The organism is Stutzerimonas kirkiae (assembly GCF_004327335.1).
In the GTDB taxonomy this organism is placed as follows: Bacteria; Pseudomonadota; Gammaproteobacteria; order Pseudomonadales; family Pseudomonadaceae; genus Stutzerimonas; species Stutzerimonas kirkiae.
The window spans coordinates 1-57,671 of the sequence record NZ_QJUO01000024.1; the positions used below are offsets into that span (position 1 = coordinate 1).

52 protein-coding genes, 2 tRNA genes and 6 pseudogenes (1 of these 60 running past the window's edge) are annotated in these 57,671 nt (G+C 62.8%); 18 read left to right on the top strand and 42 right to left on the bottom strand.

The features are described 5' to 3' along the window. From DNJ95_RS13305 to DNJ95_RS13345, 9 genes are all read left to right on the top strand, one after another. Positions 1–972: ABC transporter permease (locus DNJ95_RS13305; RefSeq protein WP_131185219.1), on the top strand; the 972-nt coding region annotated here is incomplete at its 5' end. Further along, complete coding sequence (locus DNJ95_RS13310) at positions 965–2,437, top strand: TolC family protein (protein ID WP_131185220.1); 1,473 nt, start codon at positions 965–967, stop codon at positions 2,435–2,437. The genes DNJ95_RS13305 and DNJ95_RS13310, both read left to right, overlap by 8 nt. Further along, positions 2,421–3,707 carry an efflux RND transporter periplasmic adaptor subunit gene (locus DNJ95_RS13315; RefSeq protein ID WP_131185221.1) on the top strand — a complete coding sequence of 429 codons (1,287 nt, stop codon included), beginning with the start codon at positions 2,421–2,423 and terminating at the stop codon, positions 3,705–3,707. Before DNJ95_RS13310 ends, DNJ95_RS13315 begins: the two co-directional genes overlap by 17 nt. A 423-nt stretch (positions 3,708–4,130) precedes the next feature. After that, on the top strand, positions 4,131–4,580 hold the full coding sequence (locus DNJ95_RS13320) for a hypothetical protein (RefSeq protein WP_131185222.1): 450 nt from the start codon (positions 4,131–4,133) through the stop codon (positions 4,578–4,580). 94 nt (positions 4,581–4,674) lie between these two features. Further along, on the top strand, positions 4,675–5,133 hold the full coding sequence (locus DNJ95_RS13325) for a hypothetical protein (protein ID WP_131185223.1): 459 nt from the start codon (positions 4,675–4,677) through the stop codon (positions 5,131–5,133). A 172-nt stretch (positions 5,134–5,305) separates the two neighbouring features. Continuing rightward, the gene (locus DNJ95_RS19520) at positions 5,306–6,961 is read left to right on the top strand and encodes a hypothetical protein (protein ID WP_242671896.1); all 1,656 of its coding nucleotides are present in this window, start codon (positions 5,306–5,308) and stop codon (positions 6,959–6,961) included. Between the two features lie 30 nt (positions 6,962–6,991). Further along, positions 6,992–7,291 carry a HigA family addiction module antitoxin gene (locus DNJ95_RS13335; protein WP_420824380.1) on the top strand — a complete coding sequence of 100 codons (300 nt, stop codon included), beginning with the start codon at positions 6,992–6,994 and terminating at the stop codon, positions 7,289–7,291. Between the two features lie 192 nt (positions 7,292–7,483). Then, positions 7,484–8,611, top strand: a complete 1,128-nt coding sequence (locus tag DNJ95_RS13340) for an STY4528 family pathogenicity island replication protein (protein WP_131185225.1) — start codon at positions 7,484–7,486, stop codon at positions 8,609–8,611. Positions 8,612–9,422: 811 nt separating this feature from the next. Beyond that, positions 9,423–10,283, top strand: a complete 861-nt coding sequence (locus DNJ95_RS13345; RefSeq protein ID WP_131185226.1) for a phage integrase N-terminal domain-containing protein — start codon at positions 9,423–9,425, stop codon at positions 10,281–10,283. An 18-nt stretch (positions 10,284–10,301) separates the two neighbouring features. Here DNJ95_RS13345 and DNJ95_RS13350 read toward each other — a convergent pair whose 3' ends face one another. Beyond that, complete coding sequence (locus DNJ95_RS13350; protein WP_131185227.1) at positions 10,302–11,099, bottom strand: hypothetical protein; 798 nt, start codon at positions 11,097–11,099, stop codon at positions 10,302–10,304. A 323-nt stretch (positions 11,100–11,422) separates the two neighbouring features. Here DNJ95_RS13350 and DNJ95_RS13355 point away from each other — a divergent pair, with 323 nt between their 5' ends. After that, on the top strand, positions 11,423–11,773 hold the full coding sequence (locus tag DNJ95_RS13355) for a hypothetical protein (protein WP_131185228.1): 351 nt from the start codon (positions 11,423–11,425) through the stop codon (positions 11,771–11,773). A 14-nt stretch (positions 11,774–11,787) separates the two neighbouring features. After that, positions 11,788–13,307, top strand: a pseudogene (locus DNJ95_RS13360) (conjugal transfer protein TraG N-terminal domain-containing protein). A 6-nt stretch (positions 13,308–13,313) separates the two neighbouring features. Here the strand turns inward: DNJ95_RS13360 and DNJ95_RS13365 are convergent. The 6 genes and pseudogenes from DNJ95_RS13365 to DNJ95_RS13390 form a co-directional block, all read right to left on the bottom strand. Then, positions 13,314–13,640, bottom strand: a pseudogene (locus DNJ95_RS13365) (DUF3742 family protein); the annotation flags it as partial. Positions 13,641–13,917: 277 nt separating this feature from the next. Beyond that, on the bottom strand, positions 13,918–14,172 hold the full coding sequence (locus tag DNJ95_RS13370; RefSeq protein WP_004152371.1) for a Txe/YoeB family addiction module toxin: 255 nt from the start codon (positions 14,170–14,172) through the stop codon (positions 13,918–13,920). Then, positions 14,169–14,420, bottom strand: a complete 252-nt coding sequence (gene yefM / locus DNJ95_RS13375; protein ID WP_131185229.1) for a YoeB-YefM toxin-antitoxin system antitoxin YefM — start codon at positions 14,418–14,420, stop codon at positions 14,169–14,171. Before yefM ends, DNJ95_RS13370 begins: the two co-directional genes overlap by 4 nt. Before the next feature lie 235 nt (positions 14,421–14,655). Then, positions 14,656–15,888 (bottom strand): annotated as a pseudogene (locus tag DNJ95_RS13380) (tyrosine-type recombinase/integrase); the annotation flags it as partial. Between the two features lie 223 nt (positions 15,889–16,111). Further along, positions 16,112–16,187: transfer RNA gene (locus DNJ95_RS13385), tRNA-Gly, on the bottom strand. Between the two features lie 30 nt (positions 16,188–16,217). Further along, positions 16,218–16,293 (bottom strand) — tRNA-Glu (locus DNJ95_RS13390). A 212-nt stretch (positions 16,294–16,505) separates the two neighbouring features. Here DNJ95_RS13390 and DNJ95_RS13395 point away from each other — a divergent pair. Next, positions 16,506–17,267, top strand: coding sequence for a hypothetical protein (locus DNJ95_RS13395; protein WP_131185231.1), 762 nt, complete (start codon positions 16,506–16,508; stop codon positions 17,265–17,267). Here the strand turns inward: DNJ95_RS13395 and DNJ95_RS13400 are convergent. Continuing rightward, the gene (locus DNJ95_RS13400) at positions 17,261–18,145 is read right to left on the bottom strand and encodes an ATP-binding protein (RefSeq protein WP_131185232.1); all 885 of its coding nucleotides are present in this window, start codon (positions 18,143–18,145) and stop codon (positions 17,261–17,263) included. The genes DNJ95_RS13395 and DNJ95_RS13400 overlap by 7 nt on opposite strands. A gap of 114 nt (positions 18,146–18,259) precedes the next feature. Next, positions 18,260–18,652 carry a peptide-methionine (R)-S-oxide reductase MsrB gene (msrB, locus tag DNJ95_RS13405; protein WP_131185233.1) on the bottom strand — a complete coding sequence of 131 codons (393 nt, stop codon included), beginning with the start codon at positions 18,650–18,652 and terminating at the stop codon, positions 18,260–18,262. 176 nt (positions 18,653–18,828) lie between these two features. Between msrB and DNJ95_RS13410 the strand changes: the two genes are divergently transcribed. After that, entirely contained in the window at positions 18,829–20,040 is a 1,212-nt protein-coding gene (locus DNJ95_RS13410) for a pyridoxal phosphate-dependent aminotransferase (RefSeq protein ID WP_131185234.1), read from the top strand. Between the two features lie 247 nt (positions 20,041–20,287). After that, positions 20,288–21,160, top strand: coding sequence for a protease HtpX (gene htpX, locus DNJ95_RS13415; protein WP_131185235.1), 873 nt, complete (start codon positions 20,288–20,290; stop codon positions 21,158–21,160). 73 nt (positions 21,161–21,233) lie between these two features. Here the strand turns inward: htpX and DNJ95_RS19805 are convergent. The 3 genes and pseudogenes from DNJ95_RS19805 to DNJ95_RS13425 all read right to left on the bottom strand — a co-directional run. Next, a pseudogene (locus DNJ95_RS19805) lies at positions 21,234–21,449 on the bottom strand (helix-turn-helix domain-containing protein); the annotation flags it as partial. A 27-nt stretch (positions 21,450–21,476) separates the two neighbouring features. Then, positions 21,477–22,589, bottom strand: a pseudogene (locus DNJ95_RS13420) (sigma-54-dependent transcriptional regulator); the annotation flags it as partial. After that, entirely contained in the window at positions 22,558–23,772 is a 1,215-nt protein-coding gene (locus tag DNJ95_RS13425; protein ID WP_131185277.1) for a sensor histidine kinase, read from the bottom strand. The pseudogene DNJ95_RS13420 and the gene DNJ95_RS13425, both read right to left, overlap by 32 nt. A 195-nt stretch (positions 23,773–23,967) precedes the next feature. Between DNJ95_RS13425 and DNJ95_RS19810 the strand changes: the two are divergent. After that, a pseudogene (locus tag DNJ95_RS19810) lies at positions 23,968–24,935 on the top strand (transposase). 153 nt (positions 24,936–25,088) lie between these two features. Here the strand turns inward: DNJ95_RS19810 and DNJ95_RS13435 are convergent. The 12 genes from DNJ95_RS13435 to ccmA form a co-directional block, all read right to left on the bottom strand. Beyond that, on the bottom strand, positions 25,089–26,561 hold the full coding sequence (locus DNJ95_RS13435) for a sigma-54 dependent transcriptional regulator (protein WP_131185237.1): 1,473 nt from the start codon (positions 26,559–26,561) through the stop codon (positions 25,089–25,091). Between the two features lie 247 nt (positions 26,562–26,808). Next, positions 26,809–27,105 carry a flagellar protein FliT gene (gene fliT, locus DNJ95_RS13440; protein ID WP_131185238.1) on the bottom strand — a complete coding sequence of 99 codons (297 nt, stop codon included), beginning with the start codon at positions 27,103–27,105 and terminating at the stop codon, positions 26,809–26,811. A gap of 118 nt (positions 27,106–27,223) precedes the next feature. Next, positions 27,224–27,619, bottom strand: coding sequence for a hypothetical protein (locus tag DNJ95_RS13445; RefSeq protein WP_131185239.1), 396 nt, complete (start codon positions 27,617–27,619; stop codon positions 27,224–27,226). 54 nt (positions 27,620–27,673) lie between these two features. Then, complete coding sequence (gene ccmI, locus DNJ95_RS13450) at positions 27,674–28,873, bottom strand: c-type cytochrome biogenesis protein CcmI (protein ID WP_131185240.1); 1,200 nt, start codon at positions 28,871–28,873, stop codon at positions 27,674–27,676. Further along, complete coding sequence (locus tag DNJ95_RS13455) at positions 28,870–29,343, bottom strand: cytochrome c-type biogenesis protein (protein WP_131185241.1); 474 nt, start codon at positions 29,341–29,343, stop codon at positions 28,870–28,872. The genes ccmI and DNJ95_RS13455 overlap by 4 nt, the downstream gene beginning before the upstream one ends. Further along, positions 29,340–29,867 (bottom strand): DsbE family thiol:disulfide interchange protein, encoded by a 528-nt coding sequence (locus DNJ95_RS13460; protein ID WP_131185242.1) that lies wholly within the window; start codon positions 29,865–29,867, stop codon positions 29,340–29,342. The genes DNJ95_RS13455 and DNJ95_RS13460 overlap by 4 nt, the downstream gene beginning before the upstream one ends. Position 29,868: 1 nt before the next feature. Further along, on the bottom strand, positions 29,869–31,842 hold the full coding sequence (locus DNJ95_RS13465) for a heme lyase CcmF/NrfE family subunit (RefSeq protein ID WP_131185243.1): 1,974 nt from the start codon (positions 31,840–31,842) through the stop codon (positions 29,869–29,871). Next, the gene (gene ccmE, locus DNJ95_RS13470; RefSeq protein WP_131185244.1) at positions 31,839–32,315 is read right to left on the bottom strand and encodes a cytochrome c maturation protein CcmE; all 477 of its coding nucleotides are present in this window, start codon (positions 32,313–32,315) and stop codon (positions 31,839–31,841) included. Before ccmE ends, DNJ95_RS13465 begins: the two co-directional genes overlap by 4 nt. Further along, complete coding sequence (gene ccmD, locus DNJ95_RS13475; protein WP_131185245.1) at positions 32,312–32,488, bottom strand: heme exporter protein CcmD; 177 nt, start codon at positions 32,486–32,488, stop codon at positions 32,312–32,314. The genes ccmE and ccmD overlap by 4 nt, the downstream gene beginning before the upstream one ends. Beyond that, positions 32,485–33,240: a heme ABC transporter permease gene (locus DNJ95_RS13480; RefSeq protein ID WP_131185246.1), complete on the bottom strand. Its 756-nt coding sequence runs from the start codon at positions 33,238–33,240 to the stop codon at positions 32,485–32,487. The genes ccmD and DNJ95_RS13480 overlap by 4 nt, the downstream gene beginning before the upstream one ends. Before the next feature lie 87 nt (positions 33,241–33,327). Next, a complete protein-coding gene (gene ccmB / locus DNJ95_RS13485; RefSeq protein WP_131185247.1) occupies positions 33,328–34,005 on the bottom strand; it encodes a heme exporter protein CcmB in 678 nt (225 codons plus the stop codon). Then, entirely contained in the window at positions 34,005–34,649 is a 645-nt protein-coding gene (ccmA, locus tag DNJ95_RS13490) for a cytochrome c biogenesis heme-transporting ATPase CcmA (protein WP_131185248.1), read from the bottom strand. Before ccmA ends, ccmB begins: the two co-directional genes overlap by 1 nt. A 136-nt stretch (positions 34,650–34,785) precedes the next feature. Here ccmA and fliK point away from each other — a divergent pair, with 136 nt between their 5' ends. Further along, positions 34,786–36,327 (top strand): flagellar hook-length control protein FliK, encoded by a 1,542-nt coding sequence (gene fliK / locus DNJ95_RS13495; protein ID WP_131185249.1) that lies wholly within the window; start codon positions 34,786–34,788, stop codon positions 36,325–36,327. Next, the gene (locus tag DNJ95_RS13500) at positions 36,324–36,650 is read left to right on the top strand and encodes an EscU/YscU/HrcU family type III secretion system export apparatus switch protein (RefSeq protein WP_131185250.1); all 327 of its coding nucleotides are present in this window, start codon (positions 36,324–36,326) and stop codon (positions 36,648–36,650) included. The genes fliK and DNJ95_RS13500 overlap by 4 nt, the downstream gene beginning before the upstream one ends. A 143-nt stretch (positions 36,651–36,793) precedes the next feature. Here the strand turns inward: DNJ95_RS13500 and DNJ95_RS13505 are convergent, their stop codons facing one another. The 14 genes from DNJ95_RS13505 to flhA form a co-directional block, all read right to left on the bottom strand. Beyond that, a complete protein-coding gene (locus DNJ95_RS13505) occupies positions 36,794–37,225 on the bottom strand; it encodes a DUF2802 domain-containing protein (RefSeq protein ID WP_131185251.1) in 432 nt (143 codons plus the stop codon). Positions 37,226–37,228: 3 nt separating this feature from the next. Beyond that, a complete protein-coding gene (locus DNJ95_RS13510; protein WP_131185252.1) occupies positions 37,229–37,708 on the bottom strand; it encodes a chemotaxis protein CheW in 480 nt (159 codons plus the stop codon). 174 nt (positions 37,709–37,882) lie between these two features. Next, complete coding sequence (locus tag DNJ95_RS13515) at positions 37,883–38,644, bottom strand: CheW domain-containing protein (protein ID WP_131185253.1); 762 nt, start codon at positions 38,642–38,644, stop codon at positions 37,883–37,885. A gap of 69 nt (positions 38,645–38,713) precedes the next feature. Further along, positions 38,714–39,502 (bottom strand): ParA family protein, encoded by a 789-nt coding sequence (locus DNJ95_RS13520; protein WP_131185254.1) that lies wholly within the window; start codon positions 39,500–39,502, stop codon positions 38,714–38,716. Positions 39,503–39,596: 94 nt separating this feature from the next. Then, a complete protein-coding gene (gene motD / locus DNJ95_RS13525) occupies positions 39,597–40,421 on the bottom strand; it encodes a flagellar motor protein MotD (RefSeq protein ID WP_131185255.1) in 825 nt (274 codons plus the stop codon). Between the two features lie 6 nt (positions 40,422–40,427). After that, complete coding sequence (locus tag DNJ95_RS13530; RefSeq protein ID WP_131185256.1) at positions 40,428–41,168, bottom strand: flagellar motor protein; 741 nt, start codon at positions 41,166–41,168, stop codon at positions 40,428–40,430. Positions 41,169–41,205: 37 nt separating this feature from the next. Further along, entirely contained in the window at positions 41,206–42,318 is a 1,113-nt protein-coding gene (locus tag DNJ95_RS13535; protein ID WP_131185257.1) for a protein-glutamate methylesterase/protein-glutamine glutaminase, read from the bottom strand. A 38-nt stretch (positions 42,319–42,356) separates the two neighbouring features. Continuing rightward, positions 42,357–44,549 carry a chemotaxis protein CheA gene (locus DNJ95_RS13540; protein WP_131185258.1) on the bottom strand — a complete coding sequence of 731 codons (2,193 nt, stop codon included), beginning with the start codon at positions 44,547–44,549 and terminating at the stop codon, positions 42,357–42,359. Between the two features lie 11 nt (positions 44,550–44,560). Continuing rightward, positions 44,561–45,352, bottom strand: coding sequence for a protein phosphatase CheZ (locus tag DNJ95_RS13545; RefSeq protein WP_131185259.1), 792 nt, complete (start codon positions 45,350–45,352; stop codon positions 44,561–44,563). Positions 45,353–45,371: 19 nt separating this feature from the next. Next, the gene (locus DNJ95_RS13550) at positions 45,372–45,746 is read right to left on the bottom strand and encodes a chemotaxis response regulator CheY (protein WP_181953395.1); all 375 of its coding nucleotides are present in this window, start codon (positions 45,744–45,746) and stop codon (positions 45,372–45,374) included. A 79-nt stretch (positions 45,747–45,825) separates the two neighbouring features. Further along, positions 45,826–46,569 carry an RNA polymerase sigma factor FliA gene (locus DNJ95_RS13555; protein WP_242671897.1) on the bottom strand — a complete coding sequence of 248 codons (744 nt, stop codon included), beginning with the start codon at positions 46,567–46,569 and terminating at the stop codon, positions 45,826–45,828. Further along, positions 46,566–47,393, bottom strand: coding sequence for a flagellar synthesis regulator FleN (fleN, locus tag DNJ95_RS13560; RefSeq protein ID WP_131185262.1), 828 nt, complete (start codon positions 47,391–47,393; stop codon positions 46,566–46,568). Before fleN ends, DNJ95_RS13555 begins: the two co-directional genes overlap by 4 nt. Before the next feature lie 109 nt (positions 47,394–47,502). Next, complete coding sequence (gene flhF / locus DNJ95_RS13565) at positions 47,503–48,795, bottom strand: flagellar biosynthesis GTPase FlhF (RefSeq protein WP_131185263.1); 1,293 nt, start codon at positions 48,793–48,795, stop codon at positions 47,503–47,505. Between the two features lie 15 nt (positions 48,796–48,810). Beyond that, positions 48,811–50,931, bottom strand: a complete 2,121-nt coding sequence (gene flhA / locus DNJ95_RS13570) for a flagellar biosynthesis protein FlhA (RefSeq protein WP_131185264.1) — start codon at positions 50,929–50,931, stop codon at positions 48,811–48,813. An 837-nt stretch (positions 50,932–51,768) separates the two neighbouring features. Here flhA and sodC point away from each other — a divergent pair. Continuing rightward, complete coding sequence (gene sodC / locus DNJ95_RS13575) at positions 51,769–52,293, top strand: superoxide dismutase family protein (RefSeq protein WP_131185265.1); 525 nt, start codon at positions 51,769–51,771, stop codon at positions 52,291–52,293. 133 nt (positions 52,294–52,426) lie between these two features. Here sodC and nahK read toward each other — a convergent pair whose 3' ends face one another. The 4 genes from nahK to DNJ95_RS13595 all read right to left on the bottom strand — a co-directional run. Continuing rightward, positions 52,427–55,051: a hybrid sensor histidine kinase/response regulator NahK/ErcS' gene (nahK, locus tag DNJ95_RS13580; RefSeq protein WP_131185266.1), complete on the bottom strand. Its 2,625-nt coding sequence runs from the start codon at positions 55,049–55,051 to the stop codon at positions 52,427–52,429. Beyond that, positions 54,984–56,144 carry a nitric oxide-sensing protein NosP gene (gene nosP / locus DNJ95_RS13585; RefSeq protein ID WP_181953396.1) on the bottom strand — a complete coding sequence of 387 codons (1,161 nt, stop codon included), beginning with the start codon at positions 56,142–56,144 and terminating at the stop codon, positions 54,984–54,986. Before nosP ends, nahK begins: the two co-directional genes overlap by 68 nt. Before the next feature lie 126 nt (positions 56,145–56,270). After that, on the bottom strand, positions 56,271–57,512 hold the full coding sequence (locus DNJ95_RS13590; protein WP_131185267.1) for a saccharopine dehydrogenase family protein: 1,242 nt from the start codon (positions 57,510–57,512) through the stop codon (positions 56,271–56,273). Positions 57,513–57,560: 48 nt separating this feature from the next. After that, positions 57,561–57,671, bottom strand: the end of a protein-coding gene (locus tag DNJ95_RS13595; protein WP_131185268.1) for a carboxynorspermidine decarboxylase. The gene runs 987 nt beyond the window's last position; only the last 111 of its 1,098 coding nucleotides appear in the window; its start codon lies off the right edge, out of view; its stop codon occupies positions 57,561–57,563.

The window sequence follows — 57,671 nt, forward strand, 5'->3', positions numbered from 1 at the left end:
GGCAGCGACAGGCCCGCCCCCAGCCGCCTCGACATGCAGGCGCTCGGCGCCGCCTTGCCGATGATCGAACACGCCGCGCCACTCACCCTGCATTCGGCCCGCATCCCACACCGGGGGCGCGCGGCGGAAGCCACCATCGTAGGCACCAGCAACGGTCTGGCCGCCGTGCTAGGGCTGCGGCTGGAGCAGGGCCGCTTCCTGTCCAGCTTCGACCGCCACGCCACCTATGTCGTCGTCGGCGCGCGCGTGGCCCGCGACCTGGGCCGCCCAGGAGCCCCCTTGCAGTTGGGCGACCGCCTGCCGATCGAAGGATACCTGTTCGAGGTGATCGGTATCGCGGCCAGCCTGGCGCCCAATCCGTTGATTCCCGTTGCGGCGGACGAATCGGTCTTCGTCCCCATCGAGGGCATGCGCCGGCTGCGGCCCGCGCCGGAAATCGGCAGCGTCATCGCCCGCACGCGGGACACGCCCGAACTGAACGCCGCCGCTGCCCTGAAGACCTACCTTGACGGCATGGCCCGCGGCCGTGAAGCCGAAGTGCAGGTTCCCCAGCAACTGCTCGACGGGCTCACCCGCCAGGCCAACACCTTCGCCTACCTGCTCGCCGGGCTGGGCGGCATTTCCCTGCTGGTCGGCGGCGTGGGCGTCATGAACGTCATGCTCATGAACGTCGCCGAGCGCCGCCGGGAAATCGGCATCCGCATGGCACTCGGCGCTCGAGCCAGCGATATCCGCAACCTGTTCCTGATGGAGGCCGCCACACTCTCCATCGTCGGCGCCGTGCTCGGTGCCGGCGTCGGCCTGGCGGCCGCCTATGCCTTCATCCGCATCTCCGGCTGGCCCTTCACCCTGGCCCCGCTCTCGCTCCCCCTGGGCATGAGCAGTTCCCTGGCGGTCGGCCTGTTCTTCGGCTTGCATCCCGCCCTGGCGGCCGCGCGTCTGCAACCCGTACAGGCCCTGCGCGATGACTAGACATGCCCTCCGCTTCGTCGCCCTGTGTTTGGCCGTGCTTGCACACCCGGTTCTGGCCGGGCCGCTCGCGCCCACCCAACCCGCGATGCCCGGCAAGGCCGTCTCGCTGAACGCGCAGACCATCGACCTGACCCTGGGCGACGCCGTGTTCCTGGGCCTACGCGACAACCGCGCCATCCGCAGCGCCTACCTCGAACGCATCGCGCAGAAGTTCGACCTGCGGGTGGAAGAGGATCGCTTCACACCCAAGCTGGTACTCAGCGGCCGCCACCTTGCCAACCGCAACCAGGACGACCGCTACCGGCAAAGCGAAGTCATCCCGCAGACCACCCTGTTGGGCGAGTACGGCACGCAGTTCAGCCTGTCGTGGAGCAACCAGCTCACCCAGGCCGACCGCGCCGGCCGTACCCGCAACGACGGCGCCACCTTCACCGTCATCCAGCCATTGCTGCGCGGCGCCGGCCGCGACGTGGCCACCGCCCCGGTACGCCTGGCCCGGCTCGCCGAGCAGGCCAACCGCCTGGCCCTCAAGGCCACCGTCTCGGACACCATCACCCAGGTCATCACCGCCTACCGCGAATTGCTGCGCGCCCAGGAGCAGTTGCAGATCGCCCGCGATGCCATGGAGCGCTCACGCCAGCTGCTGGCGGCGAACCAGGCGATGATCGCCGCAGGCCGCATGGCCGAATTCGAGATCGTGCAAACCGAAGCCGACGTCGCCACCCAGGAGCTCGCGGTCGAAGAAGCCGCCAACCAGCTCGACGCCAGCCGACTCGAACTGCTGCGCCTGCTCGCCCTGGATCTGCACACGCAGATCCGCGCGGCCGACACCCTCGACGCCACCCGCATCGAGTTCGGCCTGGCCCAGGCGCTCACCGCCGCGCAAGAGCAGCAACCCACCTACCTGACCCAGTTGATCGCCACCGAACAGGCCGCCATCAACCACACCGTCGCCCGCAATGAAAAGCTGTGGGACGTCTCGCTGGTCGGCGGCGCCACCCAGGTTCGCGACCGCTACCCAGGCACCACCGGCCACGACACCACCCGCAGTTGGGAAGGCTACGCCGGCATCCAGGTCGATATCCCCATCGGCGATCTCAGCAGGCGCCAGGCCGAAGTGCGCGCCCGCGTGGCCGTGGAGAACCAGGACATCCGCCTGGCCGATGCGCGCCAGTCATTGGAGCGCGACGTCGGCGATGCCGTGCGCGACCTCGGCACCCGCTGGCGCCAGTACGAAATCGCCCAGCGCGCACGCGACCTCTCGCTCCGCAAGCTGGACATCGAACGCGAAAAATTGCAGGCCGGCCGCTCCAGCAACTTCCAGGTGCTGAGTTTCGAGTCCGACCTGCGCAATGCCGAAAGCGCGCGTCTCAACGCACTGATCGCCTACCTCAACACCCAGGCCCACCTGGATCAGACGCTGGGCACCACCTTGGAGAGCTGGGACATTGACCTCAACGATTAGACGCCCCGCTATCCTGCGCACTCGTCATGGCCGCCGCTGGCTCGCCGGCGGCCTCATCCTGCTCGGCCTCGCAGTGGCCTTCGCCTACCAGGCCCGGCCCACGGCCACCGCGCCCGACGACCGCTGGCTGCACGTGCAACCGCAAACACTGGAGAACCACCTCGGCCTGGTCGGGCGCATCGAGGCCGCCACCCAAACGACCCTCGCCGCGCCGTTCGAGGGGCTGGTACAGGACATGGCCGTGACCGAGGGCCAGCGGGTCGAGCGTGGCCAACACCTGCTGACGCTCGACACCACGCAGTTGGATATCCAGTTGCGTGAGGCGCTGGCCGCGCAGTTGAAAGCCCAGCGCACCGTGCAGGATATGCAGAATTGGCCGCAAGGCGAGGAAGTCGCCCGCGCGCGGCGGGCCATGACCAATGCCCAGTTGGGCCTGACCGACACCCAAGGCAAGCTCGCCGACACCCGCCGCCTGTTCGAGCGCGGCATCGTGGCGCGCATGGAAGTCGATGCCCTGGAGCAGCAAGCCCGCACGCAGCAACTCGACCTGGCCGCCTCGCAGGCCGAACTGCATGCCGCGCTGGACAAGGGCAAGGGCGAGAATCGTCAGATCGCCGACATGGAACTGGCCAACGCGCAAGCGCGCTACCAGGCCCTGCAAACCCTGCACGCACAGCGCGAACTGCATGCCCCGTTCGCCGGCATCGTCTTGCGCCCACGCAAGCAGGAAGGCAGCGGCAGCGTGCCCATGCTCCAGCCAGGCATGCGTGCCACCCAGGGCACCCCCCTGTTCGAGCTGACCAGCCTTGAACGGATCAAGGCGGTCTCCCGCGTCGAAGAAGCCGATCTGCACCAGTTGAGCGAGGGCATGCCGGTACAGATCACCGGCGACGGCTTCGACGGCACCGCCTTGCAGGGCCGTATCGAGGCCATCGGCGTGCAGGGCACGCCCTCCGAGATGTACGGCGGCGGCACCACCTACGAGGTCACCGTTGCCATCGACCCGCTGCTTCCGGCACAGCTGCAACGCATACGCCTGGGCATGAGCGCGCGACTGGCCATCGTCACCTACCGCGCCGAAAACGGCCTGGCGCTGCCGGCAGAGGCTTTGCACCAGAGCGGCGAGGGAAGCACCTTCGTCATTCATCGCAAGACCATGCACGAAGCATCGCGGCAAGTCGCCGTCACCCCCGGTCGCGCGGTTCCGCAGGGCATCGAGGTCTTCGGCATGGAGCCCGGCTACGTCCAACTCCCGGCATCCGGGCCATGAGCTTCGTCGCGGGCACACGCCAATCCCGCCACACGCCATGATCTGAGTCAGCATTTCGACATTTGTAGAAGCGTATTGATAACGCTCGTTAGGACGACTAAATATCCATTCCGGCTACTCGTCATTGAGTATGAGGATGACGCAGGGAGCGTCCACGATGGCCCCCATCGAACGATCCCCCCCCCCAGGCAAGCCCGGTACGCATGGTGTTTCAAGCACCGTTGCGGCTTCGCTTTCCCCTTCTGAATGTTCAAGGCACGTCACGCGGCTGCGGTGTATCGCGCGTCGTCCGTGCCTTGCTTCTCCGCATTCGCAGCATCGGCCCGGTATGCCCAGGCCGAACCTCGCGCCCAGAGCAACACCCATCGCGACACGTCCGTGTCGAAACGCAATACCTATATCCGTCATATGGAGATGTACAGCATGAACGCACGCAAATCACTGCTCGCTCTGCTTACTGCCGCAGCACTGTCCGCCGCTGGCGCGGCTCATGCGGGGCCGCCTGTCGCAGTCACCATCAAGAACCTGGGCACAGCCGATGCGGTGTACAGCATCGTCGGCAGCAACGAAACCAGCACCTACGCCAACGCAACGCCCAAACCCGCAGCTTCCGTGCCGCCGGGTGGCACCAATACCTACTCGGTACAAAGCACCATCTCACCCGATGCCAACTACGCGATCGTCCGCTACAAGATCGGCAGCAAGACCTGTGTCTTCAACACGACCTACGTGAATGGATACACCTCCAGCGGCATCAAGGTGCCCACGTGGAACAAGTCCTACACCGCCAGCGGCGGCGCCACCTGCACCGCCAACATCACCTCGACCAACATCTCCACGCATGCGTGGGCGGTCGAATTCACGATCAAGTAACCCACCACGCCAAACGGCGTGCCCCGGCCATGCTTCGCATGGCATGGGGCATCTGTAACCGAATCGACTCTTTCAGAACAGGCAAGGGAACATCATGAAAAAACTACTCGCAACGAAACTACTCGCGCTGTCGCTGATCCTGGCATCGTCGTATGGCTATGCCGTCGATGCGACCATCACCAAAACCGACAGTCCCGATATCATCATCGTGGTCAACAACGGCACCGGGCTGGCCCAGTTCGGCCTGATCAGTTCCGACTTTCCCAGTGGCACGGGTAACAAAACCAAGACATTGCAGGGCATCGACTGGAGCACGACCTCCTACCCGAACAACACGGGTGAGACCGTCGAGCTGTGCTACTACCGCCCCTACAACAGCAACCCGGTGAGCTGCACGGCCATCCTGCCGAACTCTTCTGGCACGCTGACCACCTATAACGGCCAGAGCTTCGGCAATGGCGCCCGAGTCATCATTCGCCACCGCGTGCAGGGCGGTCAGCAGCCGGGCTATCCCGCCGGCAGCGACACTGTGACCTACCGCTACAGCTACTAGCCACCTTGGCGGGGCGCCATGCGGTCTGCTTGCCCCATGGTGCCCCTCTACACCAATCAGCAGTCCTTTGGCAAGCGGAGCCTAAAGTTTTTCGCCAACGTGCCGTTATGTACGTAAAGTATGAGTCTATTCGGATAGATACGTCGCAGCGATATGCGCATAGAGAGCAACCATGGTCGGCATCACTACCTACACATCCCTGTCCAGCAGCCGCATGACTGGCAGCAGTACCAGTGCCACGGCCCAAGCCGTCGCTGCTGACGACAAGACCGGTGCCACCACAAGCACGGGCAGCACGGGCAGCACCGGCACCTCCAGCACCGTCTCGAACCTGGCCCGCCAGTTGAGCGAAGCGGCTGTGCGCGCCGAGACCCGCGATACCAGCCTCAGCCACAAGGAGTTGGGCCAGAAGGCCACTGCACTGCTCAACCAGATTACGGGCGACAGTTATTTCGCCAACAAGGCACAGCACAACGCCGAAGTGCCTAACACCGACGACCCTGAGTTGTTGGCCCGTGCCAAGCAGGCCACCAGCTTCGTCAATGGTTCCGGCAGCAATCCCTTCAAAGGTATGTCCCGCGATCAACTGGCCCTGATCACCTACGACGACAGCGGAACCTTCACCACCAACGAACGCCGTGCAGCCTGGGAAGAAGCCTATAGCCAGGAGGAAGCCTGGAGGCAGAAGGCCGTCGCGAAAGCCATGGACGAATACAACCGCACCGGCAAGCTCACCAACTTCTTCAGCGAAGTGCTCGAACACTACAAGAGCCTGCCGGCCATCGAGCAGGCGCAATACCCCGAGGATTACGCTGCCGACCTGCAGCAGAAGATCGACCTCGATTTCAACTACATGACCCATCGGGCCGAAGGCAAGGGCAGCAGCGCCACCAGCCTGATTGAGCAGTTGGTCTCCGCAGGCCCCTACGCCCGCAAGGAGACGGATGGCGCGTCTTCACCTGTGGCAACGCAATCGGCATCCGCCACGCAGTCCGCCAGCACATCCGGCGCCGTCGGGTACGACCTCATGGTCTCGCGCCTGTTCGGCGGCACCGAGCCTGCGGTCGCCAACGGCGCCCAGGGCATGAGCACCAGCAACATCGGTCGCAGCGCCTTCGAGTTCCTCACCCGCGAGGATCGCGCGCTGGTCGCGGAGATGTACGCCTATGCCCAGGAACAGGGCGCCGATCTGACCCATGTGGATCGCCTGGCCGAAGAACTCGGCGACTATCGCCAGCACGACAATGGCCGGCTGAGCTCGAACTTCAACAACGGCACCCACTACGACGTCCAGGGGCGTCAGCTCACGGTCAGCTTCAACGAGCAGGACACCGCCACCGCCGAGCGTATCCTGAACGGCACTGCGATCAGCAGCACCCGCCTCGACCAGGGCTTCCTGCGCCACATTCTCGATCCGGGCTACGGCGCCTTGAGCAATACCAGCGACCTCGGCTTCCTCGAACAGATGGTGACGAAGTTCTCCAGCGAAGGCAGCGCGCAATCCTCGCTCGACAGCCGATTCGCCACCTATACCCCGGTCATCAGCATCAAGGACAACATCGTGCTGAGCGCTTCCGAGGACGTGAAGCTCAAGCCCTTCGAGCCGGACATCACCAACGTCAACGGCGTCTGGACTGTGACCGAGAAAGGCGCAGCGGCGGGAATTACGCTGGATCAGGTGATCGGTAAATCACAGCGTTCCGACGCGGCCAGCACCGGGCTGGAACAGAACCGCTACATCCTGGATGCCTTCTTCGGCCGGAACGAGCAGAGCACTTCTCGCCCCGACTGGCTGACCAGTCTGCTCGAACAACTACAACAGTCCTAACGCAAAACCGGCGACGGTCAAGCCATGACTATGTATAACCCTCCCCACCCAGGTGAAGCGCTACGCCTTGATGTACTTCCGGCGCTTGGTATAAGCCTCGACGCCCTGGCAGCGCACCTGGGATACAGTGCCCGCCGCCTGCGCCAAGTAGTCAACTGCCATGCGCCGATCCGTGCCGCACTTGCGCACCGGCTGGAACTTGCCGGGCTAGGCACGGCGCGTCAGTATCTGGCCGAACAACAGGCTTGGTCGTTGTGGCAAGCCAGGCAACGGCCTCATCTCCCAATCGCACCGCTGTACCAGTCGTCATTCACACGTCCTGCGCGGTAGCGCCAGTCGGCGGCGCTGATCACGCAGAAACTTCTAGCATGTAACCGCAGCTCTACACCAGCACGCACCGCCATCGCCTCCCGTAGGTAATACGGTTATGCCACAGAACGTATTGTTTCCAGACAAGGAAACAGAACTCCAGTGAGATGCACGGCATCGGGCGATATGCCTGCAACTTCTGGAGACACCGACATGACCGTATCCCGCCACAATGCCGATCAAGACAACACCCTTCTCACCACGCCCACCGCACTGATGCTCGACACGCGCCTGACGCCACTTGAACGCAACGGCTGGCAGGTACTGCGCATGCTGCGCGCCTCAGACGGAACCAGCTCACTCGCCAGCCTTGGACAATTGCGGCGCTACCTGACCTCAATCCCGCTCGGCCAGAAGGCTGGCTACGAAACCGCATGGCGTGTGCTGGTGGTGTTGCGCCTGACCGGCTGGATCAGTCTGGTCGGCCAGCAGCGCGATCCGCTGACCAGCAATGTGTTGAACGAGAGGTATCAGGTGCATGAGCACCCCCATGCCTTTTCCCAAGCTTGCGAAATTGACCCTGACCTGCCTCAACTGCTGCATGAGTCCGCAGGGCATGAGAACAACCAGGTATCGCGGGTGGCGACATATATCCAGGCCACGCTGGCTCAGGCACCAGCCGACAGCGACATGGAAGACGATAACGATGATGCGCCGCCGCCAGCCTCGACTATCGAGCCGAAAACGCTTGCGGAAGAAACTAGCCCGGATATGAAGTCTGTCAGCCCGCCGAGGGTTATGCAGCAGAACAGCACCCCCCGCCAGGAAACATCGGATTCTGCGCCTACGTATAGTTTGTATAAGTATAAAAAACATACGTACCGTGCAGGCGAAAACGAAACAGCCCCCAGCCTGCCATTGCCGCCCTGCCTTGAGGGCGTCAAGCCCAGGCAGCAGCAGGACATCCAAACCGCCTTGCATCGGCTGCCCGAGCAGCAGCGCCAGGACGTCCTCGATGAATTGCAGGACCGCAGCCAGAGCGGCGGCGTGCGCAACGTCCTCGCCTACTTCTTCGGGTTGATCAAGCGGGTGCTGGCCGGAGAGTTCCGCTTTTGGGCTGGTCGCAAACTGCGCCAGCCCGAGAGTTTTCCCGCATCGGTAGAACCAGCAGCCACCCCGCAGCCACGGCCTGAACCCACCCCCGCTTTCAAGCCCGCCGCGCCGGAAGTCGTCAAGGCGCATATCGCCCAAATGCGCAGCATGCTGAACAGGCCTACAAGTGTCGGCGAGTTGGCCGCCAAGCTTGTGCAGGACAAGGGATGGCGGCCTAACCCGGCATGAAACGCATGCCATCAGGCACGCACCACAGCGCTGCCTGAGCAGGCAGGAGAGCTTCATATCCTGACTGTCCGGGCAGCAGACAAGGCCGCAAGCCGCGCAGCGACCGGTTGAAGGCCCAGGCACCGCAGCCAACCGGGCAGAACTGCGATCAAGGGACGCTCACTATCTGCGCCAGATCGACCAACTCACCGCTGCCATGTCGTCACTGCACGCCGCAGTGACGACACGGCGATCTGCAGCAACAATGCGGTCTGGCGCGGCATCGTATTATCGCTGCCGCACATGATGATGCCCTGACACACTGGCCCTGCAATGACCTGCCGGTGGGTATGAACACCGGAACCCTGGCGCAGCTCCCATGCGCAGTCATTGCGCAGGCCGTACCCATCCGGCCCCCCCAAAGGCACCGGCTTCTGCAAGTGCCTGTCCGCAAGGATGAAGCCCACCCCAGGCGCGCCAGGCCCATTTGCGCGTCGCCCTGCAACAGGGGGAGCCGCGTTTCTCACTGAGCCATCCGGCGTCGTCCCATCCGTCGCAGCGTCCTGCTGCCTGCCTGTCCCATGCCCGCTGTCGTCATCAGTCGGGAGCGTTCCCTTATCCCATCCACAGGATGGTTTATCCATGCACTACGCACGATGACATGCCGCCCGGTCTTCCCACAGGAAGCAAGGTGGACGCCTCATGCCGAGGCAAGGGGTGCGCTGAGCACCCAGCCCTTCGCCCTTCGGGGATCTCGCGTGAGCGAGTTGGCAACAACACTAACCGATGCCCCTCTCAGCAAGACGCCACACCCGCTACACAGGAGACCGCCGTGGATGATTTGACCTGGACGCTGAAACAGTTGTGCCGGCGCAACCGTGACGGCAGCTTTGCCACGCAGGCCGACCGCCAACGCTCACTGACGCTGATGGCCCGCCAGTTGCGTGACGCCGGGTTCAACCAGATGCAGGCCCGTTCGCTCAAGGGCAAACACGTCGATGCGCTGCTCAACCAGTGGCAGGCACAGGGGCTCTCGACCGGCACCCTGAAAAACCGCCTGAGTCACCTGCGCTGGTGGGCGGAGAAGATCGGCAAAGGGGGACTGCTGCCTGCCGACAACCGCCAGCTCGGCATTCCTGAGCGGCAGTACAGCAGCAACCAGAGCAAGGCACAGACACTGGACGAGCGCCCGGACGCCATCCGCGATCCGCACGTGCAGATGAGCCTGCGCCTGCAGGCCGCCTTCGGGTGCCGCCAAGAGTGCATCAAGTTCCAGCCTGCCTGGGCCGACCGGGGCGATCACATCGCGCTCAAAGGCTCATGGACAAAAGGCGGCAAGCCGCGCAGCGTCCCCATTACGACGCCGCAGCAACGGGCGGTGCTCGATGCGGCGCGGACACTGGCCAGGGCCGGTTCGCTGATCCCGGCGCACAAGTCCTATATCCAGCAGCAGCATGTGTATGACGGCCAGTGCAAGGCGGCTGGACTGAGCAACATGCATGGCCTGCGCCATCAGTACGCCCAGGCAAGATATGAGGCGCTGACCGGCTGGCAGGCGCCGGCTGCGGGCGGGCCGACCGCGGGTACGCTGACCCCGGCCCAGCGCCAGATCGATGCACAGGCACGCCAGATCATCAGCCATGAACTGGGCCATGAACGGCCCCAGATCGTCTCGCTGTACGTGGGGCACTAGTCGCCGGGCAGTCGCTGGCTAGCCTCGTCGCATCCACAGTTCATACGCCAGGCCTGAGAGCATGAAGTAGGCTCCGCCAAGCAGCATGATCAGCAGCACAACGCCGCCGGCCCGTGCGGAAAGCCGGGTATACCGCGCCAAGGCAAACCAGACCGAAGACAGTGCACCGCTGGCCCGCTGATTCATCAAGGCGAGGTAATGCAGTGACCGAAGCGCCGCAGCAAGCGTTGCGCCAATCCCCATCACGACCCCGAAGAGCTGGGACAGTATCCAGATCCGATGCTCATTCTTCAGCACTTCAAAATAGTAATCGATGATCCCGTACCGAAAAGCCGCCTCACGGGCGCCGGCAATAACTCCCGCTTGCGCAAGCTCGGTCAGGTAGATGGATGCGCCCACCGCGACCAAGGGTGTGAAGATGTACCAGCCCCATTCAGCGCTGTTGTACTGCCCCCGGATGGCAGAGGCCAAACCGGCCGCCAGGATAAACGCCGTGCAGGAAAACACCCCGCTCAGCCAATAGTGCAGGATATCACTGGCGTAACGGCTATACCCCCAGATGACAACGGCCACGACAATGAACAGAGCACCAAGGTAAGCCCATACGTCGTCCGAAGAAGAGGATGTTCCCCGGCTTTGATTTACCACGACCGTTTGCCTGAAGGTGATAACGGTCTGCTGCACTGTGACAGGTGCCGCAGGCGAAGGGGTGTTGTTGAACCCACCAAATAGCAGCCCCAATATGGCGCCAATAAGTGGGGATATAACAGCGCTTTGTACAAGCGGGTTATTTATCCAGGCAATAAACGCGTCCAATCAATGCTCCTTTACATGCTCACATGGCTATACCGACCCGAAAGAAAAGCCGCCTGAAGAGCAACGCTGCCATTAAATGACAACTCACTCCGAAGACGGCTTGCTTATCGGGCCTGCTGCAATTCTCTGTATTTTTATACAGATTAAATCGCAAAGCGAGCATTACACCTTGAACTGCGCCACCATGCCATTGAGTTTCACCGCAAGGCATGACAGATCCTGGGCGGCAATGCGGTGAGGGTGAATGCCGCATTGTTTGTCGAAGAACAATGCGGTTTGTCATGAACTGCCGGGTGTGTCCCTTTGCCCCCGGAGAAACTGTCATGCCCTCACCGCTTTCACACATCAAACCTCAGCGGCCCGTGCGCCGTTTAGTCGTGCTCATGGCGTTGCTGCTGGCTGACGTATTCGTCCTGGCATTCGTCGTCACCTTCGCCGGCATTCTCCTGCTGGGCGGCATCGAGCACTGGCAGCAGTGGCTCGACGATCACGCCGGGCATTTCTTTGTCTGGCGCCTGTGCCTGTATGTCGCCGTCGCAGCCGCTTGGCCCTGGGTGCGTCGCCATCGTCTCGCACGCGATCCGCAGTCACGCCAGCAATTACGCGTCATTGAGGTGCTCGGCGTACTCGGCATCGTTCTGTACGAAGCCAGCAACTGGCTGCGGATGTATTGAGCCGGGAGTCCCCCATGACGCTGATGACGACCGACTATCTGGAGTATTACCTGACGCTGGTCGCCTGGATCGTGCATAACGGCATCTGGGCCATCGTGGTGACCAGCGGGGTGATTGCACTGCCGTTCCTGGCCATCATCCTCGGCGAGTGGCTGAACGTGCGCACCGAGGGCGCAGACGAGGGCAACAAGGGCATCCTGTCGTCTCAGCGCATCGAGAACCGCATCTGGGTCGCCATCGTCGTGGTGATGTTCGCCTGTGTCCCGACCATCGATGTGGATCTGGCAACCATCAAGTTTGATACCAGTCGCTCGGCCCAGTGCCAGGTGAATGTGCCGCTGCCTGCCGATACCGGCTGGAGCCAGTCCTTCACCACCCTCAACAACCAGAGCGCCAAGGTGCCGGTGTGGTGGGCGTTCATGCATGGGCTGTCGCGGGCGGTGACGGGGGCTGCGGTCGCGGCCATTCCGTGCGGCACCGACCTGCGCCAGATGCGCATGGAGATCAATGCCACGCGCATCGCCGATCCGGTGCTGGCTCAGGAAGTAGCGGACTTCACGCACGACTGCTACGGCCCGGCACGGGCCAAACTGTTCATGAGCCGCCCGGAACTGGATGCATCGCAAATGCACGATGTCACCTGGATCGGGTCACAGTTTTTCCTGGGTCAGTCCGGCTACTACGATACCTACCGCGCCAAGACGCCACGCGAGGGCTGGGCCTACAACAGTGACCGGGATGCCGGCTTGGCCCAGGTGCAGAGTGGTGCGGGCTAACCCACCTGTAATCAGTGGTGGAACGATGCCGGCAACGGCCTGCGCGCCCGCCTGCTGCAGCAGGTCGAGCCGGCCTGCTCAACCGCATCACCAGTTGGGCAGGCTTTCTGAGCCGCACCGAGGTGGATGATTCCGTGGTGCGGGCCATCGCAGCCCCGCGCCAGCAGAAAATGAACCTGGGCAGTATCTATGCCGATTACGGCGGACAGATCGACAAGACCCTGCCCAACATCGTTACCCGCGCCGCTGGTGATGTGGGGATGGCCGTGGGCAGCCTGGCCTTTTTCCCGGCGATGGATGTGGTGCGCCAGGCATTGCCGATGGTGATGTCGCTGCTGAAGATGGCGCTGATCATCAGCACGCCGCTGCTGTTCACCCTGGCGACCTACGATATCCGCGCATTCGTCACGATCAGTTGCGTGTACTTCGCGCTGTACTTCGTCGATTTCTGGTTCGAGCTGGCCCGCTGGATCGACTCGACCATCCTCGACGCCCTGTATGGCTGGGGCATGGGGTTCAACCGGCCGCACATGAACTTCAACATCATGATGGGGCTGGACAACACCTTCGGCGACATGCTGCTGAATTTCGTCATGGGCACCATGTTCATTGTGCTGCCGACGTTTTGGGTCACAGCCTTGGGCTGGGTTGGCGTTCGTGCAGGCGGGGCGATGCAAGGGCTGAGCGACGGTACTGCCGGCGCAGGCAAGGCAGGAAGCAAGGGAGCCGAGACAATGAGCGGCGGAAAGCTTCGCTAATACCGCTCAGTCATCGTCGTAACGAGGATCGTAAAAGCGATGATCCGGGGCATCGTTATACATATTTGGGTCATATCCCGGATTCTTCTTGTGATCGGCCTGCTCCCCAATAGGCCAATCATCATCCTGATCGGCGCCTGTGTTGTCGGCCGCATGCGCCAACACTGCGACGGCCAGAAACACCAGAGCCAACCAGAAAGCGAGATAGAGCAGCACCAGAACGGCGACGATCCTGAATGCCCAGGGCAGCATGCGGGCGACTTTTACCGGCACGCCATGCCCAGCCAGCCAGGCCACAAAACGGGCTTCCTGGCGCAAGAATGCCCGGTATCCGTTACCAAGCCACTAGCCCAGCTTCCAGGCGGTGCGCTGCTTCTGTGTGTCGTGCTGCTGCATGATGGATACCTCGCTGGCTCAGCAACCATGCCTTGGGCCTTTACTGCCTCCGCTCTCAAAGGGAAATGGCAAAGGGTCTCAAGGGTTGAGACAAGGGAAGAGGCTCAAGGGTCAAATGCCCTATCCGAAAAGGCCAAAAGGCTCAAAAACTGCTCTCCCGAGTGGAGCTTGTACAGCGGGTGCGCTCCCACACCGGGCCGGCTGTTTGCGGCCCTCAATAGTGATAACGGCAGGCAGCAATCAGCAGCGCCTCATCCGTCACCGAATACACAAACCGATGTTCGGCAGTGATCCGCCTCGACCAGAAGCCCGCCAGGTTGTGGCGAAGCGGCTCCGGCTTGCCCTTGCCCTCGAAAGGGGTGCGGCGGGTCTCCTTGATCAGCTCGTTGATCTTTTTGACCATACGCTTATCTGCGTCCTGCCAGTACAGATAATCGTCCCAGGCTTGCTCAGACCAGATCAGCTTCACTCGGCGATATCCCGCTCGACACCCTGACCACGCGTGAGGCTGTCAATCGAGTCCATCAGGCGGCGAGCATTGGCCGGAGAGCGCAGCAGGTAAGCCGTTTCCTCCAGCGCGTTGTACTCCTCCAGCGACATCAGCACGCACGCCTCGCCGTTCTGGCGGGTAATCAGGGTCGGGGCGCGATCCTCGACGGTCTGCACCATGGTGGCCGACAGGTTCTGCCGGGCTTCGGTATAGCTGATAGTGCGCATGGCAACCTCTCTTTAATATGTACAGTTCATTGTACATCACGCCAAAATCAATTACCAGATTTCCATGCCGCTGGCAAGCGATCCCGAAGCCCCTGCATCAGCCCACGATATGACGCGGCAGCGCCACCCCGTCCACCGACTGCGGTAAACGCCCCTGTGCCAGCAGGCGCAGATAGCTTTCGATCCCCGCCATGCTGTGCGGCGCCGCCTGCGGCAACACCGGCTGGGCGATTGGCTCGCCCCGCTCGCAGCTATCGAGGCGGTCGGCCCAGTCCTGCATCATCATCCGGCGCTGCTCCACATAGTCCGCGTGGTTGTAGGCGGCTCGGATCTTGTTGGGGTCAGCGTGGGACAACTGCACCTCGATCCATTCCTTCGGGTAACCCAGCTCGTTGAGCGCTGTGGAAATCGTCGCCCGGATGCCGTGACCGGTCAGCCGGTCGGCATAGCCCATGCGATGCAGCGCGCCGTTAAGCGTGTTTTCGCTGATGCGTTCCTTGAGGCGGCTGCGATGCGACAGCAGGTAGTGCTGCGCAGGGCGACGGGCGTGCTCGTCGATCAGTACATGCACGATGTCGATGGCCTGCCGGGGCAGAGGCACGATGTAGGGCGGAATGGTCTTGCCCTCGCGACGCAGCTTGACCTGCAACTGCTTGACGATGACCGGCGGGATGATCCACAGCCCACGCTCCAGGTCGAACTGCTCAGGCACCGCCTGGCGCAGCTCGCCAGTACGGACGCCGGTCAGCAGCAACAGGCGCAAGCCCATCTTGGTCACTTCCTGGCCACCATAGCTACACAAGGTCTGCAGGAAGGTGGGCAACTCGTCCATGCGCAGGAACGGGTTGTGCGATACGGGAGGCTTGGGTGCGGCCACGATATCGAGGTCGCTGGCCGGGTTGTAGCGCAGGCCCTTTTCGACCATCGCATAGCGAAACAGCTGATTGAACCAGGTGCGCACCTTCTCGGCGGTGGTAAACGCCTTGCGCCGCTCGATGCGACGCAGCACGTCCAGCAGGTGCGGGTTGTCGATATCGAAGATGGACAGCTTGCCCAGCCAGGGCAACACGTCCTTGTCGAAAATGCGGTCGATCTGCGACAGGGTGCTCTGACGGCCGGTTTTCAGGCTCAGCGCCTTGAAGTCGCGCCAGGCCTTGAAGACGGAAGCAAAGGTGTTCAGGGGTGCGGCCAGCTCTGCCGCCTTGACCTGCAGACGGTGAACACGCGGATCGACACCACGGGCAACCTGCGCCCGCAGGTCATCGCGCCGCTCGCGCGCATCCTTGAGGGACATTTCCGGGTAACTGCCAACGGCAACGCGCTGCTGCTTGCCCATCCAGGTGAAGCGGAAGTGCCACTTCTTGGCCCCTCGACCGGTGACGAACAGCACCAGGCCGTCTGCATCGTTGAGGGTGTAGTCTTTGCCGGTGGTCTTCGCCTGCCGGACTACTGCATCTGTTAACGCCATGGGTACATCTCCTTCAAGTTGAGGAGAGGTGTACCGTGCTCAGGGGCAGTGGCTCAGCAAACAATCCGCACCAGCAACCGCCCGGATTTCATGTACTGTTTCATGTACTGATTGGGCGTGGTTGACAGTGGAACTGAGCAGCTTTCGCTAGACATTCCCCAGGGCCGAAACCCTGTTGAATCAAGAACCTACAGACTTTGGTGGACGTCTATAGATGAAGAATTGGAGCGGGAAACGAGACTCGAACTCGCGACCCCGACCTTGGCAAGGTCGTGCTCTACCAACTGAGCTATTCCCGCATAACGACACATCTTTCCATTTCTGGAAAATGGCGTCCCCTAGGGGACTCGAACCCCTGTTACCGCCGTGAAAGGGCGGTGTCCTAGGCCACTAGACGAAGGGGACGCTGCCCGGAGAAACTGGCTTCTCCGCCCGTCAGCACAACCACCTGAAGGCTTCATGCTGCGAGTGGCGCGCATTCTAGGGGGGCATCAGGATGCCGTCAAGCGTCATCATGATTTTTTTATCAACCACTCCCGGCTGCGCTCAGCGAGCTATCAGCTTGCCACTCAAGCCACTACACTTCCTGCAACACAGGCTATCGACGGTACACTGCAGTGTCCACACTTCTCATTGCCGGCCTGGTGCTGGCCGCACTGTTCCTGCTGCTCCTGATTGGCTATGCCAGCCAACTCGTGGAAAAGCGCGGCCTCGAGAAAGCTCGGCTGCGGGCCGACCTCAAGGAGCGGGTGAAGCGCTGCTCCGAACTGAACGCGAACCTTCCCGGGCAATTGATGAGCCCTGCCCTCAAGCGCCTCCTGTACAAGATCGAATTGGGCGCCTGCCAGCGCCTGCAGGCACTGGAGAAAAGCCCGCCACAACTCACGGAGCGCATCCAGGCACTCGATGAACTGCTCAGGCAGGGAGAAGAAGTGCCCGTGGAGAACCCGCCTGCCCACCTGTCCACGGAGCAGCATGCCAAGGCCGCCCGGGAAATGCTCGAGAACGTGCATGCGCAGATCGTCCATGCGGCCAAGGATGGCGTCATCCCCCGCGATGCCGCCCGGCACTGGACCAAGGAAATAAAGAAGATGCTGGTTCTGCTCTACATCGACTACTTCAACGCCATGGGCACCATGGCCCTGCAGCAAGGGCAGTACCAGAAAGCGCGCCTGGCCTTCGAACGGGGCGTGCAGTACGTGCGCAAGCAACCTGACGCGGCCCAGTACAGCGCCCAGCTTCGCCAGTTACAGGAAAGGATCGGCCTCGCCGACAGCCAGGTGCAGAAGCGGCAGCCCACCCAGACTGAAGACAGTGAGCTGAGCGAGGGTATGAAAAGCTTCAGCGACGACGACTGGAAGAAGAAGAATATCTACTGAGGCAGCAACTGCCGGCCGACCCACTGCCGGGCATATTGGTAGGCGCAACGCCCATTGCGATTGCCGCGTGCCGTAGCCCAGCGGATCGCATCCTTCTCCAGCGCTTCGCTCCAGTTCCAGTTCAGCCCTGACTGCCCCGCGAGAGTGCCTACCCAGTGCCGGACGACATCCAGGTAATGCTCCTGGCTGAAAGGATAGAAGGACAACCACAGGCCGAAGCGATCGGACAGCGCGATCTTGTCCTCCACCGCCTCGTTCGGGTGCAACTCACCATCCACCACCTGCCAGTTGTCGTTGTCGCTCTGTTTCTCCGGTACCAGATGGCGGCGGTTGGAGGTCGCATACAGCAGTACATTGTCCGGCGCGCGCTCCAGCGAACCATCCAGGACACTCTTCAGCACCCGGTAATCGCCTTCCCCCGCTTCGAAGGACAGGTCGTCGCAGAACAGCACGAAACGATACGGCAAGCTCACCAGGTGCTCGACCACTCTCGGCAGATCGGCCAGATGATCCCGCTCGATTTCTATCAGGCGCAATCCCAACGGGGCATACTCACCGAGCAACGCGCGGACCAGTGAGGATTTGCCCGTTCCCCTGGCGCCCCACAACAAGGCATGGTTGGCAGGAACACCATCGACGAACTGGCGCGTATTGTGCCCCAGCAGTTGGCGCTGCCGGTCGACACCCAACAGGTCATCCAGCTTCAGATCCAGACGCACATCCAGACCGAGCAGATAGCCACCCGAAGAGTCGCGCAGCCAGCGTGCCGCCATACTCCGCGTCCAGTCCACAGGCTCGCGCCGGGCAGGCAGCAGGGGCTCCAGGCGCTCCAGCAAGCCATCCACGCGGTTCATGAAAGCTTTCAGTTCAGCATCCATCAGGCTACTCCACGGCACACAGGTTCGTGACGAAACATTTCGAACAGTCCGCCCTTTTACAGAGCGCAAGATGGCAATGCAACCCGGCAGGCATGGCATGCGCTCCCCGCCCGCTCAGGAGGCCTTCAACTCCAGCGCCACGGAGTTGATGCAGTAGCGCAGGCCGGTCGGCTCGGGGCCGTCCGGAAACACATGCCCCAGGTGCGCATCGCAACCCGAGCACTTGACCTCGATACGGAACATGCCGTGGCTGAAGTCGTCCTTGCGCACCAGCGCATGTTCATCGACCGGCTGGAAATAGCTCGGCCAACCACAGCCGGAGTCGAACTTGGCCTGGGAAGCGAACAGTGCCTGCCCGCAACATGCGCAATGGTAAACACCCTCGGTCCTGCAGTTGGTGTAACGGCCACTGAACGGACGCTCGGTCGCGCCCAGCCGACAGACCTGGAACTGCGCCTCATCGAGCTCGTCGCGCCACTCATCGAGGCTTTTCTCTGACTTGTCCACGGATACACCTCCTCGGAGGAAAAAAGCCTTATCTGTACCTTTCCCGGTTACAAGGCCGGACGTATGATGCGTTCCTTCTTCGACGCCTAGTCTGGCAGCGGTTGCACGTCACTGCCAAGGCGCCTGGTTTGCCAGCGTTGCCGCCGCAACGCCTCCACGTCGGGACACTCAGGATCATGCAGGTCACCAAATCGAACAAGCTCGCCAACGTCTGCTACGACATCCGCGGGCCAGTCCTCAAACATGCCAAGCGCCTGGAAGAGGAAGGGCATCGCATCCTCAAGCTGAATATCGGCAATCCAGCGCCATTCGGTTTCGAGGCCCCCGAGGAAATACTGCAGGACGTGATCCGCAATCTGCCGACCGCGCAAGGCTACAGCGATTCGAAAGGCCTGTTCAGCGCCCGCAAGGCAATCATGCAGTACTGCCAGCAGAAGCAGATCGAAGGTGTCGGCATCGAGGACATCTACCTCGGCAACGGCGTGTCCGAACTGATCGTCATGTCCATGCAGGCCCTGCTCAACAATGGCGACGAAGTCCTGATTCCCGCCCCGGACTACCCGCTCTGGACCGCCTCGGTCAGCCTGGCCGGCGGCAAGCCGGTGCATTACCTGTGCGACGAACAGGCCAACTGGTGGCCCGACCTGCAGGATATCAAGGCCAAGATCACCCCCAATACCAAGGCCCTGGTGCTGATCAACCCGAACAACCCGACCGGCGCGGTCTATCCCAGGGAAGTGCTGGAAGGTATCGTCGAACTGGCTCGCCAGCACAACCTGGTGCTGTTCTCGGACGAAATCTACGACAAGATCCTCTATGACGGTGCCACGCATATCTCCACCGCGTCACTGGCCCCGGATGTGCTCTGCCTGACCTTCAACGGCCTGTCGAAATCCTACCGGGTAGCCGGCTTCCGCTCGGGCTGGGTCATCATTTCCGGTCCTAAACACAAGGCCCGCAGCTATATCGAAGGCCTCGACATCCTGGCCAACATGCGCCTGTGCGCCAACGTACCGGCCCAGCACGCGATCCAGACCGCCCTCGGCGGCTACCAGAGCATCAATGACCTGGTGTTGCCACCGGGCCGCCTGCTGGAACAACGCAACCGCTCCTGGGAGCTCTTGAACGACATTCCCGGCATCAGTTGCGTCAAGCCCATGGGGGCACTCTATGCCTTCCCGCGCATCGACCCGAAAATCTGCCCGATCCACAATGACGAGAAGTTCGTGCTCGACCTGCTGCTCTCGGAAAAACTGCTGATCGTACAGGGTACGGCCTTCAACTGGCCGTGGCCGGACCACTTCCGCGTGGTCACCCTGCCCCGGGTCGATGACCTCGAGCAGGCCATCAGGCGTATCGGCAACTTCCTCAAGGGCTATAGGCAGTAGCTGCAAGACCAAGAGCCGAAAACAGCGCTGGAAGTTGGAAGTTGGACGGAAACGACAGGTAGCCGGTGTTTTCGCCCAGCCTCCAGCGCCTTTATCGGGGCAGCTTGCCAACGGTTAACGGCACAGCCCGATCACCAGCGGCCTGCCCATAGGACATAGCTTGAAATAGTCGCCTGGTTGAAAGGCCCTGGGGCGCGCCTTATATAGCCTATCGTTGTTCACTATTCCCCCTGGAGCCTGTCGCACCATGATGCGCATATTCTTGTTTCTGGCCACCAACCTTGCCGTCCTGGTCATCGCCAGCATCACCCTGAGACTGCTCGGAGTGGATCGCTACACGGGCACCAACTACGGCAGCCTGCTGGCCTTCTGCGCAGTGTTCGGCTTCGCCGGCTCGCTGGTTTCGCTGTTCATTTCCAAATGGATGGCCAAGATGAGCACCCGTACGGAGATCATCAGCCAGCCACGTACCCGTCACGAGCAGTGGCTGCTGCAGACCGTCGAGGAGCTCTCCCGCGAAGCCGGTATCAGGATGCCGGAAGTCGGTATCTTCCCCGCCTACGAAGCCAACGCCTTCGCCACCGGCTGGAACCGCAACGATGCGCTGGTCGCCGTCAGCCAGGGCCTGCTGGAGCGGTTCTCGCCGGATGAGGTAAAAGCGGTGCTGGCGCACGAGATCGGCCATGTGGCCAATGGCGACATGGTGACGCTGGCCCTGATCCAGGGCGTGGTGAACACCTTCGTCATGTTCTTCGCGCGCATCTTCGGCAACTTCGTCGACAAGGCGATCCTCAAGAACGAAGACGGCCACGGCATCGGCTATTTCGTCGCGACCATCTTCGCCGAGCTGGTACTGGGCATCCTCGCCAGCATCATCGTCATGTGGTTCTCGCGCAAACGCGAATTCAAGGCCGACGAGGCCGGTGCGCAACTGGCGGGCACCAGTGCCATGATCGGCGCCCTGCAGCGCCTGCGCAGCGAACAGGACGTGCCGGTGCAGATGCCCGACTCGCTGACCGCGTTCGGTATCAACGGTGGCCTGAAGAATGGGCTGGCCGGCCTGCTGATGAGCCACCCACCGCTGGAAGAGCGTATCGAGGCCCTGCGCCGCCGCGGCTGAGCGCTCCCGACATGAAAAAAGGGCGACCCATGGTCGCCCTTTTTTCATCGGTACGCGTCAGGCCCGGGCGCCCTCATGAAGCGGAATAGACGCTCGCCTCGATATCCACACCGGCATCACGCATCTGCGCCAGCTTGTAGCGCAAGGTCCTGGCACTGATCCCCAAGCGCTCGGCGGCTTCCTTGCGGCGACCACGCTCGGCACGCAACGTGTCGATGATCAACTGGAACTCTCGCTGCCGCAGATCGTTCTCCAGCCCTCGTTGCAGTGTTTGCGCGGCAGGCTCCTCCACCACGACCTGGGAGATGTTCATATCCAGGCACAGGTCCGCGGGCTGGATGACGCCATTCTGCTGGAGGATCAGCGCACGCTGGATGGAGTTATCCAGCTCACGCACGTTACCCGGCCAGGTATGGGCACGCAGGCAGGCCTGCGCCTCGGCAGAAAGGCGCGGCACGCTCTGGTGCATTCGCGTCGCGTGGACGCCCAGCAGGCGCTCGGCCAATGGCATGATGTCGCTCGGCCGCTCGCGCAGGGCCGGCCATGCCAACGGAAAGACCGAGAGCCGGTAGAAAAGATCTTCACGGAAACGCCCATCGCGCACCTCATCGGCCAGGTTGCGGTTGGTCGTGGCCAGGATGCGGATATCCAGCGGGATCGGACGGCGCGCGCCCACACGCTCCACCTCGCGCTCCTGCAGGACCCGCAGCAGTTTGGCCTGCAGCCCCAGAGGCATTTCCGATATTTCATCGAGCAGCAGGGTCCCGCCATCGGCCAGTTCGAACTTGCCGGGTTGTGAGGCGATGGCTCCGGTGAAGGCGCCCTTCTCATGTCCGAACAGCGTCGCTTCGAGCATGTTGTCCGGTATCGCGGCACAGTTGATGGCGATGAAGGGCTTGCGCGCACGCGCGGATTGCTCATGGATATAACGCGCCAGCACCTCCTTGCCGGTGCCGGACTCCCCCGAGATCAGCACAGTGGAATCGCTTTTCGCCACGCGTGCCGCCAGGGCCAGCAATTGTCGGCTGGAAGCCTCGCAGGCGACCGGCCCTTCGGAGTCATGCACGGCGCCACAGGCATGGCGCGCGATCAATTCCAGCAGTGTCTTCGCCTCGAAGGGTTTGACCAGATAATCGACCGCCCCCTGGCGTATGGCATCCACGGCCCTCTCCACCGCCGCATAGGCGGTCATCAACAGCACCGGCAGGTGCGGATAACGCTGGCGCATCAGCGACAGCAGCGCATGGCCGTCCATGCCAGGCATGTTGACATCGCTGATGACCAGAGCGAAGTGCTCCTCGGCCAATGCCGACAGTGCCTGTTCCGCACTCGCCACCGCCCGATAGGCATACCCCGCCAGCTCCAGCGTGTCTGCCAGCGCCTCACGCAGGGCGCGATCATCCTCGACCAGCAGAATTCTGACTGTCATTCATCACTCCGGGTTGGTTGGAGGCCAATAGTGGCAACACCAGCGTCACGCAGGTGCCACGTCCGGGCCTGGAAGCGATCGACATCCTGCCGTGATGGGCCCGCACCACTGTCTTGGCGACGGCCAGGCCGAGGCCTGTGCCGGTCGTTCGCGTCGTGAAAAAAGGCTCGCCAAGCCGTGCCAGCCGCTCCCGGTCCAGCCCCGGCCCGTTATCGCTGATGCACACGCGCAGATCCGCCCCGCGAGGATAGGCATGCACCTTGATCCGTGCTTCGCCTCCCGCCGCCTGCTGGGCATTATCGAGCAGATTGAGCAGCGCCCCGACCAGCGTATCGCGATTACACAGCAGTTGCCCCTCGATGACATCGCACTGCCAGCGCACCCGCACGTCCTGCAACAGGCATTCGGAGGCTTCGCGCAGTGCATCGAACAGGCCTTTCACCGGCAGACGATCATGCAGCGGCAGATCCCCCCGGGCAAACACCAGCATGTCCCGCACCTGCCGTTCCAGCTCATGCAAGCGCTCCTTCAGGCGAGCGCTGAAACGCAGGCGCTGCTCCTCGTCCAGACCACCATCATGCAAGTGGCCGGCATACAACAGGGCCGAAGACAGCGGTGTACGTATCTGGTGCGCCAGCGATGCCACCATGCGCCCCAGTGCGGAAAGCCGTTCGTTGTGGGCGAGATGCGCCTGCAAACGCCGCGTTTCGGTGAGGTCGGTGAGCAGCACCAGTTGCCCCGGTTCACCGCCGAGCGAACGTGTGGCAATGGAGAGCCGGCGACCGTCACGCAGGGAAATCTCATGACCATCATCCTTGCGTGGCGCGAAACTGCGCGCGATGACATCGCGCCAGAACGCCCCTTGCAATGGCGCCCCCAGAAGCTCGATGGCCAGCGGATTGGCCTCACGTACCCGGCCCTGGCCATCGATCACGATAACCCCGCCCGGCAACACATCCAGCACACTCTGCAAGCGGCTCGCCAGTCGTTCCGTCTCGGCCAGCTCGTCGCGGCGCTGGGCATTGGCCTGCGCCAGTTGCCCCTGTAGTTCGGCGATACGCTCGTCCAGCAGCGCCCGTGAGGCATTCAACTGGCTGGAAACGCTACGCACATGATCGATCGACGCCTCGAGGGCGAGATCATCGTTGCCTGGTGGATGAACACGACTCACACGCTGGCCCATACCTGTCAAAAGATGGTCGTTTCAACAATGGGAGCAAGGTTCATGCCTGGCGCAGCTGCAAGCAGTGTGGAAGCCGCGGCCAAAACCCTGTCAAGCTTTTTCTTCCAGCTTCGGGCTTAGAGTCCCCTGGCAGCCTGTCGGACTTTCAGGCAGCTTGAGTAATAATCGCAGCGCTTCGATATACCGGTATCTCGCATGAGCCGCTTCCGCCCTGTTGATCGCAAGACCCCTACCTGTTTCCACCGTCGGTGGAAGGGTGGTCGCCGGAAAATCACCTGGCGCGCTTCATCGTCGAAGTGATCGACGGGCTGGATCTGAGCCAACTCCAGAAGGCTTATGCCGGCCGCGGCGGTGCGGCCTACCATCCAGGGCTACTGCTGTCGCTGCTGGTCTATGGCTATGCCACGGGCGTCTTCTCCAGCCGCAAGATCGAGCGGGACACCTACGATTCGGTGGCTTTTCGTTTCATTGCTGCGAACGATCATCCCGATCACGACACCCTGGCGACCTTGCGCCGCCGCTTCCTGGACGAACTGGTCGGTATTTTCGTCCAGGTGCTGGAAATGGCTCAGGAAATGAAGCTCCTGAAGCTGGGCACTGTCAGTCTGGACGGCACCAAGATTCACGCCAATGCCTCGCGCCATAGCGCCTTGTCTCATGGACATGATCGAGAAGAACGAAGCCCATCTGAAAGCCCAGGTGCAAGAGCTGCTTGCCCTGGCCGAACAGGCGGATCAGTCGAACGTACCGGCTGGGGTCAGTCTGCCGGAAGAGATCAAGCGCCGAGAGCAAAGGCTCAAGGTAATGGAAGCGGCCAAGGCGAAGATCGAAGCGCGGGCGAAAAGGCGAATATCGAGCCCCTGATCGCCGTGACGAGAGAGGCCCGACAAGGTGATTGGAGAGAGCGATTCACAGAGCCCGAAGCGATCGCTGAAGACGCTACACCGGTAGAGCGAATGAAGCATCGGCTGAAAACGAAAGCGGGTCGAGCGGCTTATGCGTTGCGCAAACAGACGGTGGAACCAGTGTTCGGCATCATCAAGTCGGTGCTGGGTTTTCGGCAGTTCTCGCTGCGCGGTCTGGAATCGGTCGCAGGGGAATGGCAACTGGTTTGCCGGGCATGGAATCTGAAGAGAATCGCCTCATTACGCCTTGGCGCGTGAGCAAAGCAGCGTGCGGACCATGGGCGGGCAATGACGGGCCCCATCGCCCAGATGTTGAAGAGTGAGCCTGCCTGCGCTGCCCCATGTCGTCGCGTGAAAAACGCCACCCTTTGCCATGATTAGGCCGCAGGCGGCTTCAACTCCGACAGGCTGCTAGCCCTCGGCGCCCTCTTCGTCCCGCCGATTCATACCGTACTTGCGCATTTTCTCGACCAGCGTGGTACGCCGGATGCGCAGGCGTTCGGCGGCACGTGCGACCACCCCACCGGCATCGTCGAGCGCCTGGTTGATCAGCCCCTGCTCCAGGTTGCCCAGGTATTCCTTGAGGTCCAGCCCCTCCACCGGGAGCATGGCATGCGCCGTCGACACCGCCAGGGGCGCGGTGATCGCGGCACGCTCTTCCATTTCCTCTTGCAGGCTGCTGGCGTACTGCTCGTCATCGTCATCGACATGGCGAAATTTCTTCGGCAGCTCCATGACACCGATCACCCCATAGGGATGCATGATGGCCATGCGTTCGACCAGGTTGGCCAGCTCGCGGACATTGCCCGGCCAGTCATGGCGGCAGAGCGACATGATGGCGGCGGAGTTGAAACGAATGGAACCGCGCTTCTCGTTTTCCATCCGCGAGATCAGTTCGTTGATCAGCAGCGGGATATCTTCGACCCGCTCGCGCAGCGGCGCCATTTCGATGGGGAATACATTGAGCCGGTAATAGAGGTCCTCGCGGAAGGTACCCTCTTCGATCATCTTCTCGAGGTTCTTGTGGGTCGCGGCGATGATGCGCACATCGGCGCTCTGGGTACGATTGCTGCCTACGCGTTCGAAGGTGCGCTCCTGCAGCACACGCAACAGCTTGACCTGCATGGGCAGGGGCATGTCGCCGATCTCGTCGAGGAACAGTGTACCGCCCTCGGCGAGTTCGAAACGCCCGGCGCGCGCGGTTATGGCTCCAGTGAAGGCGCCCTTCTCGTGACCGAACAGCTCGCTTTCCAGCAACTCGGCCGGAATGGCGCCACAGTTGACCGGAACGAAAGGCGCCTGGCGGCGCTTGGAGTGATAATGCAGGTTGCGCGCCACCACCTCCTTGCCCGTTCCCGATTCGCCGAGGATCAGCACACTCGCATCGGTATCGGCGACCTGCTGCATCATCTGCCGAACATGCTGGACCGCCCGGCTGGTGCCGACCAGGCTGCGGAACAGATTCGGTTCGCGCTGGCGCCCGCGGGCCCGTGCCTGGTCGTACATCTCGCGGTAGACCTGGGCCCGGTGCAGGGAGTCAAGCAGCTTGTTGTAGCTGGGTGGCATTTCCAGGCTGGTCAGGATGCGCCGCCGCAGTTCCTCCGGCCACTCGGCCGGGACCGACTCGTCGATAAGCATCAGCGGCACATGCTCATCCCATTTGCCCAGTTCCTTGAGCAGTCCGAGCACGCCGCCCGCACAACTCACCGAGCCAAGCAGGACGCTATTCACACTGCGTTGGTTTTCCAGACAGGCAACCTGTTCTCGCCAGTCCCGACTGTCGCAGGAGAGGTGATCCTCACTGAGAAAACTCAGGATGACAGCCAGATCGCGACGACGCTCAGCATCGTCATCTATCAACAAAATCTTGGTTTCACGCCACATCTTGTTTATAGGGCTCTATTCAGGCTGGAGAAATTACCCGCACGTGCTTCCAGGTATGAAGATGCCCTGTCGCCAGCAGATGGCCATTAGTTAATTAAAAAAAAGGGGCTTAGTCAAATTTATGGCGTGATTTAGAGACGAAAAATCAAAATAAAGCTGCTTCCAAATATTTTCCCCCGCAACGGGGAAAAACAAGAGGGATCGGGGCACATCGACGGCATGGAAAATTGATCCGGATCAATATAAGTCAACCAAACATCTGGTAGACCTTGGCCCCGTGTACCGACTGTTTTATCTGCACCAATTCCGCGGCCAGGCGTTGCTGTTCGGCTTGGCAGCTACTGACCAGTTCGCGATAGAGGGCCTGGAGTTGCAACAGATACTCACGGGTGAGCTGATCGTCGCGCTGTGGTTCGCGCATGACTTCTTCGACGACCTGCCGGCACTGCAGGTCGAGCGCACCGATCGCTGTCCAGTCCTTCTGCTCCAACGCATGGCGCAGCGCGCCATTGGTTTGCTGCAGACGCTTCACAGATGCATTCATGGCATTACTCCAAGGAAGATCATCCATTACCGTTGATGGCAATCACACAGTGGATGTCTTGATATCGGCGCTCGACAAACGAGCTTTAGGGGCAGGACGACAGGCCACCACCCGACGCTCAACGACGCCCCCTCAGGCCGGTTGGCACACTGGGCATATCGACGGCCTCCCACGGGCCATCAAGCCGGCCGGCACAATACCAGCCATCGCGCCAGCGATAATAGAGGCGCTCCCGATAGAACACATCGCCCTCCAGCACATACACGCCGAGATCGTTGTCCCAGTGGGCATTCCCCTGCGGGGGCGGCGCGTAGCGCGGATGGCTCTTCTGGATCGAGGGTGCGCGAGGCGCGGCGACCGGGGGCGTCACCGGCGCGGGTATGGACACCGGCTCACGCTTGCGTCCGACCGGGTCCTCAGGCTCCGGTACCCGGTCGGGCGCATAGGGATTGCTACCGCATGCCGCCAGTACGGGCAAGACGAGCAGTGCCAGGGTATTTCTCAACGCACGCATAACATCTCCTCGAGCATGCCGGCCCGCCAACACTGCAAGCGACCGGGAGCGCACTCACTGCGCCTCGGGCTGGTCGATCAACAGTGTGAATGTCTTGCCAGCGGCATCCGCGGTCTTCAGCGTCTCGCCCTGACCGATCCACTCGCCCCGCATCGCATCGCCCTTGCGGGAAATACGGGCGACCAGCCTGATTTCCTCGAAATTGGACAGTTTCAATTGCGGCATCATTGCATCTTCGTCGCCCAATGTCAGGCTCACCGGCAGTTCGGCCGCGCTCAGGCGCTTGGCCGCCAAGGGTATCGCCGGCCCCTGGGCGGCACGGGCAAAGACGAACAGGCTGTCGCCCGGGAGAACCTCATCACGCAGGGACTCGGCCAGGCTGACCTGCACCTGGAAGCGTAGCGCGGCAACGGCGGCGGTCGCCTGCGGCGGTTCACCCAGTTCTTCACGGGCACGGGCTATACCACCCTCGATGGCGCTGCGGGAAGGATCGTCCGCCGGCAACACCGCCACCAGGCGCTGCCAGAAATCGACGGCATCGGCATAACGCCGTTCTTCGTAGGCGGCGATCCCCAGCAAGCCAAGAATGGTCACTTCGGCCGGATCGCCCTGCAGCGTCTCATCGGCCAGTGCCTGCAATTGCGGCGTCCATTTGCGTTCGCCGGCGAAATACTGCGCCTGTGCCCACTGCCCGAGCAGTTGTGGCTGGCGCCCGGCCAGTTCCACGGTTCTGGCGAAGGCTGGAACCGCATCCGCGGCGCGTTCCTGGCTCATATAGGCACGCCCGAGGAAATACCAGGCCTCGGCGGAATCGGGCTGGACCTTCACGGCACTTTCCAGGCGCGCCAGCATTTCCTCGACCGTGCGTGGCTGTTCGGCGAACTGCCGGGCCAGTTGCAGTCGGTCACTGGCCCCCCAGTGGAGATAGAGGCCCAGCCCCAGCACGGGAACCAGCAATGCCGCCAGCAACGGCGCGGTCTTGCCCAGCCGAGCGATGGGTCGCGCGACCGACTGCTCGGTATCGCCCAGCAACTCGCGCGCGGCATCGGCGCGCCCGTCCTGCCACTGCGCCTCGCTCAGGGTGCCGCCGGCACGCTGCGCCTCCAGTTCGGCCAGACGCTCCTGGTACAGGGCGACATTCAGCGCTGTCCGGTCCTCCTCGGCCTGGGCGCGGCGCCCACGCACGATGGGCAGCAACAGGAAAACCAGGGCCAGCGACAGCAGCAGACCCGCACAGATCCAGAAATCGATCATGGTTCTTTGTTATCCAGCAGCGAAGCGAGGCGTTCACGTTCAGCCTCGGAAAGAGCATTGCCAGGCGCATCGGCTACGGTACGCCGGCGCCGCACGAGGATCACCGCCAACACCGCGAAGCCGGCCAGCAGGAGCGCGCCGGGGCCGTACCAGAGCAGCAGGGTCTTGTCGTTGAGCGGCGGCCGGTAGAGCACGAAGTCGCCGTAGCGGGCGACCAGGAAGTCGACGATCTGCTCGTTGCTCTTGCCTTCCTCCAGCATGCGGAAGATTTCCTGACGCAGGTCCATGGCGATCGGCGCATTGGAGTCGGCGATATTCTGGTTCTGGCATTTCGGGCAGCGCAGTTCCTCGACCAGCGTGCGATAGCGCGCCCGCTCGGCCTCGTCGCGGAACTCGTAGGCGTCGATGGCCGCCTGGGCCGTGGCGGCCAAGGAAGCCCCCAGCAGCAGTACAGCGATGAGTTTCTTCATTCGTCCACCAGTTGCTGGTACAGCGGCGCCAATTGCTCGCGCCAGACACGCTCGTCGATGACCCCGACGAACTTGTGGCGGATGATTCCCTGGCGGTCGATCAGGAAGGTTTCCGGCGCCCCGTAGACGCCCAGGTCCATCCCCAGGCTGCCACTCTCGTCGCGCACATTGAGCTGGTAGGGGTCGTGGAACTCGCGCAGCCATTGGATGGCATCGGCGTTGACGTCCTTGTAGTCGATGCCGTAGATGGTGACGCCCTGTTCCGCCAGGCGATTGAGTACCGGATGCTCGACCTTGCAGGCCACGCACCAGGTCGCCCAGACATTCACCAGCGCCGGCCCCTTGAAGTCGGCGGTACGGATCGAGCGCTGCTCATCCTCGACCGAAGGCAAGGTGAATTCCGGCAGCGGCTTGCCGATCAGAGCCGACGGCAGCGCCGACGGATCGAGAAACAGCCCCCGGTAAAGGAAGACCGCCACGACCAGGAACAGCGCCAGCGGCAGCAGTAACATCAAGCGCTTCATCTCATGCCCCCTGCGCGGCAAGGCCCAGCGCCTCGCGTACACGTGTTTTCACCTTGACCCGATAACGGCGATCACTGGCGGCCAAGGCCCCACCCAGTGCCATCATCAGCCCCCCAAGCCAGATCCAGCGCACGAACGGCTTGATATGCACACGCACCGCCCAGGCGCCATCCTCCAGCGGCTCGCCCAGCGCCACATAGAGGTCGCGGGTGAAGCCGGCATCGATGCCGGCCTCGGTCATCGGCATCTGCTGCACGGTATACAGGCGCTTCTCCGGGTGCAGCACGGTGACCTCGCGCGCGCCGTCGAGGACGCGGATGGTCGCCTTGTCGGAAGTGAAGTTCGGCCCTTCATGGTGCTGCGCGCCTTCGAACACGAAACGGTAGCCGCCCAGTTCCAGGGATTCGCCGGGCGCCAGGCGCAGGTCGCGCTCGACGCTTTGCTGGCTGGTCAGCACGATACCGATGGCACAGGCGGCGATTCCCAGGTGTGCCAGTTGCATGCCCCAGTAGCTCGGGGCAAGGCTGCGTACACCCTTGAACAGGCCCTTGTGGCGGGTCTTGTCGAGCAGGTCGCGCAGGCAGGCCAGTACCACCCAGACCGACAGCAGGCAGACCGCCAGCACCGCCCAATGGAAGTCGCCCAGCAGCAGCGAGCCGAGCAAGCCCAGCACGGCACTGCCGATCAGCACCGGTGCCAGCATCCCCAGCAGCCATTTCAGCGGAGTGTCCTTCCAGCGCACCAGTACGCCGATCGCCAGCGTCAGCATCAGCGCCGCCATCAGCGGCAGGAACATCGCGTTGAAGTACGGCGGGCCGACCGACAGCTTGGCCCCGGACAGCGCATCCAGCAGCAGCGGGTAGAGCGTGCCCAGCAGGATCATCGCGGTGGCCACCACCAGCAGCAGGTTGTTCACCAGCAGCAGGGTTTCCCGCGACCAGAGGCCGAAGCCCACCTGGCTCTTGACCACCGGCGCGCGCAACGCGAACAGCGCCAGCGAACCACCGACCACCAGCAACAGGAAACCGAGGATGAACACCCCGCGCTCCGGATCGGTGGCGAAGGCATGCACCGAGGTGAGCACGCCGGAACGCACCAGGAAGGTGCCCAGCAGGCTCAGGGAAAAAGCGGCGATGGCCAGCAGCACTGTCCAGCTCTTGAACACGCCGCGCTTTTCCGTGACCGCCAGCGAATGGATCAGCGCGGTGCCCACCAGCCAGGGCATGAAGGAGGCATTCTCCACCGGGTCCCAGAACCACCAGCCGCCCCAGCCCAGCTCGTAGTAGGCCCACCAGGAGCCGAGGGCGATGCCCAGCCCGAGGAAAGCCCAGGCGACCAGCGTCCAGGGCCGCGACCAGCGCGCCCAGGCGGCGTCCAGGCGCCCGCCGAGCAGCGCCGCGATGGCGAAGGCGAAGGCCACGGAGAAGCCCACGTAGCCCATGTAGAGCATCGGCGGGTGCACGATCAGGCCGAAATCCTGCAGCAGCGGGTTGAGGTCGCGACCATCCAGTGGCGCATTCGGCAACAGGCGCTCGAACGGGTTGGAGGTGACGATCAGGAACAGCAGGAAGCCGATGCTGATCAGCCCCATCACCCCCAGCACCCTGGCCAGCATGTCCTCCGGCAACTGCCGCGAGAAGATCGCCACGGCAAAGGTCCAGCCGGACAGGATGAATGCCCACAGCAGCAACGACCCCTCGTGCGCACCCCATACCGCACTGAACTTGTAGTACCAGGGCAAGGCGCTGTTGGAGTTGCCGGCCACGTAGGCGACCGAGAAATCGTCCACCATGAAGGCATAGGTCAGGCAGAGAAAGGCGAAACCCAGGAAAGCGAACTGCCCCCAGGCGGCCGGCTGCGCCAGGCCCATCCACAGGCGATCGCCACGCCAGGCGCCGATCAGCGGGAAGATCGCCTGCACCACGGCCAGGCACAGGGCCAGGATCATCGCCAGATGGCCAAGCTCGGGAATCATTGCACGGCCTCCTGGCGGTTGGCGGTGGCGGCATCGTGTTGTTGCTTCATGCCACTTTTCTCCAGCGCCTGCATCACTTCCGGCGGCATGTAGTTCTCATCGTGCTTGGCCAGCACTTCGTCGGCGACCAGCACGCCCTGGTCGTCCACCCGGCCCAGGGCGACGATGCCCTGCCCTTCGCGGAACAGGTCGGGCAGGATGCCCTGGTAGCGGATATTCACCGAGGCCGCGCCATCGGTGACACGGAAATCGACCGTCAGTGAGTCGCTACTGCGCTTGAGCGAGCCCGCCTCGACCAGCCCGCCGGCACGGATCCTCGTTCCCACGGGCGCTTCGCCACCGGCGATCTGCGTCGGGGTATAGAACAGGTTGATGTTCTGCTGCAGCGCCGTCAGGGCCAGGGCCACGGCGATGGATACACCGGCGAGTATCGCCAGCACGATGAACAGGCGCTTCTTGCGTACAGGATTCACTTCATTTCCTCCCGGCGCAGACGGCGCGCCTCATCCCGCAGGTAACGCCTGCGCGCCAGCAACGGCAGGGTCACATTCAGGGCCAGCACGGCCAGGCTGACGCCATAGGCCGCCCACACATACACGCCATGGGTGCCCATGGCGACGAACTCGGCAAACGACGAAAAATTCATCCGCGCTTCTCCACCTGTGCCGCGACCTCGGCCCTGGCCCAACTGCTGCGCGCCTCCCGCCGCAGCACCTCGAGGCGCATGCGCACGAGCAGCACGGCGCCGAAGAACAGATAGAAGCCGAGCACCATGACCAGCAGCGGCAGCCACATCTCGACGGGCATGGCCGGCTTTTCCGTCACGCTGAAGGTGGCAGGCTGGTGCAGGGTGTTCCACCACTCCACCGAGTACTTGATGATCGGGATATTCACCACACCGACGATGGCCAGCACCGCACAGGCCCGCGCCGCGCTCTCGCGGTTACTGATGGCCTGGCCCAGGGCGATGACGCCGAAGTACAGGAACAGCAGGATCAGCATCGAGGTCAGGCGCGCATCCCAGACCCACCAGGCGCCCCAGGTCGGCTTGCCCCAGACTGCACCGGTGAACAGGGCGATGAAGGTCATCCAGGCGCCGATCGGCGCCGCCTGCTGCAGGGCGACATCGGCCAGTTTCATCTTCCACACCAGCCCGACCAGCCCGGCGACCGCCAGCATGACGTAGATCGACTGGGCCAGGAACGCCGCCGGCACATGGATATAGATGATGCGGAAACTATTGCCTTGCTGGTAATCCTGCGGCGCGAACGCCAGCCCCCAGACCGTGCCGACGACGATCAGCAGCACAGCGGCCCAGGCCAGCCAGGGCAGCCAGCGCCCACTGATCCCATAGAACCACTTAGGCGAACCCAGTTTGTGAAACCATGTCCAGTTCATCGGATGACTCATCATTGTCATGAGGCCCGCACGGACGGGCCCCGGCTAATCGCATGGTCGGGCCGAGCATGACCCGACCTCATTCTTTTATTCGCCGATGCTGATCTTCAGCCCGGCGGCTATGGCAAAGGGTGCCAGGGTAACCGCAAGCGCGGTCAGGCTGGCCAGCCACAACAGATAGCCGGCTGCCGGCAATCCTTGCAGGGCTGCCTGCAATGCCCCGCTGCCCAAGATCAACACGGGGATGTAGAGCGGCAGGATCAGCAGCGCCAGCAGCAACCCACCGCGCTTCAGACCGACCGTCAGGGCGGCGCCCACCGCCCCCAGCAGGCTCAGGACCGGAGTCCCGAGCAGCAATGAAAACAGCAGGACCGGGATCGTCGGCAACGGCAACCCCAGCATGAGCCCAAGCAGTGGCGCCAGCAATACCAGCGCCATACCGGAAAAGGCCCAGTGTGCCAGCACCTTGGCGAGCACCAGAAGCGCCAGCGGGTGCGGCGAAACGACCCACTGCTCCAGCGAGCCATCCTCGAAATCGCTGCGGAACAGCCCGTCCAGAGAGAGCAGCACGGCCAACAGTGCCGCCACCCAGACCAGCCCTGGGGAAATCGTTTGCAACAGTTGCGACTCCGGCCCCACCGCCAGGGGAAACAGCGCGATGACGATGGCGAAGAACACCAGCGGGTTGGCCAGCTCCGCAGGGCGACGGCACAACAGGCGCGCCTCGCGCACCAGCAGCCGGTAGAACACCGAGGAAGACGGCATCAGCCCTGCCCTCCACGGCCGCACCCCAGTTCCAGCACCCGGTAGCCTTCAGGGCGCAGCCCCAGGCTGTGGTGCGTGGTCAGCACCACCATGCCGCCGGCATGGCAGTGATCGGCCAGATGCGCTTCCAGTTGTGCGACACCCTGCCGGTCGAGCGCGGTGAAAGGCTCGTCGAGCACCCACAAGGGCGCCGGGTTCAAATAGAGCCGCGCCAGCGCCACGCGTCGCTGTTGCCCTGCGGACAGGGTATGGCAGGGCACATCCTCGAAGCCGCGCAGGCCGACCGCCGCCAATGCGGACCAGATGGCTTCGCGGCTGGCCGCCTGGTGCAGCGCGGCCAGCCAGGCCAGGTTCTCTTCGGGGCTGAGCAGCCCCTTGATGCCCGCCGCATGGCCGATCCACAGCAGATTGCGCGCCAGGTCGCCGCGCTGGCTATGCAGGGTGCGCCCCTTGAGCCGCACCTCCCCGGAGGTCGGCGGCATCAGCCCGCAGAGCAGACGTAGCAGGCTGGTCTTGCCACTGCCATTGGGTCCGGCTATCTGCAGCATGTCGCCGGGAGACAGATTCAGCTCGAGTCCCTCGAACAAAAGGCGCCAATCCCGCTCACAAGAGAGCGCTACAGCTTCGAGAAAGGGACTGGACACGACTGGCGGGCTCCTCAAGACGGGGAAGGCCCTGCCGCTATAAACTGCGACAAGCCCCGGGCGGGCGGATTATACATGGCATCCCATGCCGCCGAGCCCCATGCCCCCAAAAGGTTGTAAGAGCGTTTAAGCAAAGATGACCGAGATCAACACTATCCCGACCAGCGCCACCGGCCAGGTCGTCCGGACCGCCTCCGTGGCCCCCGAAACGGCCCTGCGCCTGTTGCAGACGCAAACCCTGCTGGCCATCGGGGAAAGCGCCGAGGCGGAAATCATCTCGGTCAGGCAGACACAGACGCAAACTCAGGCGCAGAACTTCGACATGACCCTGCGCCTGACCCTGCCCAGTGGCCAGCAGGCCACCCTGGAAGCCAGCGCCGGCAAGCCGCTGTCCCTGGGCACCGGCTTCACCGTCACCGCCCAGGCCGACAGCCGCCTGCAGGCCACCCTGCTGCCGGACAGCCGCCAGCCCGCCAGCAGCATCGACCTGAGCCGCCTGCCCGTGGGCAGTACCGTGCAGGCCAGGGTGATCGCCAGCCAGGCACAACCGGTCAATAATGGCCAGCCGACCTACAAGGCCGTGATCAGCCTGCTGGAACCCTCCTTCGCCGGGCAGAAACTGGTCGTCGAGTCCAGCAGCCCCTTGTCCTCTGGCAGCCTGCTCACCCTGCAGGTCCAGGGTAGCCAGTCACTGTCGCTGGTGCCCCTCAACGGACGCATCGAGCAATGGTTGCTCGGCCAGCAGCTCGACGCTCAACTGGCACGCCAGGCACCGACCCAGGAATTGCTCAAGGCACTACAGAACCTGACTGGCGGCCTGCCGGGCAACCTGCAGGCCGCCAGTGAGAAACTGCTCGGCCTGCTGCCCGACCTGCAGCAACTGAGCGACCCCAAGACACTCGCCCAGGCCCTCGCCCGCAGTGGCGTATTCCTCGAGGCCAGGCTCATGGCCGGCCAGCCCCAGGGGCTGCCAGGCGACATCAAGGCGGCCCTGCTGCGCCTGATCGCGCAACTGCCGAATACACCGGGCAGCACGCCGATGGCCAGCGCCCAGGTGGGCGCTGCGCTGGGGCAGGCCCTGCCCGCCTTCGCCCGCTCCACACTGGGCGCCCTTGGCCAGGCGGAGCAACGCCAACTGGCGCTGGACTTCCCGCTGAAAGGCCGCCTGCAAATAAACAGCGATGGCGAGGCCGACCTGGAGGTATTGCTGAAACTGGCCGCCGCCGCCATCTCCCGGCTGCAGACCCATCAGTTATCCAGCCTCGCCCAGACCACCACCAGCAACGACGGCACGCAGCTCACCACCTGGCAACTGGAACTGCCCATGCGCGACCAGCGCGATATCGTGCCGCTGCAAATCAAGCTGCAACGGGAAGAGAAGCACCATCGGGATCAACAGGAAAAAAACGATCCCCTGTGGAAAGTCGACCTGGCCTTCGATATCGCCCCGCTCGGCCCCCTGCAGGTGCAGGCACAACTGTACAGAGGTAGCATTTCCAGCCAGATATGGGCTGAACAGGCACAGACCGCGCAACTGGTCGACCATGAACTGGGGCACCTGCGCGAGCGGCTGCTAGCCGGTGGGCTGGTCGTGGGAGAACTCAGTTGCCAGCGCGGCACGCCCCCGCAAGGCCCGCGCACCGCGGTTGAACAACGCTTCGTGGATGAACGCGCATGAACACACAACGCCAGGCCATAGCGCTGAGTTATGACGGAATCCAGACCCCGACCCTGACAGCCAAGGGCGATGACCAGCTCGCGGAAGAAATCCTGGCGATCGCCCGCGAGCACGAAGTGCCCATCTACGAAAACGCCGAGCTGGTAAAACTGCTGGCACGCCTGGAACTGGGCGATGCCATTCCGGAAGCGCTGTATCGCACCATTGCCGAAATCATCGCTTTCGCCTGGTACCTGAAGGGCAAGCACCCGGACGGTTTCGACGCCTCGCCGGCGGAGGCGGAGCCGTTGCTACGGCTGGAAGGCCCCGGCGAAAAGACATGAAGGCTTGAGGCTTGAGGCTTGAGGCTTGAGGCTTGAGGCTTGAGGCTTGAGGCTTGAGGCTTGAGGCTTCATCAGTGTGCGAGGCGAGGCCAAATCCCTGTCAAGCGCCTCCCTCCAGCTTCAGGCTTCCAGCCCATGGCTCGTTACGGCTTGCCACTTGGTACTTGCTTCCCCTTCGCCTGGTGCAGCTTGCTCATCAACTCGGCCTCGGAGTGGGACAGGCCGCATGACTGGGTCAGGTCCTCGACCGTGGCCCCCATGCCGACCAGCTTGGCGGCCTGGCTGAAGGAAAAGTTATTGGGATCGCGCAGCTCCAACTGGCCGATCTTGTCCGGCAGTGGGTCGACCAGCCGACGCAGTTCATGCAAGTCATCCCCCATGCGCACATTGCCCTCGAGGTAGGTGTCCAGCAGGCTGCCCAACTCCCTGATGCGCCGGTCACGTACGGCATCACGCTCGCCCTGGCGCTGCGCCTGTATCCGTTGCGCTCTCAGCAACCACAGGCACAACCCCAGCAATCCGCAGCAGCAGACGGCCAGCGCGATCACCGCTCCGACCAGCGAGGCGATCAACATCGATCAGATGCTCTCCAGTTCAGCCCACTCTTCATCGGTCATCATCTTCTCCAGCTCGACCAGGATCAGCAACTCGCCGTTCTTGTTGCAGACGCCCTGGATGAACTTGGCCGATTCGTCGTTCCCGACATTCGGCGCCGTCTCGATTTCCGACTGGCGCAGATACACCACCTCGGCCACGCTATCGACCAGGATGCCGACGACCTGGCGGTCGGCCTCGATGATGACGATACGGGTATTGTCCGAAACCGGCGCAGACGCCAGCCCGAAGCGCTGGCGGGTATCGATCACCGTCACCACGTTGCCACGCAGGTTGATGATGCCCAGGACATAATTCGGCGCACCGGGTACCGGCGCGATCTCGGTATAGCGCAAGACTTCCTGGACCTGCATGACATTGATGCCATAAGTCTCGTTGTCCAGACGGAACGTCACCCATTGCAATACCGGATCGTCAGCACCCTGTGCCGTAGTCAGTTTCATAAGCTACCCCTCCAAGAAAACATCTGCGACGCTCTGTTCCATAACGGCCGGAGAGCCCGGCCCGCGAATCCGAAACCGTCCAATACCGCAATCACTCACCACCAGCCTACGGGGCCGGGAGGCATCTGCCGCAGTATTGCCGATTGAAGCCATTTTTCAATATCCGCCTGATGTTCAGCGTTCCTGGCGGACAGCCCCACTGGCGATCATCCCGGCCAGGGACGAAACATCGAGCAAGGCGCACATATGTTCGATCACCGTACCTGCAAGCCAGGGGCGCTGGGTACGCTGCGAACGCCACTTGACCGCCTTAGGGTCGAGCAGGATCGAACGGCTCACCTGATGCACGGCCAGCCCCCATTCGTAGCCCTGCACGGAGATCACGTACTGCAAGCCTTCGCGGAACTCCTCCCGGTAGCGCTCGCCCATCACCCAGCGGGCCGTATCCAGTACCTTGAGATTACCGCTATTGCTGGGCAGGATGCCAAGGAACCAGTCCGGCTGGCCAAACAGCGGGGTCAGTTCCTCACCGGCCAGCGAATGGATACTACCCAGGCTGATCAGCGGCACCGCCAGCGTCAGGCCGGCCACATCGAACAACAGGCACTCGAACGGCGACCGCCCCCACTCCGGCGCCCCGCCTTCGATCAGTGGCGGAACCCCGGCAGGGGTAGCGTCCGCCACGGCCTGGACGACGGGTTCGGCCACCACGGCCTGTTCCACCGTCACAACCGCGGGTTCGGCAACGGCGACGACAGCCGCTGGCGCCGCCACGGCCACCTCGACCGGAGGAGCATCGCGCAAGCGTTCCTGCAGCACCGCCGCCTGGAATTCCGCCTGGCTGATGGAGTCGACGGATTCCTGCAGCAAGGCATCGAGGTAGGACTGCAGCGCCTGCTGCGGGCGAGTCTGGGTCAGGACAGTGGTGCGACTCATGGCATCAATCCGTTGGCGGCGGCGGAAGCATCGAAGGCCTGGGCACGAGGCATGATCGGATATGGCATATCAGGCGACCTGCGCAGCATTGCTCAAGGTCAGCAGATGCTTGAGCAGAACCTTGTAGGCCAGCACCGCCCGGCTGTTCGGATCGAACTGCGAGGGCGTCAGGCCGGCGCGGCTGGCATCGCGCAGGCGGGTGTCGATGGGAATCATCGCCGGGCAGAGGTTCGCCTCGTAATCGCTGCGCAACAGCTTCAGGGCACTCAACGAGGCCTGGGTACGGCGATCGAACATCGTCGGCACAATGGTATAGGGCAGTGCCTGGCGACGGGAACGATTGATCATGGCCAGGGTGCTGACCATGCGTTCGAGGCCTTTCATCGCCAGGAACTCGGTCTGCACCGGTATCACCAGTTGCTGGCTGGCAGCCAGCGCGTTGACCATCAGCACTCCCAGCAGCGGCGGACTGTCGATGATCGCGTAATCGAAATCCTGCCATAGTTGCGACAGGCTCTTGGCGACCACCAGGCCCAGGCCGTTCTGGCCGCTCGACTGGCGCTCCAGGGTGGCCAGCACGGTACTCGACGGCAACAGGGAAATGCGCTCATGGCTGGTCGACAGCAACAGTTGCCAGGGCAACCCCTCCGGAACGTTGCCCTCGTGCTGGAACAGGTCGAAGATGCTGTGCTCCAGGCTGTCCGGGTCATAGCCGAAATAGCTGGTCATCGACCCATGGGGGTCCAGGTCCAGCACCACGACCCGCTTGCCGGCATCGGCAAGCAGGCCGGCCAGTGCAATGGACGTGGTGGTCTTGCCCACACCACCTTTCTGATTGGCGACTGCCCAGACTCTCATGCGCTTCTTTCCATCTCGGCCCACCGACTCCCCATCCCGGCCCAGCGACTCCGCCTGTTCGGCATGACCCTGGCCGCCTGTGTTTTGACGACCCTCAACGAGTCGAAGCCGGTGCAGTTTGTGTGCCAGTGCGGCGCAGGGCCGCATCCGGCTGTGCATTGCCGCTGCCGACGCCACTGACGCTACGCCGCACATTCAGATTGCGCGAAACGACCAGGATCACCCGGCGATTGCTGGCACGCCCCTCCGCTGTCGCATTGTCCGCCGCCGGCTGGTATTCACCGTAACCAACCGCCGCCAGCCGCGCAGGATCGACACCGTTGCCTGCCAGTACCCGCACCACACTGCTGGCCCGCGCGGCGGAAAGCTCCCAGTTGGTCGGGTAGGTAGTGGTGTTGATGGGCAGATTATCGGTGAAGCCCTCGACGTGCACAGGGTTCTCGAAGGGCGCCAGAATACTGGCAACCTTCTCGATCAGTTCGAAGGCATTGTCATTGGGCACAGCATCCCCGCTGGGGAACAGCAGGTTGGAACTCAACTCGATCTCGACCCACAGCTCGTTGCCGCGCACCTTCAACTGCTCGCTGCCGATCAGCTCGGCAAAAGCCTCGCGCACACTGTCGGCGATGCTCTCCAATGGGTCCTCGCTACCGCTGGCCTCGGGCTCGTCGACATTGGAGACCGCCGGCGTGGTGGTACGCGCCCGCTCCTCACCCACGGGAATCGGCTTGACCGCCCGGTCGACCTGGTTGAACACCCCGACCAGGGACTCGGTAAGGATCTTGTACTTGCCCTCGTTGATCGAGGAAATCGAGTACATCACCACGAAGAAAGCGAACAGCAGCGTAATGAAGTCGGCATAGGAAACCATCCAGCGTTCGTGGTTCTCCGGCTCCTCCTGGCGCTTGCGTCGGGCCATGGCGGATCAGTCCACGAAGCCGTGCAGTTTCAGTTCGATCGAGCGGGGATTCTCCCCCTCGGCGATCGACAGGATGCCTTCCAGCAGCATCTCGCGGTAGACCGTCTGCCGCTGCACGACGCTCTTCAGCTTGTTGCCGACCGGCAGCAACAGCAGGTTGGCCATCCCAACGCCATAGATGGTCGCCACGAACGCTACGGCGATGCCACTCCCCAGTTGGCCTGGGTCGGCCAGGTTGCCCATGACATGGATAAGCCCCATCACCGCGCCGATGATGCCGATGGTCGGCGCATAGCCGCCCATGCTCTCGAACACCTTGGCAGCCCGCAGGTCGCGGGTTTCCTGGGTGTACATATCGACTTCCATGATACTTCGAATGACCTCGGGCTCGGCGCCGTCGACCAGCAGTTGCAGGCCCTTGCGCGCATAAGGATCACGCTCGCCCTCGGCGACCGGCTCCAGCCCCAACAGCCCCTCCTTGCGCGCGACATTGCTCCAGCCCGTCACCTGGCTGATACCGCGCAACAGATCGATGGCAGGCGGAAACAGGATCCACTTGAGAATGGATAGCGCCCGCATGAAAATCGCGATGGGCGTCTGCAGCAGGACCGCGCCCAGGGTGCCGCCGAGCACGATCAACGCCGCCGGACCGTTGAGCAACGAGGAAATATGCCCGCCTTCGAGGAAATTGCCACCGACGATGGCAATGAAGGCCAGGACCAGTCCGATCAGGCTGAGAACATCCATCAGCGATCACCCTTCGCGTTCGTGCGGAGCAGGCACCTCATAGGCAGGCCTCGCCGAGATACCGGCCGATATCGTCCAGGCTGTAGACCGCATCATCCAGCCCGGCCTTGACGATGGCCATGGGCATGCCATAGATGACGCAGCTGGCTTCGTCCTGCGCCCAGATCTGGCTACCGGCCTGCTTCAGCAGTCGCGCACCCTCACGCCCGTCAGCCCCCATGCCGGTGAGCACCACGGCCAGCACCTTGTCATTGAAAGCCTTGGCAGCCGAGCCGAAGGTGATATCCACGCAGGGCTTGTAATTCAGGCGATCATCGCCGGGTAGAATCCGCACACTGCCACGCCCATCGACCATCATCTGCTTGCCACCCGGCGCCAACAGCGCCAGGCCGGGCCGCAACACATCACCGTCTTCGGCCTCCTTGACGCTGATACGGCACAGTTTGTCCAGCCGTTCGGCGAAAGCCCTGGTGAAGGCCGCCGGCATATGCTGGATCAGCACGATCGGCGCCGGGAAGTTGCCCGGCAACTGTGTCAGCACCCGCTGCAGGGCGACCGGCCCGCCGGTGGAAGTGCCAATCGCCACCAGCCTGTAGGCCTTGCGCTTGGGCGCCGCCGAAGTGGCGGGCGCCGGTGCGGCAGTGGCAGCCTGCTGGGTGCGGCTGGCGCCCGGAGATGAGCCGGCGGCGGGCCTGGCCGCTGGCCGTGGCGCACTGACGATGGACGTGCCGGAAAAACCGTTGTAGCGCCGGTTGCTGCGCGAGACGGTGAGCACCTTCTCGCACAACATCTGCTTGACCTTCTCCGGGTTGCGCGAAATATCTTCGAAGTTCTTCGGCAGATAATCGACAGCACCGGCATCCAGCGCGTCGAGCGTGACCCTGGCGCCTTCGTGGGTCAGCGAAGAGAACATCAGTACCGGTGTCGGGCACGTCTGCATGATCTGCCGTACCGCCGTGATGCCATCCATCATCGGCATTTCATAGTCCATGGTGATGACATCAGGCTTGAGCGCCTGGGTCCGTTCCACGGCTTCACGACCATTATTGGCCGTACCGACAACCTGAATCTGCGGGTCGGATGAAAGGATTTCGGTAACGCGCCGGCGGAAAAAACCGGAATCGTCGACTACCAGCACCTTGACTACCATAAAAACTCCTAACAGCCGCCCTCGCGGCCCCCTACGGGTCAGCCGCGGCGCGCGTAGCGCTTGAGCATGCTGGGAACATCCAGAATCAACGCGATCCGGCCATCCCCGGTGATGGTCGCGCCAGACATGCCGGGTGTTCCCTGCAGCATCTTGCCAAGTGGTTTGATAACGACTTCTTCCTGGCCGATCAGTTGATCGACGACGAAACCGATGCTCTGGTTGCCGACACTGAGGATCACCACATGCCCCTCGCGCTGCATCTCCTGTTCGGCACCGCGCACCAGCCAGCGCTTGAGATAGAACAGCGGCAGAGCCTTGTCGCGCACGATCACCACTTCCTGGCCGTCGACCACATTGGTACGCGACAGGTCCAGATGGAATATCTCGTTCACATTGACCAGCGGGAAAGCGAACGCCTGCTGGCCCAGCATGACCATCAGGGTCGGCATGATCGCCAGCGTCAGCGGAACCTTGATCACCACGCGCGTGCCCACATCCCTGGTGGAGAACACGTTGACGGTGCCATTGAGCTGGGAAATCTTGGTCTTGACCACGTCCATACCGACACCACGACCGGAAACATCGGAGATTTCCGTCTTGGTCGAGAAGCCCGGGGCGAAGATCAGGTTGTAGCATTCGAGTTCGCTGAGGCGCTCGGCGGCGTCCTTGTCCAGCATGCCCTTCTCTACCGCCTTGGCGCGCAGGATATTGGCATCCATCCCTTTGCCGTCGTCGGTGATCTGCAGCAGGATGTGGTCCCCCTCCTGCTCCGCCGACAATACCACCCGGCCAACCCTCGGCTTACCCGCCGCCTCGCGCTCTTCCGGCAATTCGATACCGTGGTCGGCGGAGTTGCGCACCAAGTGCACCAGCGGATCGGCCAGGGCCTCGACCAGGTTCTTGTCCAGGTCGGTTTCTTCACCGACCAGCTCCAGGTTGATTTCCTTCTTCAGGTTGCGCGCGATATCCCGTACCAGGCGTGGGAAGCGGCCGAAGACCTTCTTGATCGGCTGCATGCGGGTCTTCATCACCGCGCTCTGCAAGTCGGCGGTCACCACATCGAGATTGGAAACCGCCTTGGACATGGCTTCGTCGCCACTGTTGGAGCCAAGCCGCACCAGGCGGTTACGCACCAGCACCAGCTCGCCCACCATGTTCATGATGTCGTCGAGGCGTGCGGTATCCACGCGCACGGTCGTCTCGGTTTCCGCAGCCCCCTTCTCGCCCGCAGCGGCTGGCGCGCGCTTGGGCGCTTCGGGCTTGGCCGCAGCAGCGGGGGCGGCAACCGGCTTGGCCGCCGGCTTCGGCTCGGGCTTCGGTGTGCTGGCAGGCTTTGCAGCGGCCGGCGCGGCCGCCTGCGGCGGCTCGCCCGCATCGGGCTTGAACTGTCCCTTGCCATGCAACTGGTCCAGCAAGGCTTCGAATTCGTCGTCCGTGATATGGTCAGTGGCCGCCGGTTCCGCAGGCTCCACGGGCGCGGCCGGAGCAGCGGCTGAGGCACTATCCCCCTTGCCCGCCGTGAACTGGCCCTTGCCATGCAACTGATCCAGCAGCGACTCGAACTCGTCATCGGTGATTTCATCGCCACCCGGCGCCGCCACGGCGGTCTGCGGCGCTGCCGGGGCAACGGCGTCGGCATTGAACTGGCCATCGCCATGCAACTGGTCCAGCAGCGACTCGAACTCCGCGTCGGTGATCTCATTCATCGTCGCACCGGCGACCGGCTCGGCCGCCGCATCGAGCAGTTGCTCGAACTCGGCATCGGCAGTCACTGCATCCGGCTCGGGTTCAGGCTCCGGTGCGGCCACCGCTTCGACGACAGGCGCGGGCGCATCCGCGGCGCCCGGCGTGGCCAGCCGCGTCAGGGCCGCCAGCAGCTCTGGCGAGGCCGGCGTCAGTTCGCTTCGCTCGCGCACCTGATCGAACATGGCATTGACCGCATCCAGTGCCTGCAGGACCACGTCCATCAGTTCGGAATCGACCCGACGCTCCCCCTTGCGCAGGATGTCGAAGACATTCTCCGCGATATGGCAGCACTCGACCAACTCATGCAACTGCAGGAACCCAGCGCCCCCTTTTACCGTATGAAAGCCGCGAAAAATCGCATTGAGCAACGACATGTCATCGGGGCTGCTCTCCAGCTCCACCAGTTGCTCTGACAATAGTTCGAGAATCTCGCCGGCCTCAACCAGAAAGTCCTGGAGGATTTCCTCGTCGGCGTCGAAGCTCATATGCACATCCCCTAAAAGCCCAAGCTCGAAAGCAGATCGTCAACATCATCCTGACCGGACACGACATCCTTACGCATATCGGCATTCATTTGCGGACCTTCACCTTTGGAAGGTTCTTTTTGTTCTTTAAGCTTCTGCTGCTCGGCCAACATCGCATCATGGTCATGCTGGATACCGGCGAACTGGTCGACCTGCCCGGCCATCAGCACCAGCTTGAGCAAGTTGCTTTCAAGCTCGGTGATAAGCCCGGTGACACGCTTGATCACCTGGCCGGTCAGGTCCTGGAAATCCTGGGCCAGCATGATTTCACGCAGATTGCGTGACAGTTGCTCGCTGTCGCCCATGCCGCGCTTGAGAAAATCGTCGATACGCCGCGCCAGTTCGCGAAACTGCTCGGCATTCATCTCCCGGCGCATGAAACGCTGCCAGTCGGCTGTCAGGCTCTGGGATTCGTAGCTGATGTAGTTGACCAGTGGCGCGCATTCCTCGACCAGGTCCATGGTCCGGTTGGCGGCCTTCTCGGTCATCTGCACCACATAGGAAAGCCGGTTGGTGGCATCGGTGATCTGGGATGCCTCGATCTCGCCCCGGGTGTCGATCTCCAGCTTGAGGATCGCGTTGTGCAGCTCACGCGTCAATTTGCCGACTTCCTGGTAGAGGCCACGATCGCGCGTCTGGTTGAGCTTGTGGATCAGTTGCACCGCATCATCGAAACGACCTGCGTCAAGGCTCTCCACCAACTGGTGGGCTTCCTCCTTGAGCGCTTGCTGGAATTCGCTGATGTTCTCTTCTGCCTGCGTCATATTGCCCTCACAGCACTGGTCAGCCGTTGACGCGCTCGAAGATCTTCTCGATCTTGTCCTTGAGCACCTGGGCAGTGAACGGTTTGACCACGTAACCGTTCACCCCGGCCTGTGCCGCCTCGATGATCTGGTCGCGCTTGGCCTCGGCGGTCACCATCAGCACCGGCAGGTGCTTGAGGCGCTCGTCCGCGCGCACGATGCGCAACAGCTCGATGCCGCTCATGCCCGGCATGTTCCAGTCGGTCACGAGGAAATCGAAACTGCCGCTCTTGAGCATCGGCAGTGCCGTAGTGCCGTCGTCCGCCTCGGCGGTGTTGGTGAACCCCAGGTCACGCAGCAGGTTCTTGATGATCCGTCGCATCGTCGAGAAGTCATCGACGATGAGGATTTTCATGTTCTTGTCCAAGTCGACCTCCATAGATCGCAAAATGCAGTCACCGCCAGGAGCGCTCCCACCTCGCGAAGATAACCCATCAATTCGAACGCCATTCACTGAGGCGTGCACGCAAGCGTGCCGCACACTGGCTATGCAACTGGCTGACCCTCGACTCGCTGACGCCAAGCACCTGCCCGATCTCCTTCAGATTCAATTCTTCGTCGTAATACAGGGAAAGTACAAGCTTCTCGCGCTCGGGCAGGTTGGCGATGGCACCGGCCAGCGCGCGCTGGAACCGCTCATCCTCGAGATCGCGGAAAGGCTCGGGATGCGCGCTGTCGTCATTCTCGCCGAACTCCCCATGCTCTCCCTGCAACAGATCGTCGAAGCTGAAAAGCCGGCTGCCCAGGGTATCGCCAAGCATGCCGTAGTATTCATCCAGGCTGACTTCCAGCTCGGCGGCGACCTCCTGGTCCCGGGCATCACGGCCGGTGCGCGACTCGACGGCGCGAATCGCCTCGCTGACCATCCGCGAATTGCGGTGGACCGAACGCGGGGCCCAGTCGCCCTTGCGGATCTCGTCGAGCATCGCCCCACGGATACGGATACCGGCATAGGTCTCGAAGCTTGCGCCCTTGCCCATGTCGTATTTCTTTGCCGCTTCCAGCAGACCGATCATCCCGGCCTGCATCAGGTCGTCGACCTGGACACTGGCCGGCAGACGCGCCAACAGGTGATAGGCAATGCGCTTGACCAACGGCGCATACTGCTCGACCAACCGATATTGTTCATCCCTGCCCTGGCTCTTGCTGTAATACATGCCCAATCCAGCCGCTGTCATTCGTGGGGGTCTGCCGCGGGAGTGATCAAGCGCTCGACGAAGAACTCCAGATGGCCGCGCGGCGTGCTCGGCAGCGGCCAGGTATCCACCTTCTGGGCGATACTCTTGAATGCCAGCGCGCACTTGGAACGCGGATAGGCTTCGTAGACTGCTCGCTGCTTCTGCACGGCCTTTCGCGTTGCCTCATCGTAAGGCACCGCGCCGACGTATTGTAAGGCGACATCGAGGAAGCGTTCGGTGACCTTGGTCAGTTTGGAGAACAGATTGCGCCCTTCCTGGGGTGAATGCGCCATGTTCGCCAGCACCCGGAAGCGGTTGACGCCGTAATCGCGATTGAGCAGTTTGATCAGCGCATAGGCATCGGTGATCGAGGTCGGCTCGTCGGTGACCACAAGAAGCACTTCCTGGGCCGCGCGCACGAAACTGATCACGGCATCGCCGATCCCCGCGGCGGTGTCGATGATCAGTACGTCCAGGTCATCGCTGATCTCGCTGAAAGCCTGGATCAGCCCGGCATGCTGCAGCGAGCTCAACTGCACCATGCTCTGCGTGCCGGAGGCCGCCGGCACGATACGGATCCCCCCCGGCCCCTGTATCAGGACATCGCGCAGGTCGCAGTCCCCGGACACGACATCGGCCAGCGTGCGTTTGGTCGTCAGGCCCAGCAGTACATCCACATTGGCCAGGCCCAGATCGGCGTCGAGCAAGACCACGCGCCGGCCAAGGTCTGCCAGCGCCAGAGCCAGATTGACCGACACATTGGTCTTGCCGACACCACCTTTGCCTCCGGTCACTGCAATAACCTGTACGGGATGTATACCCATCTTCAAACGCCTATTTCCTACTTGGGCCACGGGGCCGGAGACGCGCTCCCGAGAAGCGCTTCTTTGTTATTTGCCGGCCGCGACATTATTTTCCTGCCGCGACATGGTCTCAGCCGACCTGCCGCGATACTTCGTTGTAAAGGCCGGAAAACATATCGGCCATGGTGTCCTCGCTGGGGTCCTCTTCCGACTGCAGGCTCACCGCCCGGCTGATCAGGGCATGACTGCGAGGCAGATGCAGGTCTTCGGGGATCCTCGGGCCATCGGCTAGATAGGCTATCGGCAGATGCTGGCTGATCGTTAGCCCGAGAACATCACCCAGGCTACCGGCCTCGTCCAGCTTGGTCAGAATGCAGCCGGCCAGGCCGCAACGGCGGTAGTTGTGCCAGGCGGCCTTGAGCACCTGGCTCTGGCTGGTCGCCGCCAGCACCAGATAGTTCTTCGACTTGATCCCGCGATCGGACAGCGCCTGCAGTTGCATGCGCAACATCGGGTCGCTGGCCGGCAGCCCGGCCGTATCCATCAGGATCACGCGTTTGCGCGCCAGCGGCGCCAGGCTCTTGGCCAGGGGCTGTGACGCGTCGACCTGAATCACCGGGACATCGAGGATGCGACCCAGGGTCTTGAGCTGCTCCTGGGCACCGATGCGGTAGTTGTCCATGCTCGCCAGGGCGATGTTCTGCGGACCGTACTTGAGCACATAGCGCGCCGCCAGCTTGGCCAGGGTGGTGGTCTTGCCGACACCGGCGGAACCCACCAGGGCAATCACGCCGCCTTCTTCCAGGGGTTCGAGCTTGCTCACCTTGATCGATTGCGACAGATGCCCCAGCAGCATGCGCCAGGCCTGGCGCGGCTCATTGATGGCGGAAACCTTTTCCAGCAGGCTGCGCGAAAGATCGGCCGGCAAACCGACACGCTGCAGTCGGCGCCAGAGACCGACCTGTTGCGGACGACGGCTCTTCTCCTGGCCCCAGGCGATGGAGCCGAGCTGGACCTCGATCAGTTCGCGCAGGCCATGCAATTCCGAGCGCATGGCCTCGATCACCTGCGGCGCGGACGACGGGCTTTTGGCGGCTGCGGCCTGCGGACGTGCGGCGGGGGCGGCCTTGGCGGGTGACTTTTTCTTCTCGTCGGCGACCTGGCGTGGCTGACGCGGCGCGGCGCTCTTCAGTTCGGCATGGGCCGTGGCGATGCGCGACTGGGTCTTGCGCAGCTCGGCCTCGAGTGCCGGATTGGGCTGCTTGGCAGCGGGGCCGTTCATCGGGTAATCGAGCACGGCCGTCAGCTCAACGCCGCCCGCGACCCGGCGATTGCCGATGATCACTGCATCCGCGCCCAACTCGTCACGCACCATTTTCATGGCAATGCGCATATCGGCAGCGAAGAAACGTTTGACCTGCATGGTCTTTACCCTCGATCAGTTCTGCCCCACCGTCGCAACGATGGTGACCTGCTTGTTGTCCGGTATTTCCTGATATGCCAACACGTGCATATTGGGAACCGACAGCCGCGCGAAGCGCGACATCATTGCCCGGATCGGCCCAGCCACCAGCAGGATGACCGGCTTACCGAGCATTTCCTGGCGTTGCGCGGCATTCACCAGGGATTGCTGCAGCTTTTCCGCCATACCCGGCTCTAGCAAAACGCCATCATCCGCGCCTTGCCCAGCCTTCTGCAGACTACTGAGCAAAATCTGTTCCAATCTTGGCTCAAGGGTTATCACAGGCAGCTCAGGCTCAAGCCCCACAAGGTTTTGCACGATCGCGCGGGAAAGCGCGACCCTGACCGCCGCCACCATAGTGGCGGGATCTTGACTCTTCCCACCCGAGTTGGCGATGGCTTCGGCAATGGTGCGAATATCGCGCACCGGCACCTGCTCCTGCAGCAGCGCCTGCAACACCTTGAGCAGGGTCGACAGCGAGACCATGCCGGGAACGAGTTCCTCGGCCAGCTTGGGCGAATTCTTCGCCAGCACCTGCAGCAACTGCTGGACTTCCTCGTGCCCGATCAGTTCGTGGGCATGCTTGTAGAGCACCTGGTTGAGGTGCGTGGCGACCACGGTACTGGCATCCACCACCGTATAACCAAGGGATTGCGCCTGCTCGCGCTGACTGACCTCGATCCACACCGCCTCCAGGCCGAAGGCCGGGTCCTTGGCGCTGATGCCGTTGAGCGGGCCGAATACCTGCCCTGGATTGATCGCCAGTTCACGATCGGGATAGACCTCGGCCTCGGCCAGGTTGACGCCCATCAGCGTCAGCCGATAGGCATTGGGCAACAGGTCGAGGTTGTCGCGGATATGCACGGAAGGCATCAGAAAACCCAGGTCCTGGGACAGCTTCTTGCGCACGCCCTTGATACGCGCCAGCAACTGCCCGCCCTGGTTGCGATCGACCAGCGGGATCAACCGATAACCGACCTCCAGGCCGACCATATCCACCGGCATCACATCGTCCCAGCCCAGTTCCTTGGTTTCCGCCGTACGCTGTGCCGGCAGCAGCTCCAGTTGGCGCTGCTCTTCCTCGACCTTGACCTTCTTCGCCGTAGTGGTCTTTTTCCAGATCAGCCAGGCCGCCAGCCCCGCCAGCCCCCCCAGACCGACGAAGGGCACATGCGGCATGCCCGGCACCAGGCCCATGGCGATCAGGATGGCGGCGGCGATCCCCAGCGCCTTGGGCGAGGCGAACATCTGCCGGCTGACCTGCTGCCCCATGTCTTCGGAACTCGAGACACGGGTCACCATGATCGCCGCCGAAGTCGACAACAGCAGCGACGGAATCTGCGCCACCAGGCCGTCGCCGATGGTCAGCAGCGAATAGATCTTGCCGGCATCGCCGAACGACAGGCCGTGCTGCAGCGTACCGATGGCGATACCGCCGAGCAGGGTCACGAACATGATCAGCAAGCCGGCGATCGCGTCACCGCGCACGAACTTGCTGGCACCGTCCATGGAGCCGTAGAAGTCTGCCTCCTGGGCCACTTCGACGCGGCGCAGCTTGGCTTCGGTCTGGTCGATGATGCCGGCATTGAGGTCGGCGTCGATCGCCATCTGCTTGCCCGGCATGGCATCCAGGGTGAAGCGTGCGCTGACCTCGGAAATCCGCCCGGCGCCCTTGGTCACCACCACGAAGTTGATGATCACCAGGATCGCGAACACTACCGCACCGACCACGTAGTTACCGCCGATCACCACTTCACCGAAGGCCTGGATCACCTTGCCCGCGGCGTCATGCCCCTCCTGGCCGTGCAGCAGCACCACCCGCGTCGAAGCGATGTTCAGCGACAGGCGCAGCAACGTGGCCACCAGCAGGATGGTCGGGAACACCGCGAAATCCAGCGGACGCAAGGCGTACACGCTGACCAGCAACACCACGATGGACAGGGCGATGTTGAAAGTGAACAGCACATCCAGCAGGAACGGCGGCACCGGCAAGGTCATCATGGCCAGCATGGACAATACCAGCAACGGCACGCCCAGGTTGCCGCGACCGGCTCCCAACATGTTGTTGCGCATATTGATCAGTTGCGCGCGATCCAACGTGACCCCCAGATATGGACAAACTATTGACGCAAAACGCCTTACCGCCGGGATATAGCAAGAAGGGGTCCAACTTTGCCAAGGCATTGGCTACAGGGCGGGTCAAGCGAATTGGCGGGTATGCGTGGCACTTGCCGTACAGGCATATGTTCCGGGGTTGGGCAGCAGAGCACTGCGACTGGATTGGCAATCAAGTGTGCGTTTCATCGTAGGCTGCTGGCGGTGTCCTGGCGCCCGTGCTGTCGCGAACCCGGCTAGCCACGCTACGAAGCCTTCGCCGACAAGGATGTCGACGAAGAGCGCCCCCTTATTCGTATGGGCGACGAGTTCATGCGTGTTTCGTAGCGGGGCTGGCCGGGTTCGCGGCAAATACCGTGGTGACTATGGAAAGAGCCGTCGGCGTTGTGCCTGAATCATTCGCAGGCATTTCAGTTTAGCAGGCTGTTTCTTGCAGGCTCCGCCGCTAGTGGCTGTGCGGATGCCAGGTGGCGGGACGGGGCCTTCGCCGCCAGGGATGGCGGCGAAGAGCTACAGGGATGTATTCACGCGTGCCCCGTCCCGCCACCTGGCATTCGCACAGGGACGGTGAGCCCGAGGTCACCCTGTACGATCCGCAAGCCAGACACATTATTTCCAATCCGCCTGCAAGGCATTCCCGCGGAAGCCTCCTCAACCACAGCAGCACCAGCCGGAAACAAAAGTAAACGATATCTATTATCGAAAAGAACGACCATTCGTGCTATCAAAGCCGACCATCCACTCCGAGCAACGAACCCGGGCGCCATCGCGCAGTCGGAAGCAGGAGAGCGCTTTCTCAAACCCAACAAGGAGCTTTCAATGAAACCCTGGATCATCGCCTTACTGAGCGGTTGCACCATCCTGGCCGCCCACGCCGAGACCCTGACCATCCCGGTCAACAGCGTAGACGCCAAGGGCACCGGCCAGTCACTGGGCAGCGTCAGTGTCGAAAGCAGCGCTTATGGCCTGGTATTCCGTCCACACCTGAGCGGCCTGGAACCCGGCCTGCATGGTTTCCATATCCATGCCAAGGGCAACTGCGGCGCCGCCGAAATAGATGGCAAGGCCACTCCAGCCGGCGCTGCCGGCGGCCACTGGGACCCGAAGAACAGTGGCAAGCACGGCGAGCCCTGGGGTGATGGCCACCTCGGCGACCTGCCGGCGCTGCTGGTGACCGCCGATGGCAAGGCCACCCAGCCGGTACTCGCGCCGCGCCTGAAAAGCCTGGACGAGATCAGAGGCCTGGCGCTGATGGTGCACCAGGGCGGCGACAACCATTCCGACCATCCGGCCCCCCTCGGTGGTGGCGGCGCCCGCATCGCCTGCGGCGTCATCGACGAGTAACCACACGACCTGCGCCAAGGCGCCTGAAGGCTATGGCTGGCCGGAAACGGCCAAACCTGTTCTCGTCCAGCGCTCCAGCCTTCAGCACTTTTCCGCCGTTCAAGACCCGGGGCGATACCCGTGAAGCGCCGTCCTAGCCCTGGCCCTTCTCCAGGATATGGCACATGGCGGTCTTGAGCTTCATCGGCCGTACCGGCTTGTGCATCAGCATATGCCCCAGCTCGCGCACCTGCTGCTTGAGCTCGTTGCTGTAGTTGGCGGTAATCATCAACGCCGGCAGCGGCGTGGCGCGGCGCGCGTTGACGGTAGTCACCACGTCGATACCGGTATGGCCATTGTCCAGGTGATAGTCGGCGATGATCATGTCGGCCTCGGCATGAAAATTGTCCACCTGCCGGGCCAGGTCGCTTTCCGACAGCGCCGTGACCACCAGGCAGCCCCAGCCTTCGAGCAGGGTACGCATGCCGGCGCAAATCGCCGTGTCGTTGTCGAGCACCCAGACCCGCGCGCCCTGCAGGCGCTCCACCAACAGTTCGGAAGTAGCGGTTTCGCTACGGACTCGGGAAGCTCGCCTGGCCAGCGGCACCTCGACGGAAAAACGCGAACCATGGCCAAGCCGCGAACTGACCTGGATACGGTGGCCGAGCATGCGCGCGATCTTCTCGACGATCGCCAGCCCCAGCCCCAGCCCGCGATCCTGGTAGGGCTGGGCGCTGTCGCCACGCTTGAACTCATGGAAGATTTCCTCGAGCTTGTCTTCGGCGATGCCCATGCCGGAGTCCCACACTTCGATCGACAGGCTCTGCCGCCGCCGCCGGCAGCCCAGCAGGATGCGCCCGTGGGAGGTATAGCGGATGGCATTGGTCAACAGGTTGCGCAGGATACGCGCCAGCAACTGGATATCGCTGCGTACCAACGCCGAACTGGCGACGAAATCCAGCGCCAGCCCCTGCGTCCCGGACAGTTGGCGGAACTCCATGGCCAGGTTCTCCAGCAGTTCGCTGACCGCGAACGAGGTGATATCCGGCCTGATCACCCCGGCATCCAGCTTGGATATATCCACCAGGGTGCCCAGCAGGTTCTCCACGTCCTCCAGCGAGTTGCTGATATTGCGGATCAACCCGCCACTCTGCCCCGCGTCCCGATCGAGCAGGGCACTGGTGAACAAGCGCGCCGCGTTCAGCGGTTGCAACAGGTCGTGGCTGACCGCCGCGAGGAACTTGGTCTTCGACAGGTTGGCCAGCTCCGCCTCACGCTTGGCCTCGCGCAGACGTGCCTCGACATGGGTACGCTCATCGATCTCGCACAGTAACTGCTCGTTCAGGCTGGTCAGCTCCGCCGTGCGCTCGCGTACACGCTGCTCCAGGTTCTGGTAGGCCTGGTGCAGGGCTTCCGCGGTGCGACGACGGTCGGTGATGTCCTGGATCAGCACGAAGATGCCCGCCACCTCACCACTACCCAGCCGGTTCGGCACATAGGAACGCAGCATGTAGCGTTGCTGGCCGGCATGATTGTGTTCGGCCATCTCGAAGCTGACGCTCTCGCCCGAGAGCGCCCGCTCGATATAGGGCTCCAGTTGCTGCCAATGTTCGCCAGTGTGGATCTCGCGCAGACCCTGGCCGAGCATGCCGTCGCTGGGCCAGCGGTACCACTGTTCGTAGACCTTGTTGGTGAACTCGTAGGTCAGGTCGGCGGAGACATAGGCGATCAGCGCCGGCACATGGTCGGTGATCAACCGGATCCAGCGCTCGCTCTCGCGCAGGGCCTCGGCGTGCCGGTAGCGCTCGGTGATATCGGTGAAGGTGTTCACATAGCCGCCGGTGGGCAGCGGATGCGTGCGGATTTCCAGCATACGCCCATCGAACAGGCGCTGCTCCACCTCCTCCACCGGATGCCCGTCGTCATCCAGGGTCAGGGGTGTCAGCAGTTTCAGTTCGCTCTCGGCCATCACCTCTTCGAACGGGCGGTGCGCCTCGATCGGCGCCAATCCCGAGAGTTCGAGAAAGCGCCGGTTCCACAATTCCAGCGCGCCTTCGGCGCCGACCATCGCCACGCCCTGGGACAGGTTGTCCACCGCACGCTGCAACAATCGCGATTTCTGCGCCAGCGCCTGCTCGCGGCGCATGGTTTCGCTGACTTTGACCTCGGTGATATCGGTATAGAGCACCACCAGACCGCCCTCGCGGGTCGGTCGCTCGCTCACCTGCATCCAACGGCCGCTGTTCAAGCGGTAGACCGTCGGTTCGTTGCCCTTGCCCCGGTGTTCTTCGGCGACCAGCCCGGAGCGCTCCACCAGGCGCCGCACCTCGGCCAGGCGCATGCCACTGGCGATACGTACGCCACTGCGGCTCCAGAGTGTCCTGAAGCGCTTGTTGAACAGCACGATGCGCTGCTCGATATCGTACAGAACGAACGCATCGGAGATGCTCTCGATGGCATCGATCAGGTGCTGGTGCGCCGTCTCGGCGCGCAGGCGGGCATCGCTGAGCAGCTTGTTGCTGGCCTTCAGCTCGGCCATCGCCTGGTTCAATGCATCCGTCCGCTCGCGTACCTGCTCGGCCAGTTCCACCGAATGCTGAAAAGCCGCATAGGCGGCATCGCGCCCGGATGCTCCGGTTTCGATGCGTTCGATCAACGCCGCATTGATGCGCCGCAGTTTGTGATTCTCCAGCTCCAGGGCGGCCAGCCGCTCATGCGCCGCGTCCGCCTGGTCGTCCAATGGCGACGCCGGTGAACGTCTGGTTGATGTGCGTACCATTGAACTGTTCTCCGTAGGTGTTGAAACCGATCACCCGCTGGCGTCGGAGAAAAGCCGATACCTCGTCGGCGCCGCCCTGGCTCTCGACCTCCAGCCGGCGCAGGAAGCAATCGCAACCGATGGTCAGCAGGGGTGGCCCGAGGCGCTGTTCGAGGCGCTCGAACAGCGCCTCCAGGTTCGGTAGCAACGGCCCGGGGCGCATGGAGGTCAGCACGATGCCGTTTTCCACCGCGCAGTAGAAGGTCAGGCTCAGGTCGTCGTTGACCTTCTGGATCGAGCGCACGTAGTACTGCTCGTTGATACGCACGGCCAGGGGATGGGCGGCAAACAGACGGTGGCCCAGTTCGCCGACCGGGACACCGACCAGGCGCGCATACTCTTGCGCCGCCGGCTCGGCATTCAGTTCGAAGACCCGGCGCATCTGGCTGTCGGCGTGGGTTACCACCAGCTTTTCATGGCACGGCAGGATGTGATGGGTGGTGAACACCTCGAAATCCAGCCAGGTGTTCACCAACATGACGATGGCCGCCCCCGAATGGAAGCGCCCCTGGTAATAGACATGGGTATCGGCCAGGTGATTGTCATCTCCCGCCGAGCCGCCGAAATGCGGAATGCTGCCAAAGGCAGCACTCAGGGCCGCGAGCACCACTTCCTCGCGGCTGGACAAGCCATCGAGCAGGGTCAACGCGAAACTGTGACCCTTGAGCGGTGCCAGGCAATTGCTGCGGCAGGTGCTACCCAGGCGCTCCACCAGTTGCTGGGCGTCGACCAGGCTGAAACGCTCCATCTCGTCGATCAGTTCGCAGGCGATGGAAAAACTGCGATGGTCGAAACCAATGGCGCTCACGCAACTGCGGTTATAGCCTTGGGCGGTGATTTCCCCGGCGGACGTACATCCCACCAGGCGTACCCCACCAAAGTAGTTCTGTAGCGCATCGCCCAGCGCGGCCAGGTCGTACTCGGCCGAACAGAAGAACAGCACGAATCCCAGGTGCGGGTGCATGAGCTGGCGGGCCAGGTCCTGCGCCACGGTTTCGGCCAGGCGGCCCTCGGACATGGCGGTGCGTATCACATCGTTCTGCGTCACTGTCACGCGCCCTGCTCCCGGCCAGTCCAATGCCCGCATTTTCATGGAGGGCATTGGCCGGGAGAATGCTACTTGAGTACCGACAGTCCCCTGTCGAAAGTAGCAATTGGCCTGGGGCCTCCAGCTTCTTCTTTAAAACTGGTTCCAGGGGCGGTCGCCCCGCTCGTCGCGAATCCGCGTCGGCAACCCCATCGCATCCAGCAGTTCGAGGAACGGCTCGGCGGGTAGTTCCTCGACGTTGACCATGCGCCGCGCGTCCCACTGGCCACTCGCGATCAGTCGCGCGGCCGCCACCGGAGGCACGCCGGCGGTGTAGGAGATGCCCTGGCTGTCGGTCTCGGCAAAGGCTTCTTCGTGGTCGGCCACGTTGTAGATGAAGACTTCGTGCGGCTTGCCATCCCTGCTGCCCCTGACCAGATCACCGATGCAGGTCTTGCCGGTATAGCCCGGCGCCAGCGAGGCCGGGTCGGGCAGCACGGCCTTGACCACCTTGAGCGGCACCACCTCGAGGCCCTCGGCGGTCTTCACCGGTTGTTCCGAGAGCAGGCCGAGGTTCTTCAGCACGGTGAAGACATTGATGTAGTGATCGCCGAAGCTCATCCAGAAACGAATGTTCGACACATCGAGGTTCTTCGACAGCGAATGCACTTCGTCATGCCCGGTCAGATAGAGGTTCTGCTCGCCCACCACCGGCAGGTCGTCGCTGCGCTTGACCTCGAACATGGCATTGCTGGTCCATTGGCCGTTCTGCCAGCTCCAGACCTGCCCGGTGAACTCGCGGAAGTTGATCTCCGGATCGAAGTTGGTGGCGAAGTACTTGCCATGGGAGCCGGCGTTCACATCGAGGATGTCGATCGAGTCGATGCGGTCGAAGTGGCGCTGGGCCGCCAGTGCCGCATAGGCATTGACCACCCCCGGATCGAAACCGGCGCCGAGAATCGCGGTGACGCCCTTCTCGCGGCATTCGTCCAGGTGCTTCCACTCGTAGTTGCCATACCACGGCGGCGTCTCGCAGACCCGCCCCGGCTCCTCGTGAATCGCGGTGTCCAGGTAGGCCGCGCCCGTCTCGATGCAGGCGCGCAGGACGGACATATTGAGAAAAGCCGATCCCACATTGATGACGATCTGCGACTCGGTTTCGCGGATCAGGGCCTTGGTCGCCTCGACATCCAGAGCGTCCAAGGCATGTGCCTCGAGTTCGGCCGGCAGCTTGGGGCTACCCTTGGCTCTGACGCTGTCGATGATGGCCTGGCACTTGGCGACGCTACGCGAAGCGATGACGATCCTTCCCAGTTCGTCGTTATGCTGCGCACACTTATGGGCCACTACCTTGGCCACCCCCCCTGCACCAATGATCAGGACGTTTCTCTTCATTTACTGTCGTTTCCTCCTACGGGCCTTCTGCACATCCATGGTGGATGCTCAGGAGAGGCTGCCCAGATAGTCTTCGAAGCCGAACTCGCGAACCAGCTCGACGCTACCATCGAGCTGGCGCACGGCGATCGCCGGCATCTTGAGTCCGTTGAACCAGTT

Bases quoted from the DNA above. Each gene is read 5' to 3' on its own strand.
- DNJ95_RS13500 (WP_131185250.1), top strand. From the start codon at position 36,324: ATGAACACACAACGCCAGGCCATAGCGCTGAGTTATGACGGAATCCAG.
- DNJ95_RS13520 (WP_131185254.1), bottom strand. From the start codon at position 39,502: ATGAGAGTCTGGGCAGTCGCCAATCAGAAAGGTGGTGTGGGCAAGACC.
- DNJ95_RS13425 (WP_131185277.1), bottom strand. From the start codon at position 23,772: ATGGGCCAGCGTGTGAGTCGTGTTCATCCACCAGGCAACGATGATCTC.
- ccmI (WP_131185240.1), bottom strand. From the start codon at position 28,873: ATGATCGATTTCTGGATCTGTGCGGGTCTGCTGCTGTCGCTGGCCCTG.
- ccmB (WP_131185247.1), bottom strand. From the start codon at position 34,005: ATGCCGTCTTCCTCGGTGTTCTACCGGCTGCTGGTGCGCGAGGCGCGC.
- DNJ95_RS19520 (WP_242671896.1), top strand. From the start codon at position 5,306: ATGGTCGGCATCACTACCTACACATCCCTGTCCAGCAGCCGCATGACT.
- nahK (WP_131185266.1), bottom strand. From the start codon at position 55,051: ATGGTACGCACATCAACCAGACGTTCACCGGCGTCGCCATTGGACGAC.
- DNJ95_RS13535 (WP_131185257.1), bottom strand. From the start codon at position 42,318: ATGGTAGTCAAGGTGCTGGTAGTCGACGATTCCGGTTTTTTCCGCCGG.
- DNJ95_RS13325 (WP_131185223.1), top strand. From the start codon at position 4,675: ATGAAAAAACTACTCGCAACGAAACTACTCGCGCTGTCGCTGATCCTG.
- DNJ95_RS13435 (WP_131185237.1), bottom strand. From the start codon at position 26,561: ATGTGGCGTGAAACCAAGATTTTGTTGATAGATGACGATGCTGAGCGT.
- DNJ95_RS13545 (WP_131185259.1), bottom strand. From the start codon at position 45,352: ATGACGCAGGCAGAAGAGAACATCAGCGAATTCCAGCAAGCGCTCAAG.
- DNJ95_RS13505 (WP_131185251.1), bottom strand. From the start codon at position 37,225: ATGTTGATCGCCTCGCTGGTCGGAGCGGTGATCGCGCTGGCCGTCTGC.
- DNJ95_RS13410 (WP_131185234.1), top strand. From the start codon at position 18,829: ATGCAGGTCACCAAATCGAACAAGCTCGCCAACGTCTGCTACGACATC.
- DNJ95_RS13530 (WP_131185256.1), bottom strand. From the start codon at position 41,168: ATGGATGTTCTCAGCCTGATCGGACTGGTCCTGGCCTTCATTGCCATC.
- DNJ95_RS13465 (WP_131185243.1), bottom strand. From the start codon at position 31,842: ATGATTCCCGAGCTTGGCCATCTGGCGATGATCCTGGCCCTGTGCCTG.
- DNJ95_RS13355 (WP_131185228.1), top strand. From the start codon at position 11,423: ATGCCCTCACCGCTTTCACACATCAAACCTCAGCGGCCCGTGCGCCGT.
- fliT (WP_131185238.1), bottom strand. From the start codon at position 27,105: ATGAATGCATCTGTGAAGCGTCTGCAGCAAACCAATGGCGCGCTGCGC.
- DNJ95_RS13445 (WP_131185239.1), bottom strand. From the start codon at position 27,619: ATGCGTGCGTTGAGAAATACCCTGGCACTGCTCGTCTTGCCCGTACTG.
- DNJ95_RS13515 (WP_131185253.1), bottom strand. From the start codon at position 38,644: ATGAGTCGCACCACTGTCCTGACCCAGACTCGCCCGCAGCAGGCGCTG.
- fliK (WP_131185249.1), top strand. From the start codon at position 34,786: ATGACCGAGATCAACACTATCCCGACCAGCGCCACCGGCCAGGTCGTC.
- DNJ95_RS13555 (WP_242671897.1), bottom strand. From the start codon at position 46,569: ATGACAGCGGCTGGATTGGGCATGTATTACAGCAAGAGCCAGGGCAGG.
- DNJ95_RS13460 (WP_131185242.1), bottom strand. From the start codon at position 29,867: ATGAAGCGCTTGATGTTACTGCTGCCGCTGGCGCTGTTCCTGGTCGTG.
- DNJ95_RS13455 (WP_131185241.1), bottom strand. From the start codon at position 29,343: ATGAAGAAACTCATCGCTGTACTGCTGCTGGGGGCTTCCTTGGCCGCC.
- fleN (WP_131185262.1), bottom strand. From the start codon at position 47,393: ATGGGTATACATCCCGTACAGGTTATTGCAGTGACCGGAGGCAAAGGT.
- DNJ95_RS13320 (WP_131185222.1), top strand. From the start codon at position 4,131: ATGAACGCACGCAAATCACTGCTCGCTCTGCTTACTGCCGCAGCACTG.
- motD (WP_131185255.1), bottom strand. From the start codon at position 40,421: ATGGCCCGACGCAAGCGCCAGGAGGAGCCGGAGAACCACGAACGCTGG.
- sodC (WP_131185265.1), top strand. From the start codon at position 51,769: ATGAAACCCTGGATCATCGCCTTACTGAGCGGTTGCACCATCCTGGCC.
- DNJ95_RS13540 (WP_131185258.1), bottom strand. From the start codon at position 44,549: ATGAGCTTCGACGCCGACGAGGAAATCCTCCAGGACTTTCTGGTTGAG.
- DNJ95_RS13590 (WP_131185267.1), bottom strand. From the start codon at position 57,512: ATGAAGAGAAACGTCCTGATCATTGGTGCAGGGGGGGTGGCCAAGGTA.
- ccmD (WP_131185245.1), bottom strand. From the start codon at position 32,488: ATGAATTTTTCGTCGTTTGCCGAGTTCGTCGCCATGGGCACCCATGGC.
- DNJ95_RS13480 (WP_131185246.1), bottom strand. From the start codon at position 33,240: ATGAACTGGACATGGTTTCACAAACTGGGTTCGCCTAAGTGGTTCTAT.
- flhF (WP_131185263.1), bottom strand. From the start codon at position 48,795: ATGCAGGTCAAACGTTTCTTCGCTGCCGATATGCGCATTGCCATGAAA.
- DNJ95_RS13340 (WP_131185225.1), top strand. From the start codon at position 7,484: ATGACCGTATCCCGCCACAATGCCGATCAAGACAACACCCTTCTCACC.
- DNJ95_RS13310 (WP_131185220.1), top strand. From the start codon at position 965: ATGACTAGACATGCCCTCCGCTTCGTCGCCCTGTGTTTGGCCGTGCTT.
- DNJ95_RS13550 (WP_181953395.1), bottom strand. From the start codon at position 45,746: ATGAAAATCCTCATCGTCGATGACTTCTCGACGATGCGACGGATCATC.
- DNJ95_RS13335 (WP_420824380.1), top strand. From the start codon at position 6,992: ATGTATAACCCTCCCCACCCAGGTGAAGCGCTACGCCTTGATGTACTT.
- DNJ95_RS13400 (WP_131185232.1), bottom strand. From the start codon at position 18,145: ATGGATGCTGAACTGAAAGCTTTCATGAACCGCGTGGATGGCTTGCTG.
- htpX (WP_131185235.1), top strand. From the start codon at position 20,288: ATGATGCGCATATTCTTGTTTCTGGCCACCAACCTTGCCGTCCTGGTC.
- yefM (WP_131185229.1), bottom strand. From the start codon at position 14,420: ATGCGCACTATCAGCTATACCGAAGCCCGGCAGAACCTGTCGGCCACC.
- DNJ95_RS13510 (WP_131185252.1), bottom strand. From the start codon at position 37,708: ATGAAACTGACTACGGCACAGGGTGCTGACGATCCGGTATTGCAATGG.